Source organism: Terriglobus roseus (assembly GCF_900105625.1).
In the GTDB taxonomy this organism is placed as follows: domain Bacteria; phylum Acidobacteriota; class Terriglobia; order Terriglobales; family Acidobacteriaceae; genus Terriglobus; species Terriglobus roseus_B.
On record NZ_FNSD01000001.1, the window covers coordinates 1,265,875 to 1,323,545 of the forward strand.

General features: G+C 57.1%; 49 protein-coding genes (2 of these 49 only partly in view). 23 read left to right on the plus strand and 26 right to left on the minus strand.

Features of this window, described 5'->3' with window-relative positions:
- The 3 genes from BLW03_RS04975 to BLW03_RS04985 all read left to right on the plus strand — a co-directional run.
- Positions 1 to 1,606, plus strand: partial view of a TonB-dependent receptor gene (locus tag BLW03_RS04975; protein WP_170834972.1) — the 3' portion only. The gene continues 1,712 nt to the left of window position 1, outside the view; 1,606 of the gene's 3,318 nt are visible here — the last part of the coding sequence; its start codon lies beyond the left edge, outside the window; it ends in the stop codon at positions 1,604 to 1,606.
- 64 nt (positions 1,607 to 1,670) lie between these two features.
- On the plus strand, positions 1,671 to 3,167 hold the full coding sequence (locus BLW03_RS04980) for a sulfatase (protein WP_074655781.1): 1,497 nt from the start codon (positions 1,671 to 1,673) through the stop codon (positions 3,165 to 3,167).
- A gap of 100 nt (positions 3,168 to 3,267) precedes the next feature.
- The gene (locus tag BLW03_RS04985; protein ID WP_074652622.1) at positions 3,268 to 3,930 is read left to right on the plus strand and encodes a methionine ABC transporter ATP-binding protein; all 663 of its coding nucleotides are present in this window, start codon (positions 3,268 to 3,270) and stop codon (positions 3,928 to 3,930) included.
- Between the two features lie 177 nt (positions 3,931 to 4,107).
- Here BLW03_RS04985 and BLW03_RS04990 read toward each other — a convergent pair whose 3' ends face one another.
- Positions 4,108 to 4,527: a winged helix-turn-helix transcriptional regulator gene (locus tag BLW03_RS04990; RefSeq protein ID WP_074652623.1), complete on the minus strand. Its 420-nt coding sequence runs from the start codon at positions 4,525 to 4,527 to the stop codon at positions 4,108 to 4,110.
- Between the two features lie 181 nt (positions 4,528 to 4,708).
- Between BLW03_RS04990 and BLW03_RS04995 the strand changes: the two genes are divergently transcribed.
- From BLW03_RS04995 to BLW03_RS05015, 5 genes are all read left to right on the plus strand, one after another.
- On the plus strand, positions 4,709 to 5,833 hold the full coding sequence (locus BLW03_RS04995) for a catalase family protein (RefSeq protein ID WP_074652624.1): 1,125 nt from the start codon (positions 4,709 to 4,711) through the stop codon (positions 5,831 to 5,833).
- Positions 5,834 to 5,931: 98 nt separating this feature from the next.
- Positions 5,932 to 7,017 (plus strand): catalase family protein, encoded by a 1,086-nt coding sequence (locus BLW03_RS05000; RefSeq protein ID WP_074652625.1) that lies wholly within the window; start codon positions 5,932 to 5,934, stop codon positions 7,015 to 7,017.
- Between the two features lie 152 nt (positions 7,018 to 7,169).
- Entirely contained in the window at positions 7,170 to 8,276 is a 1,107-nt protein-coding gene (locus BLW03_RS05005; protein ID WP_083350697.1) for an NAD(P)-dependent alcohol dehydrogenase, read from the plus strand.
- Positions 8,277 to 8,346: 70 nt separating this feature from the next.
- On the plus strand, positions 8,347 to 9,342 hold the full coding sequence (locus BLW03_RS05010) for an SDR family oxidoreductase (RefSeq protein WP_074652627.1): 996 nt from the start codon (positions 8,347 to 8,349) through the stop codon (positions 9,340 to 9,342).
- A 113-nt stretch (positions 9,343 to 9,455) separates the two neighbouring features.
- Positions 9,456 to 9,674: a hypothetical protein gene (locus BLW03_RS05015; RefSeq protein WP_212733138.1), complete on the plus strand. Its 219-nt coding sequence runs from the start codon at positions 9,456 to 9,458 to the stop codon at positions 9,672 to 9,674.
- A 77-nt stretch (positions 9,675 to 9,751) separates the two neighbouring features.
- On the opposite strand, the gene BLW03_RS05020 is transcribed toward BLW03_RS05015, so the two are convergent.
- From BLW03_RS05020 to BLW03_RS05050, 7 genes are all read right to left on the minus strand, one after another.
- The gene (locus tag BLW03_RS05020) at positions 9,752 to 10,852 is read right to left on the minus strand and encodes an L-dopachrome tautomerase-related protein (RefSeq protein ID WP_212733139.1); all 1,101 of its coding nucleotides are present in this window, start codon (positions 10,850 to 10,852) and stop codon (positions 9,752 to 9,754) included.
- A gap of 439 nt (positions 10,853 to 11,291) precedes the next feature.
- On the minus strand, positions 11,292 to 12,095 hold the full coding sequence (locus BLW03_RS05025; protein ID WP_348270829.1) for an alpha/beta fold hydrolase: 804 nt from the start codon (positions 12,093 to 12,095) through the stop codon (positions 11,292 to 11,294).
- Positions 11,998 to 12,852 carry an alpha/beta fold hydrolase gene (locus BLW03_RS05030; RefSeq protein ID WP_074652629.1) on the minus strand — a complete coding sequence of 285 codons (855 nt, stop codon included), beginning with the start codon at positions 12,850 to 12,852 and terminating at the stop codon, positions 11,998 to 12,000. The genes BLW03_RS05025 and BLW03_RS05030 overlap by 98 nt, the downstream gene beginning before the upstream one ends.
- Before the next feature lie 69 nt (positions 12,853 to 12,921).
- Positions 12,922 to 14,079, minus strand: a complete 1,158-nt coding sequence (locus BLW03_RS05035) for a glutathione-independent formaldehyde dehydrogenase (RefSeq protein ID WP_074652630.1) — start codon at positions 14,077 to 14,079, stop codon at positions 12,922 to 12,924.
- A gap of 80 nt (positions 14,080 to 14,159) precedes the next feature.
- Positions 14,160 to 14,603, minus strand: a complete 444-nt coding sequence (locus tag BLW03_RS05040; RefSeq protein WP_074652631.1) for a PA2169 family four-helix-bundle protein — start codon at positions 14,601 to 14,603, stop codon at positions 14,160 to 14,162.
- Between the two features lie 140 nt (positions 14,604 to 14,743).
- The gene (locus tag BLW03_RS05045) at positions 14,744 to 15,661 is read right to left on the minus strand and encodes a hypothetical protein (RefSeq protein WP_139285102.1); all 918 of its coding nucleotides are present in this window, start codon (positions 15,659 to 15,661) and stop codon (positions 14,744 to 14,746) included.
- Between the two features lie 168 nt (positions 15,662 to 15,829).
- Positions 15,830 to 19,273, minus strand: coding sequence for a choice-of-anchor tandem repeat GloVer-containing protein (locus BLW03_RS05050; protein WP_139285103.1), 3,444 nt, complete (start codon positions 19,271 to 19,273; stop codon positions 15,830 to 15,832).
- Positions 19,274 to 19,973: 700 nt separating this feature from the next.
- Here BLW03_RS05050 and BLW03_RS20335 point away from each other — a divergent pair.
- A complete protein-coding gene (locus BLW03_RS20335; RefSeq protein WP_212733140.1) occupies positions 19,974 to 21,047 on the plus strand; it encodes a tetratricopeptide repeat protein in 1,074 nt (357 codons plus the stop codon).
- 955 nt (positions 21,048 to 22,002) lie between these two features.
- Here BLW03_RS20335 and BLW03_RS20810 read toward each other — a convergent pair.
- Both BLW03_RS20810 and BLW03_RS21310 read right to left on the minus strand, forming a co-directional pair.
- On the minus strand, positions 22,003 to 22,200 hold the full coding sequence (locus BLW03_RS20810) for a hypothetical protein (RefSeq protein ID WP_074652635.1): 198 nt from the start codon (positions 22,198 to 22,200) through the stop codon (positions 22,003 to 22,005).
- Between the two features lie 478 nt (positions 22,201 to 22,678).
- Positions 22,679 to 23,206, minus strand: coding sequence for a PAS domain-containing protein (locus BLW03_RS21310; protein ID WP_074652636.1), 528 nt, complete (start codon positions 23,204 to 23,206; stop codon positions 22,679 to 22,681).
- Positions 23,207 to 24,186: 980 nt separating this feature from the next.
- Between BLW03_RS21310 and ligD the strand changes: the two genes are divergently transcribed.
- From ligD to BLW03_RS05110, 6 genes are all read left to right on the plus strand, one after another.
- Complete coding sequence (ligD, locus tag BLW03_RS05075) at positions 24,187 to 25,149, plus strand: non-homologous end-joining DNA ligase (protein WP_139285105.1); 963 nt, start codon at positions 24,187 to 24,189, stop codon at positions 25,147 to 25,149.
- 74 nt (positions 25,150 to 25,223) lie between these two features.
- The gene (locus BLW03_RS05080) at positions 25,224 to 25,466 is read left to right on the plus strand and encodes a hypothetical protein (protein ID WP_074652639.1); all 243 of its coding nucleotides are present in this window, start codon (positions 25,224 to 25,226) and stop codon (positions 25,464 to 25,466) included.
- Between the two features lie 43 nt (positions 25,467 to 25,509).
- On the plus strand, positions 25,510 to 26,280 hold the full coding sequence (locus tag BLW03_RS05085; protein WP_074652640.1) for a hypothetical protein: 771 nt from the start codon (positions 25,510 to 25,512) through the stop codon (positions 26,278 to 26,280).
- A 2,000-nt stretch (positions 26,281 to 28,280) separates the two neighbouring features.
- Positions 28,281 to 28,547, plus strand: coding sequence for a hypothetical protein (locus tag BLW03_RS05100; RefSeq protein WP_083350342.1), 267 nt, complete (start codon positions 28,281 to 28,283; stop codon positions 28,545 to 28,547).
- 21 nt (positions 28,548 to 28,568) lie between these two features.
- Positions 28,569 to 28,769, plus strand: a complete 201-nt coding sequence (locus BLW03_RS05105; RefSeq protein ID WP_074652644.1) for a hypothetical protein — start codon at positions 28,569 to 28,571, stop codon at positions 28,767 to 28,769.
- A 658-nt stretch (positions 28,770 to 29,427) separates the two neighbouring features.
- Positions 29,428 to 29,871, plus strand: coding sequence for a single-stranded DNA-binding protein (locus BLW03_RS05110; RefSeq protein ID WP_244501967.1), 444 nt, complete (start codon positions 29,428 to 29,430; stop codon positions 29,869 to 29,871).
- A 63-nt stretch (positions 29,872 to 29,934) separates the two neighbouring features.
- Here the strand turns inward: BLW03_RS05110 and BLW03_RS05115 are convergent, their stop codons facing one another.
- The 4 genes from BLW03_RS05115 to BLW03_RS05130 all read right to left on the minus strand — a co-directional run bounded on the left by BLW03_RS05115 (position 29,935) and on the right by BLW03_RS05130 (position 32,469).
- Positions 29,935 to 30,243 carry a hypothetical protein gene (locus BLW03_RS05115; RefSeq protein ID WP_074652645.1) on the minus strand — a complete coding sequence of 103 codons (309 nt, stop codon included), beginning with the start codon at positions 30,241 to 30,243 and terminating at the stop codon, positions 29,935 to 29,937.
- A 41-nt stretch (positions 30,244 to 30,284) separates the two neighbouring features.
- Positions 30,285 to 30,833, minus strand: coding sequence for a DUF892 family protein (locus BLW03_RS05120; RefSeq protein ID WP_074652646.1), 549 nt, complete (start codon positions 30,831 to 30,833; stop codon positions 30,285 to 30,287).
- 147 nt (positions 30,834 to 30,980) lie between these two features.
- Complete coding sequence (locus BLW03_RS05125; protein WP_074652647.1) at positions 30,981 to 31,754, minus strand: zinc-binding metallopeptidase family protein; 774 nt, start codon at positions 31,752 to 31,754, stop codon at positions 30,981 to 30,983.
- A 169-nt stretch (positions 31,755 to 31,923) separates the two neighbouring features.
- Positions 31,924 to 32,469 (minus strand): hypothetical protein, encoded by a 546-nt coding sequence (locus BLW03_RS05130; RefSeq protein WP_244501968.1) that lies wholly within the window; start codon positions 32,467 to 32,469, stop codon positions 31,924 to 31,926.
- Between the two features lie 457 nt (positions 32,470 to 32,926).
- On the opposite strand from BLW03_RS05130, the gene BLW03_RS05135 reads away from it, so the two are divergent.
- Both BLW03_RS05135 and BLW03_RS05140 read left to right on the plus strand, forming a co-directional pair.
- Complete coding sequence (locus BLW03_RS05135) at positions 32,927 to 33,976, plus strand: catalase family peroxidase (RefSeq protein WP_074652649.1); 1,050 nt, start codon at positions 32,927 to 32,929, stop codon at positions 33,974 to 33,976.
- Positions 33,973 to 34,545 (plus strand): cytochrome b, encoded by a 573-nt coding sequence (locus BLW03_RS05140; protein WP_074652650.1) that lies wholly within the window; start codon positions 33,973 to 33,975, stop codon positions 34,543 to 34,545. The genes BLW03_RS05135 and BLW03_RS05140 overlap by 4 nt, the downstream gene beginning before the upstream one ends.
- A gap of 510 nt (positions 34,546 to 35,055) precedes the next feature.
- Here the strand turns inward: BLW03_RS05140 and BLW03_RS05145 are convergent.
- The gene (locus tag BLW03_RS05145; protein ID WP_074652651.1) at positions 35,056 to 35,712 is read right to left on the minus strand and encodes an ROK family protein; all 657 of its coding nucleotides are present in this window, start codon (positions 35,710 to 35,712) and stop codon (positions 35,056 to 35,058) included.
- Positions 35,713 to 36,266: 554 nt separating this feature from the next.
- Positions 36,267 to 36,614: a hypothetical protein gene (locus BLW03_RS05155; protein ID WP_074655784.1), complete on the minus strand. Its 348-nt coding sequence runs from the start codon at positions 36,612 to 36,614 to the stop codon at positions 36,267 to 36,269.
- Between the two features lie 242 nt (positions 36,615 to 36,856).
- Between BLW03_RS05155 and BLW03_RS05160 the strand changes: the two genes are divergently transcribed.
- The gene (locus BLW03_RS05160; protein WP_074652652.1) at positions 36,857 to 37,345 is read left to right on the plus strand and encodes an NUDIX hydrolase; all 489 of its coding nucleotides are present in this window, start codon (positions 36,857 to 36,859) and stop codon (positions 37,343 to 37,345) included.
- Between the two features lie 17 nt (positions 37,346 to 37,362).
- Here the strand turns inward: BLW03_RS05160 and BLW03_RS05165 are convergent, their stop codons facing one another.
- The gene (locus BLW03_RS05165; protein ID WP_074652653.1) at positions 37,363 to 38,538 is read right to left on the minus strand and encodes an FAD-dependent oxidoreductase; all 1,176 of its coding nucleotides are present in this window, start codon (positions 38,536 to 38,538) and stop codon (positions 37,363 to 37,365) included.
- A 1,025-nt stretch (positions 38,539 to 39,563) separates the two neighbouring features.
- Between BLW03_RS05165 and BLW03_RS05175 the strand changes: the two genes are divergently transcribed.
- Positions 39,564 to 40,238 (plus strand): SatD family protein, encoded by a 675-nt coding sequence (locus tag BLW03_RS05175; RefSeq protein WP_074652655.1) that lies wholly within the window; start codon positions 39,564 to 39,566, stop codon positions 40,236 to 40,238.
- The gene (locus BLW03_RS05180) at positions 40,235 to 41,107 is read left to right on the plus strand and encodes a hypothetical protein (RefSeq protein ID WP_074652656.1); all 873 of its coding nucleotides are present in this window, start codon (positions 40,235 to 40,237) and stop codon (positions 41,105 to 41,107) included. Before BLW03_RS05175 ends, BLW03_RS05180 begins: the two co-directional genes overlap by 4 nt.
- Positions 41,108 to 41,191: 84 nt before the next feature.
- On the opposite strand, the gene BLW03_RS05185 is transcribed toward BLW03_RS05180, so the two are convergent.
- Positions 41,192 to 41,776, minus strand: a complete 585-nt coding sequence (locus BLW03_RS05185) for a hypothetical protein (RefSeq protein ID WP_074652657.1) — start codon at positions 41,774 to 41,776, stop codon at positions 41,192 to 41,194.
- A 209-nt stretch (positions 41,777 to 41,985) separates the two neighbouring features.
- On the opposite strand from BLW03_RS05185, the gene BLW03_RS05190 reads away from it, so the two are divergent.
- The 3 genes from BLW03_RS05190 to BLW03_RS05200 all read left to right on the plus strand — a co-directional run bounded on the left by BLW03_RS05190 (position 41,986) and on the right by BLW03_RS05200 (position 48,384).
- Entirely contained in the window at positions 41,986 to 43,179 is a 1,194-nt protein-coding gene (locus tag BLW03_RS05190; protein WP_074652658.1) for a XylR family transcriptional regulator, read from the plus strand.
- 300 nt (positions 43,180 to 43,479) lie between these two features.
- Positions 43,480 to 46,938 (plus strand): outer membrane beta-barrel protein, encoded by a 3,459-nt coding sequence (locus tag BLW03_RS05195; protein ID WP_170834973.1) that lies wholly within the window; start codon positions 43,480 to 43,482, stop codon positions 46,936 to 46,938.
- Positions 46,939 to 47,031: 93 nt separating this feature from the next.
- Positions 47,032 to 48,384, plus strand: coding sequence for an alkaline phosphatase family protein (locus BLW03_RS05200; RefSeq protein ID WP_083350343.1), 1,353 nt, complete (start codon positions 47,032 to 47,034; stop codon positions 48,382 to 48,384).
- Positions 48,385 to 49,032: 648 nt separating this feature from the next.
- On the opposite strand, the gene BLW03_RS05205 is transcribed toward BLW03_RS05200, so the two are convergent.
- The 8 genes from BLW03_RS05205 to BLW03_RS05240 all read right to left on the minus strand — a co-directional run.
- A complete protein-coding gene (locus BLW03_RS05205) occupies positions 49,033 to 50,406 on the minus strand; it encodes a DUF418 domain-containing protein (RefSeq protein WP_139285107.1) in 1,374 nt (457 codons plus the stop codon).
- Positions 50,407 to 50,669: 263 nt separating this feature from the next.
- Complete coding sequence (locus BLW03_RS21315; protein WP_074652661.1) at positions 50,670 to 51,047, minus strand: winged helix-turn-helix transcriptional regulator; 378 nt, start codon at positions 51,045 to 51,047, stop codon at positions 50,670 to 50,672.
- Complete coding sequence (locus BLW03_RS05215; protein ID WP_170834974.1) at positions 51,034 to 51,945, minus strand: universal stress protein; 912 nt, start codon at positions 51,943 to 51,945, stop codon at positions 51,034 to 51,036. The genes BLW03_RS21315 and BLW03_RS05215 overlap by 14 nt, the downstream gene beginning before the upstream one ends.
- Positions 51,946 to 52,110: 165 nt before the next feature.
- Entirely contained in the window at positions 52,111 to 53,154 is a 1,044-nt protein-coding gene (locus BLW03_RS05220) for an NAD(P)-dependent alcohol dehydrogenase (RefSeq protein ID WP_074652663.1), read from the minus strand.
- 55 nt (positions 53,155 to 53,209) lie between these two features.
- On the minus strand, positions 53,210 to 54,184 hold the full coding sequence (locus BLW03_RS05225) for a quinone oxidoreductase family protein (protein ID WP_074652664.1): 975 nt from the start codon (positions 54,182 to 54,184) through the stop codon (positions 53,210 to 53,212).
- A gap of 57 nt (positions 54,185 to 54,241) precedes the next feature.
- Entirely contained in the window at positions 54,242 to 55,090 is an 849-nt protein-coding gene (locus tag BLW03_RS05230; RefSeq protein ID WP_074652665.1) for a pirin family protein, read from the minus strand.
- Positions 55,091 to 55,161: 71 nt separating this feature from the next.
- The gene (locus BLW03_RS05235; protein WP_244501969.1) at positions 55,162 to 56,799 is read right to left on the minus strand and encodes a GMC family oxidoreductase; all 1,638 of its coding nucleotides are present in this window, start codon (positions 56,797 to 56,799) and stop codon (positions 55,162 to 55,164) included.
- Positions 56,800 to 56,987: 188 nt separating this feature from the next.
- Positions 56,988 to 57,671: the 3' portion of an SDR family NAD(P)-dependent oxidoreductase gene (locus BLW03_RS05240; protein WP_212733141.1), read on the minus strand. 81 nt of this gene lie beyond the right edge of the window; the window shows 684 of its 765 coding nt (coding positions 82–765); its start codon lies off the right edge, out of view — the gene reads right to left on this strand; it ends in the stop codon at positions 56,988 to 56,990.

Consider the following 57,671-nt stretch of genomic DNA (forward strand, 5'->3'; position numbering starts at 1 on the left):
GTTCGCGACCCAGGCGACGGGGCTGCCCGGCAACAGTGCCACAGGAAACGGGCTTGCTTCATTTCTAACCGGGTTCCCGACTGCGTTCGGTGCGGCGTCGACTGAACCCGTGACGCGCGTGAGCTGGTACATCGCGGGATTTGTACAGGACGACTGGACTGTAACGCCTCGTTTGACGCTCAATCTTGGGGCTCGCTGGGAGACGGATACGCCGATCAAAGATGAAAACAATCGGATGAACAGCTTCGACGCAACGCAGATCAATCCTGTATCCGGCACGCCGGGCGTCATCAAGTTCCTTGGCTTGAATGGATATCGCACCACACCCTATGACGGTGACTACAACAACTTCGCTCCGCGCCTTGGATTCTCCTACCAGCCGTTTCGTGCAGGCGAGACCGTGGTTCGCGGTGGTGTGGGTGTCTTCTTCGCTCATCCCTTCGATTCTGGTCAGCCCAATGCTGCGGCGCTTGGCTACAGCCTCTCCGCTTCGCTTACGACACCGGACAACGGCATTACCGCGCCGTTCTATCTCCGGAATGGTGTGCCTGTCGTCTCAAATGCGAGTGCACCCCTGAACGACAGTTATGGAGCAGTGCCGGTTGGGAGTGCTGCTACGACCGCCGTCAGCTACTTTGATCCGAAGAAGCGAACGGGGTACACCACGCAGTTCAACCTGGATGTGGAGCAGCGTCTGCCTGCGCAGTTCGTTCTCGAAGTTTCAGGGCTTGGCAATGTTGCTCAGAAGCTTGCCGGCGCGACACAGCAGATCAATCAGATCAGTCCTTCCATCCTTGGAGCTGCGCATAGCTCACAGAGGGATCGACCGTTTCCCCAGTTCGGCAATGTGAGTGTCGTCGTGCCGACGAACAGCTCTTCGAACTATTTTGCCGGTATGGCTCGTCTGAGCCGTCGTTTCGGGAATGGGTTTAATTTCAACACAACCTACACCTTTGCAAAGTTCTTGAACAACGCCTTCGAGGGAGGATCTTCCTTCGGCTCAGACGGTGGCGCATATTCCGACTACTATAACCGCGCAGCTGACTATGGTCCTTCTTCGAACGACATCCGTCACCAGTTGATCTTGTCCGGCGTCTACGAGTTACCGTTTGGACCGCATCGCCGATTTGTCAATCAGGGTGCGGTAGCACACATCGTAGGTGGATGGACGATTGGGAATGTCACCCGCGCATACTCTGGCGCACCATTCACCGTGACCACCAACACGAACAATACCAACGCCTTTTCCAGCGGTTCGCAGCGTGCCAACATCATCGCGAACCCATACACGCCGTCCGGTCAACGGGGACCTGGGCAGCAGTGGTTGAATACAGCAGCTTTCGCGCAGCCAGCGAACTACAGCTTCGGGACGCAGCGTCGAAACAGCCTCCGCGGGCCGGGGTTCGCAACGCTCGACTTCTCCCTGATCCGGGCCGTGAGCTTTGGGGAAGGCCGCTATCTTCAACTGCGCGGGGAAGTCTTCAACGCGCTCAACCATACCAATCTGACCACGCCTTCGGCGGCCTTCGGTACTTCCACGTTCGGAACCATTACGTCTTCCTATGCGGCCCGACAACTGCAGATCGGCGCGCGCATCGTGTTCTAGGCAAGTCGGTATGCAGCTGGTGCCTCAATCGCGTGAACAAGAGAACCCGCATCAGGAGCTAACAATGTCACAGCACCATACGTCACGTCGTGATTTCATCCGTCAGGTTGCAGGTACGGCCATCGCTGCGGGAACGCTTGCGGAACAGCCGGCATTTGCGGCTGCGAGGTCTAGTGCCCGTCCGAATGTCCTCTTCATCATTTCGGACGATATGCGTGTGGAACTAGGCTGCTATGGCAGCCGCTTCCACGCGCGTACTCCAAACCTGGATGCACTTGCACGTGGCGGTGTTCGGTTCGACCGCAACTACTGCCAGTTCCCACTCTGCAATCCTTCGCGAGCATCGTTGCTCACAGGGCAGACCCCGTTGACCACAAAGGTGCTGGGGAATCGCACGGATTTCAGGCACACAAGGCCGGACGCCACGAGCCTTCCGCAGCTCTTCCAGGAGAACGGCTACGTTACTGCTCGAACGGGGAAGATCTTCCATGCGGGGTACGACGATCCAAAGGGTTGGACTGTCGGCTATGGCAACTCAGCAGTTAACTCACCTATTGAGCCGGCTGGTCGAAGGAAAGTTATCGAGCGTCCTCCTGTACCTCCGGCCCCACCCGACGTCTTGCCGGTCATGCAGTTGGACAACCAACAGGCGGCACACTCCGACCAGATCCTCGTGCTCGATGGCTACGGCGAAGGAAGTACCGAGAACCTAGTGGCGGAGACCGCGATCGAGTATCTCAGGAGGTATCGAAACCGGCCCTTTTTCATCGGTTGCGGCTTCTCGAAGCCCCATAGCCCGCCCACCGCTCCTCAACGATTCTTTGATCTCTATGACACGGCCAACATCGATCTGACGCCGGACTTTGCAGCATGGCCCACGGTGCCCCCGGGGTTTCCGAAGGCCGCAATCCGGATGCGCAATGCAGACCTCTTCATCGGACGTGGTGCGAGCCCCATGGAGGCGAAGGAAGTCATACGTGCCTATCTCGCATCCATCTCGTGGGTCGATTGGAATGTCGGGAGGGTCCTGGCCGAACTCGATGCGCTGGGACTTCGCGAGAACACCATCGTCGTTTTCGTCGCCGATCACGGTTATCAGTTGGGCGAGAAAGGGAAGTGGTCGAAGGCGGGCTCGTTGTTTGAGATGGGAACGCGTGTTCCGCTGATCATCCATGACCCTCGTGCGCGTGGCAACGGGCAAACGTCCGTCAGGATCGTGCAGTCCCTAGACATCTACCCCACGCTGGTGGAACTCTGCGGGCTGAAACCGCCAACTGGTGGGCTGCAAGGAGCCAGCTTAGCGCCGCTGCTCAAGAACCCGAAGGCGAAGTGGGACCGACCGGGCTTCAGCATTTGGAGTGAGGATGGTTCCACGGTGCATGGCACGGCAGTCCGTACGGAACAGTGGCGGTACGCCGAGTTCGGCACGGGAGGAGCCAATGGCGCGATGCTATTCGACGCTCACGGAGATCCTCTGGAGATGACAAATCTAGCGGATGATCCGAAGCATGCGAGCACCAGGAAGGCGCTCTCGAAACTCATCGCTGGGCAGCAGACGTGATCTGGTTCCGTAGTGAAGTGGTGATCCGGCAACCGGATCAGTCTTCGGTAAAGTGGAAGCTGGCCATGTGTGTGCTTCGCCTTGCTATACAGGATGGCAAATGGGAATCGCGGTCGCACTTAGAAACGTCTCGAAGGTCTACCAAAACGGCGATACCCGCTTCCAGGCGCTGTCGGATGTCAATCTCGCCGTGGAGCGCGGGATCATTCAAGGCGTCATCGGTTCCAGTGGAGCTGGTAAGAGTACGCTACTGCGTTGTGTCAGCCTTCTCGAGAATCCTGATGAAGGACAGGTCCTTGTAGACGGCATCGACCTAGCAACCCTTGAAGGGGAGACGCTTCGGACAGCGCGCCGGAAGATTGGGATCATCTTCCAGCAGTTTCACTTGTTACGCTCGCGCACCGTGTACGGAAACGTTGCGCTGCCTTTGGAGTTGGCCGGCAGAGACGCAACAGAGGTCGCGGCGCGTGTGCAGGATCTGCTGCGATGGTTCGGACTGGAAGAGAAGGCGGGTTCTTATCCGGCACAACTCTCGGGTGGGCAGCGGCAACGGGTTGCGGTAGCGCGCGCGTTGGCCACGAATCCTTCGGTGCTTCTAAGTGATGAACCCACGTCGGCGGGAGCCGCTGCAAATCCGAAAGGAGCCTCTTCCTGCACTCTTGGTAGAGCGGCTGGAGAAGGCGGGTGCGAGAGGTTCGTACCGGATCTGAAGTCGACAAGGTCGATGCGTAACGCTCCGCTTTCCAGTCGCCGCACGATGTGAGTAGAACGGCACTACGTCGAGAAGCTGAAAGCCGTGAGAGGAGGGCCCACTACCTTCATCCCGTGCCGTACGTAGGGTTGCGAATGGCATGCGACGGATATTGAATCGTGCTAGTTGTATTCCAGCAGGGCTTTGGGCAGACGCTACTCTAGGCAGAATGCTGATCCGCTTCGCTAGCTAGGAAAGCTCGGCAACCTTGGTCGTTTTAAAAGGCCAAGTTTTCCTGCGTAAATTCGCCCACTGCACCAATTCCCGCAACGCTGGACGCAGAGCTTTCCCCAGATCCGTCAAGCTGTACTCTACTCGCGGCGGAACCTCCTGGTAGATCATGCGCGTGACGATGCCTTTCGATTCGAGATCGCGTAATTGCTGGATCAACATCTTCTGCGAGACAAGTGGAATGGCGCGCTCCAACTCTGAAAAGCGCATACAAGTCTTATCGAACAGGTGAAAGACGATCATCATCTTCCATCGTCCCTCAAGGAGTTTAAAGGCCTCTTCCGCAGCATCCGCAGACCAATCATCTTTGGTATGGCCGGGACTCTCAGGAAGGTTACTTGTTGGTAGGTACCTTACTTTCTCGTGCGTTCTTGCCATAGTTGCAGTATATGCCTAGGCTTGAGGGCGTGCAGGTCGGCTCCACGCGACTAATCCGTGTCCCTGCATCAAACCAACCGGCTACGGCGTGAGCTATTGTGCCAGAACACCAGGCTCCAACCACTTTCGCCAAAGAAGTCAGACTCACTTCCCTGCCCTAATCGGCAGCTTAGGAGATTCGATGCAAACAGATGCCAACTATCTCATTTATGGCCCCGAGGTAGAGACCGTTGCTCCTGATGAGCATGTCACCTTCGACGAACTCTCACGCACGATGCAACACATCACGCGTCACATGGCTACGAGGTACAGGCACGCCTATCGCCCGGTCCATGCCAAGTCTCATGGTGTCCTCGTCGGGACGCTCGACGTTCTGCCGGACCTTCCGGAACAGCTGGCCCAAGGCCTCTTTGGACGGGTTGGCTCATACCCGGTGATTATGCGTTTCTCGACCAACCCGGGAGATTTGCTCGCCGATAACGTCTCTAGCCCCCGCGGCCTCGCCATCAAGATTCTTAACGTGGAGGGTCCCAAGGTTTCGAACCACAGCGAAGGGACGACGCAAGACTTTGTTTGCATCAATGCGAACGCATTCACTGCACCGGACCCCAAGGGTTTTCTTGAGCAAATCAAGACCTTCGATACGAACCTGGATACTCCCGAAGGTGTCAAGCATGCAGTTTCCGTCGCAGCTCGCGCTACGAATGCCGTGCTCAAGGCCGTGAACCTTCCGTCCGCCACCCTTGAGGGTATTGGTGCGTCTGCTACGCATATCCTAGGTGAAAGCTTTTCAACGGTTGCCCCCCTACGTTACGGAAATTACGTCGCGAAGGTCGGTTTCGCGCCAGGGTCCGAGAATCTGAAAGAGCTCACCGGTAAGTCTGTCGATCTCGGCGCGGACTATAACGCGCTTGAGGAGATCATTAAGCAGTTGTTCAGGCACGAAACCGCTGTGTGGGACGTCAAGGTACAGCTTGCGCTCGTCCCCGATGATCCAAGCGCAGAGGAGAAAGACAAGGACTTTCCAATCGAGGCTGCCGATAAGAAGTGGCCGGAGGACAAGAGTCCTTGGCAGACAGTTGCACGCATCACCGTAGCCCCCCAAAACACGTACTCTGACGCGCGTCAGCTCTTTGTCGACGAAAGGCTCTCCTTCAGTCCCTGGCATGCTCTCGAAGCGCATCGCCCTCTGGGCGGCATCATGCGGTCTCGACTTAAGGCTTACGAGGAAGCGATCAAGTACAGAGCTCAGCGGAACGACCGAGTGCGATCCGAACCTTCGGATATTTCTGAAGTGCCAGCCTAAACTGAAGCGCTTCATTAGCTGGCAAAATATCGCAAATTGCATCTCACTCTCGGACTTGGCCGAGAAAACCCTTGAAAACCCCAGGAGTGTACATAGCTATGCCGAATTACCTCTTGTACCGTGACGATGTCGAAACGATAGCTCCTGACGAAGCCGAAACGAAGCAAAAGATTGCGGATGTGATGACAGACGGTCTGAAGCTGGCGCGTGAAAAATACGGCCGTTCCGTACGCATCTCGCACGCGAAAGCGCATGGTCTCTTAAAAGGTAAACTGATCATCGAAGACGGTCTGCCTCAAGAATTGGCGCAGGGCCTGTTCGCGGAGCCTGGCCATTACGAAGTGCTGATCCGCATGGCACAGGCACCAGGTGAGCTTCTGGACGATTCCAAACTGTCGACCGATCGCGGTATGTCGGTTAAGGTTCTGGGCGTTAAGGGGGCTAAGCTCGACGGCCATGTGGGCGAGACCCAGGATTTTGTCTTCGATGTCGGCAAGCAGTTTCTGGCGGGCGGCATGAAGGAGTTTCTGCAGGCGTTCAAGCCGAATGCCGAGATCGCCCCAAAGCTTTCAGACAGCGTCAAGGGTGCAGTATCGACTGTCGCAAGGGCGACCAACGCGGCTCTAAACGCTGTCGGCGCGAATTCCGAGAAGCTGGCGTTCTATGGGCATCCCGTCGTTCATCCGGCAGCCGAAGAATACTTCTCGCAAACAGCGTTCCGCTATGGAGAGTACGTGGCAAAGCTGGGCTTTTTTCCAGCATCGCCTGCTCTGGAAGCGCTCAAGCAGCAACCGTTCGACCCCGAGACGCCTGATGCACTGCGCGACGCGATGAATGAGTTCTTCCGGACCAATCCGGCTGAGTTCGATCTTCGCGTACAGCTGAACACAGGTCTTGAAGATATGCCTATTGAGAACGCTCAAGCAGAGTGGTCCGAGACCGCCTCACAGTACCAGACAGTCGCTCACCTGGTGATACCACCGCAGACCGCCTGGGACCCGGCGAAAGACGGCTACTTCGAAGACCTGACGTTCTCCCCAGCGCACGCCCTTGCCGCGCATCGTCCCTTGGGCAGCATCAACCGGGCACGCCTGTTTGTCTATGGTCTGCTCGCCGCTCGCCGTTTGGCGGACAACGGAAGGACGGCCGAAGTGCCGACCAGCCTTGAGGAAGTACCCTCCTAGCAATCAAACGGATGTGCGCAACTCACTGCGCACATCCGTTTTACCTGCAAATCGCGTCCTAGCTGCTGGGCCGCTACGAACCGGGACTATCCGAGTTGTTGCTCTCCGTCTCCCATCCCCCGAACGAAACCTACATAACTGGAGCAATGTCTGTGATTCCGTCTATTGGCTATGCAACAAACCACTCTTTCCTAGGCCTCAAGCCCTACAAATTCGAACGTCCAGATGCGCGTCCAAACGAAGTCACCATCGAAGTGCTGTACTGCGGGGTCTGTCACTCGGACATTCACCAAGTCAAGAACGAGTGGGGGAATACCGTTTACCCCTGTGTGCCCGGCCATGAAGTCGTCGGTCGTGTGACCGCTGTCGGCGATTCTGTAACGACTCACCAGATCGGCGACTTGGTCGGAGTCGGCTGCATGATCGATAGTTGCCGCGAATGCGAGCCATGCCGATCCGGCGACGAGAATTACTGTGAGGGACCGAACAGTTGGCTTGCCACGTACAACGGTCCCATGGTGCCTGCAAAGAAGGCTGCCGACGAGCAGAACCACTATGGCCGCGAGAATACCTTTGGCGGCTACTCAAATGTGGTGGTCGTGCCCGAAGACTTCGTTTTGAAAATCCCGGCCTCGCTTGATCCGAAAGCAGCAGCACCTCTGCTTTGCGCGGGAGTCACGACCTACTCTCCAATGAAGCACTGGGGCGTCAAAGCCGGCAGTAAGGTAGGCATCGTCGGCTTCGGCGGGCTGGGCCACATCGCAGCCAAGATCGCCGTCGCTATGGGCGCCACTGTCGTCCTTTTCACGACCACCGAGGAGAAACAAGACGAAGCAATCCGGCTCGGCGCAACTGCGGTGATGGAGAAGGATTTGAAGGAGGAAGTCGATCCGACCAATCCCCTCACCCGGACCTTCGACTTCATCCTGAGCACGGTGCCCGAGAAACACAACCTGAACCCCTACCTGCCGCTGCTGAAGCGTGACGCCACGATGGCGATCTGCGGTGATCTCGGTCCGCTTGAGCCAATCAACAACATGCAAACTGCCTCCCATCGGAATAGCGTTGCAGGATCTCTCATCGGAAGCATCGCGGAGACCCAAGAGGTCCTCGACTTCTGTGCGGAACACAACGTTGCTCCCGACATCCAGATGATCGCCATTGCCGACATTAACGACGCCTACAAAGAAGTAGAAAAAGGCGATGTCCGCTTTCGCTACGTGATCGACATGTCGACGCTGAAGGACGAAGAGGCTTAGAGCAACGCCCGCCGCTTCGGCGGCGGACCTTAACAACGTTACCTCCTTACCCGAAACTCAAAGGATTCAGATGTCTTCCTCTCCAGATCATCTCTCGCGTCGTCAGCTCGTTGGCGCGCTCGGTGCAGGGCTTGCTGCCACTGCACTCCCGACCGTGGCACAGGCACAGGCAAGCTCTACGGCGCAGCCCGTTGCTGATCCGACGACGAAGTATCCAAAGCCGCCCTACACCAGTCCGTTCCAACCGTGGCCGGGACTAGCAAGCAAAATGACTCCGCCGCCCGATCATGGCGAGACCAGCTACAAAGGTTCAGGCCGCTTGCTGAATCGCAGAGCTCTTATCACCGGTGGTGACTCTGGCATGGGGCGGGCCGCCGCCATTGCTTACGCCCGCGAAGGCGCTGATGTTGCGATCAACTATCTGCCAGCCGAGGAACCAGATGCACAAGAGGTAGCCATGCTGATTCGCAAAGCTGGACGGAAGGCCGTGCTGATCCCAGGCGACCTCCGCGAAGAAACGTTCTGTAAAAAGCTCGTGTCACAGGCTGTTTCGGAGCTGGGCGGGCTGGACATCATTGTCTCGAATGCAGGCCGCCAGCATCAGGTGGAGTCGATTGCGGATATGACCACGGAACTCTTCGACTGGACGATGAAGACCAACCTTTATGCTCCGTTCTGGATCATTAAAGCTGCTCTTCCAAGCATGAAGCCGGGCTCCTGCATCATCGCGACAACCTCAGAACAGGCGTACGACCCCGCAGCAAATCTATACGATTACGCCCAAACCAAAGCAGCCACGATGAACTTCGTGAAATCCCTGGCAAAGCAACTCGGACCCAAGGGAGTCCGCGTGAACGGTGTAGCTCCAGGGCCCATCTATACGCCACTACAGATCTCGGGCGGCGCGACCGAAGAGCACTGGCGCGACTTCGGCGGCAAGTACCCCCTCGGCCGAGCCGGCCAGCCAGCCGAACTTGCCTCAATCTATGTCCAGCTGGCAGCGCAGGACGCCTCCTATACGACCGGGAACATCTATGGTGCCGGAGGCGGCATGGGGCAGCCATAACGCTCCTTGACGGCGACCACAGCCGAAGCATGTACCTGATCGGCTGTCACTGCACAATACAGTCCTGCTGAATGAAAACGGTGTGCCCGTTCCTTAATAGCAAAGGAGTCGACATGGAGCTCAAGAAGTTCAACGTAACCGTTATGCGCTTTAATCCTCTTGAGGGCGTTACAGGTGGAGAGACCTTCGTCCTGCCTGTCGACAGTCCAGACGAAGAACATGCGGTATCGGCAGCGATGTCGAATGCGATCGCGTTTTCTACAAAGGTGGAACGAAGCAATCCTCTTCCCGTTGCATTCACGTGTGCCGGTATCGAGATGCGCTCCGAATAATCACCCAATTTAATCGCATCCATGGAAAACGGCTGCCAGCAATGGCAGCCGTTCGTTCGTGCGTTTTCGATCTATGATCACTGCAACCGAACAGGCTTGGCATCGACCTTCACACGGAACAGTGTGTACGGTTTTTGTCGCAAGTCTTTGCCATTGTGCATCGATGGCTGGTTGAACAATTGATTGGCCGTCACGTAGAGGTAGCCGTCGTCCGAGAGGCTCATCGTGTCGGGCCAAAGCAGACGTGGGTCATGTACCAAGGTTGAGACTTCCACGCCGCCCGCAAAGTTTGAGTTAGGGCTAATCTTGAGGATGCTGCCAGAGGCCGGTGCGGTTGAGTACACGTTACCTCCTGCGTCGGACTCGAGTCCATCCGAGCTTTCCTTGCCTGTCACCAGCGCTACCTGTTTTGCAGTCGCCTCTGCCGTGAGGCTCTTATCGCGTAACGCTGCGGTGGGTACGCTGTAGAGCTTCGTCGACGAAACGGGACAAAAGAACAGCTTAGAACCATCTGCAGAGATCGCAAGTGAGTCGTTAGCGAAGATTCCAGGCTTCGCTGGTTTCCCCGGTTCTGTCTTGTACAGCGGTCGACCCTCGGCGAACATCAAAAAGCCCAGTTCCGGCTTCACTGCATCGATGTCGTCGAGTTTGCGCCAAGATTGACCGGTAGCCAGATCGACGACGACGAAGCCCGTAGGACCCTTCTCAGAGGAGTCGGTGATGTAGGCGATGCCATGAATGCCATCCGGCCCGGCAGGCGACCCGATTCTCAGATCGAAACGGACGTCATTCATATAGCTTGTGGGACCCGCGACTGAAGACGGTAGCAGGATGCGCTTGACGACCTTATTCGTTGCCAAGTCGATCGCGACGAGCTTGGGTCCTCCCGGCAGCGCGTTCTTGAGCATTGGAGAACCGGTATCCAAGACCCAAAGCCGGTTAGCTGGATCGACTACCACCGACTGGACAGACACGAAGTGTGATTCGTTTTGTCCCTGATCCTTATATTGGGTCGGGTCAGATGTGTTTCTTCCCGGCCAGTCGTTAATTTTCGGGTCGGGAAAAGGGACTGCTTTACCGTTGATCACCTCAGCCACTGTGAAGGGCACGTCATCACCCCAGCGGGGAAAGTTCACAAAGATGCGATTGGTGCGCGACACCGTTACACCGGTAGGCATAGGGCCGTTGAAGGTGGCTACTTGCTCTAAGTGGCCTACCGGTATGTCATGCGCGAGGACCTGCCCATAAGAGAGAAGCGGTGCTCCTGAAAAAAGTATGGGAAGGACTAAAACTGCATTCCGAAACGAAGTCTTCATGAGCGGTTGGATGCGGCTCTATCTGCGGGCGTAACCAGGCACATGCCTACCGTATATCTCAGCTCTAATTTTGTCGTATGTGTTCCAGGATGATCGCTGCGCTCAACTCAGGATTCTCTCTTTGAGGGAAGTGACCGGCGCCGTCGAGCAGAACGCGATGATAGCAGAGGTGAATAACGCTCGGATCCATCGGTCGTAGCTACGAGCTCACAATGATCCTCACGGCCATGTAACAGGAGCGTCGGAGTGGCGAGCGTTTTTGTGAAGTCAAGACGAGACTGCAGGTCGGCATACTGCGGATCTAGATCGGCGTGTCCCCAACGTGACCGATAACCGTGAAGAACAACATCTTTAAAATCTTTGCCTTGCCAACTTTTAGCGGATTCATCAAAGTCACTCTGCTTGTACCATCCAGCTGGACTCCAAACGTTCCACTGTGCCTGTCCAAACGCAACGGGGTCTTCGCGGAACTTCTTCTCGCCCGGCTTGGTGCAAAGAAGCCACTGGTACCAGAACGCTTGAGCCTGCGGGAACTCGGAGGAGACGCTTTGCCCGGTTCAAAGGGCACGGAGACTGCGGTCAAAGACTTGAGCCGCTTAGGAAACAGAGCCGCGAGTGCGTAGCCTGTCCTCGCTCCCCAATCATGTCCGATGAAGTGAAAGCGTTTGATATCGAGACGGTCTGCTAGATGAATCATGTCCTGAGCAAACGCGACGGGCTGGCCTGTTCTACGGGGCTTGCGACCGAGCAAGGGATCACGGAAGCTACTCGGCCCATAGCCACGAAGGTATGGAACGATCGTTTGATAGCCAGCTTGATGCAACGTTGGAAGAACCTTATCCCATGTACGCGGGGAGTCTGGCCAACCATGGACCAGAATGAGCGGCTCACCCTTCATAGGACCACTCTGTTCGTACGCTTGGCGGAGCACTTTCGTCTTGATCTTTGAAACAGACATTGTGGCCCTCTTGCGAGAGCCCTTGTTGCAGGGCTCTCGCAACACATCATTAACTGAGAACTGGCGTGCTGATCGGCTCTCGCGGACCGCCGACGAACTGTAGCAGCTCTTCATTGAGGCGATCAGCTGCCGTAAGGAAAAGCCCATGCGGTTCGCCGTCGTACTCGGTAAGTGTTGCATTCGGGAGGATCTTCACAGACCGCCGACCTGAAGCATCAATCGGCACGGTGTTATCGCTCGTCCCGTGAATGACGAGAACAGGAATCGTGATGCTCTTCATCTCCTCACGAAAATCGGTTGACGACCAGGACTTGGCTGTCTGCAGCGTGGAGCGAAGAGACCCCATCAGTGCCATGGATTGGGTCCACTCCAGGACCGGCTCCGACACGGTGTGGTGAACGACAGATCTTCCATAAAACTTGGGCCCAAACTCGTTGAGGAACGCTGGGCGATCCTTGCGTAGGTTTTCTTCAATCTCCTCGAAGACCTTCGGATCAACGCCGTCGGGATTGTCACTCGTCTTCAGCAGGTAGGGGGTAACCGCAGAGACCAGGACCGCTTTAGACACGCGCGAGGTTCCATAACGGCTTAGGTAGCGCACGACCTCTCCCCCACCCATCGAAAAGCCGACCAGCGTCGCGTCTCTGAGGTCGAGTTCTTCCATGAGCTTGTTCAGATCGGATGCAAGCGTGTCATAGTCGTACCCGGACCACGGCTGTCCCGAGCGGCCGAAGCCGCGCCGATCATAGTCAATGACCCGGAGGCCATGTTCAGCCAGAAAGTTCGCCTGCTTGTCCCAGGAATCGCCGCTGAGTGGCCATCCATGAATCAGTACGACTGGTTTTCCCGTTCCCAGATCTCGAAAAAAGATCTCTGTCCCGTCTTTTGTCACTACGTATGCCATTGATGACTCCCTTTGCGTTGTGCGGTCTCGTGAATGGCTGGTGACGACCTACTGTCACCAGCCAGAGTGCTAAGCGGCGTTTGGCTTAAGAATCACCTTTGTCCAACCGTGATCGCGGTTGTCAAAGTGCTTGTAGGCGTCCGGTGCCTCTGACAGCGGCAGGCTATGCGAGATAATGATCGACGGGTTAGCCTTGCCCTGATGAATGAGGTCACGGAGACGGCGGTTGTAGGCCTTTACGTTGCACTGGCCAGTTCCCATCTTCTGGCCCTTAAACCAGAACTTGCCCATGTCGAACGCGATCTGCCCCTTTTGGGCGAGCTTATCGTCGGATCCTGGGTCCTGCGGGACGAAGACGCCGACAACACCGATCTGTCCTGTCGCCTTCACCGCATCAACGAGCGAGTTCATGACGAGGTTGGGGACTTCTTTGCCCTTTGAGTTGTGGCATTGGTAGCCGATGCATTCAGCCCCGCAGTCGGCTCCCCAGCCGCCAGTGGCCTCGCGGATCTGATCGCCAATCTCGCCGTCCTTGGTGTTGATCGGAGTCGCACCGATTTCTTTCGCGAGCGCAAGACGATCTTCCTGGCCGTCAACGACGAAGATCTGGGCTGCGCCCTGGATGCGGGCCGACATCGCGGCCATGAGACCGACTGGGCCCGCGCCGTAGATTACGATGGACTGACCGGGTTCCAGGTTGGCGAGCCGCGTGGAATGCCACCCCGTCGGAAAGATGTCCGAGAGCATGACATAGTCGTTTTCTTTCTCGTCAACATCCGGTGGGAGCTGCAGACAGTTGAAGTCGGCGTACGGCACACGTAGATATTGAGCCTGCCCACCCTGGTAAGGTCCCATGCCGGCGAAGCCGTAGGCGGCTCCAGCCATGCCCGGCATCACTTTGGGGTCCGCACAGGTGAGGCAGTAGCCAGTGAGTCCACGCTCACAGTTGGCGCAGAAGCCGCAGCCAATGTTGAATGGGAGGACGACCTTATCGCCCATTTTGACGGTATCGACAGCTTTGCCGACCTCGACGACTTCGCCGAGATTTTCGTGACCGAGGATCTTGCCCTTCTCTACGTCGGTACGGCCTTCGTACATGTGCAAGTCAGAGCCGCAGATGTTCGTGGTCGTGAGCTTGATGATGACGTCGGTCAGCTTCTCGATCTTTGGATCGGGAACTGTGTCGACCGACACTTTCTTCGGGCCGTGATAGACAAGTGCTTTCATGCTTCTCTCCTGGTCTCAAGTTGTTTGCAACGTTCAAAGGGCCACGGCAAAACCGTGGCCCTTTGTATTGGACCCATTTCTTAGGACTTCGTGCTGTCGCGGAAGGCCTTCACCTGATCGTGGGAGGCTTGAATGTGGGGTTGCTGCTTCAGAAGGAGCGCCTGGATTGCAGCAGAGGGAAGCTCGCCTTCGAGTGCTTCCTTATACGCTTTCTTAGCCGCGTCTTCACCCTGCTCTGCCGTCTCAAGCAGCGTGTGATCGCCGCCGCCGAGGCTGGCCTTTATGTCGCCCCAAGTGCGGTGAAGGGTTCCAGAAGCCGTCCCGCCGATGCCCTTTGTGTCGCCGTCTACAAGCGCCAGCTCTGCCTCAAGTTCCTTCGCAAACTCCGCGCGAGTCGCCGATTCCTTTATGAAGAACGAACTGATGGAGGGGTCTTTTATCTTTTCTCCAAGATCAGCAAAACCCTTTTCGCCGTCATTCAGAACCTGAACTACTGTCTTGACTGTGCTGAAACCATCTGCCATGTTTGAACACCACAAGTCGTGAGAGGGTTCTTGGGCTGAGAAGGTGGCCTAGGAGGAAAACGCGCTTGGGAAAAACTACACAAATTGTTTGTTATCTATTACTTACGTCCGATAAGTCGCATTCTGTATAGTGCGATGAATCAGTCACACCGCCGAAAGCCTGCGGCGGGCGCTCTAGTCTCATCTACCGTGTAGGTTGTTGCGCCGCCCGTTCCGCACCACTTGAACGTGGTGCTCGTGCCAGAGAGGTATCCGCGGAACATGGCACCATGGTCTGAGATCTGCTGCTCGTGTTCCACGAAGGCACGGTCCCGGGCCGCGCCACGGGCCTGCATTTCCACGATGTTGGCGTGACCCATAGAGATGATGGCGGCATTGTCCCGCTCAAATTCCCTAGTGGAGCGGGCGGCCTTCTCCTGCAATGCCTGCCGCCATTCGCCAAGGTAGCGCTCGTTCGCCTGCTGCCATGCTCCGCTAGGCGGCATCGTCGATAGATTCTCCTGGGCTTGCAGTACGGACATCGCTTTGCCAATGGGTGCGGTACACACGAGGATGGTCGTGGATGTAACCTCGCGAGGGGTGCCCGCCCCGCCACCCATCGTTTGTGCATACACGGCTACCTCCTTGCCATTTGCTTGGAGCAGCGCGAAAGCCCTGTCGAAGATATTGCCAGGCGTTTGAGATTGCTCCCGCATGCGTCTTCTCGCCTCTTCCTCCATCGACTCGTAATGCGCTGTTCGCCCATCCAGCCCAAGAGCCGGGAGGATGTGTTGCTTAAGCAGATCGGCAGTAGATGTGAAGCGAAGCAAGGCCGCATTGCGCTGCCGGGCGGGATCACCAGGCATTGCGGATGCTAGTTGCGGGCTCACGTTGAGTGTATGAAACGGCACGGCCAACATCTGGATACTCGACGAACCATCGGGGCTACGGAGGTCTGCGGTCAGGGTGCCGATGGCATAGCTCAGGGGATCGCTGGTGCGGTCAATGTGGGCCTCGCCCCGCCAGCCGGGCAGGATGGGGAGCGTTCCCTGCGCGATCCCGAGCGCCGGGTCAGGCACGGGGAGGCTATTCCTGGACTGTGCACGGGCCGTTACACAGGACGGAACGGCAGAGAGGAGCGTGAAAGCCAGTGCACAGGTTTGAGCAAGCGGGTTTCGGATGGGCATGGAAGGTACCTTTCAGAACTGCGGTGAACTGTTTCGCCTGGGCGCTTGGGGGCGCGCCCTCTACTGCTGCATCACCACAACGCTGACAGTCACACTCTGCACAGTGGCACCGCCTACGACGACGTTCACAGGAACGGCGTACGTGCCGGGCGATGCATTGGGCGATGCGGTTCCACACCCGCTCAGGCCGAGCGCGGTCATGGTCGCAAATGCAATCAGCAGCAGAGCCATAGGACTGAGTTGAAGCAGCCTTAACCTCGTTCTCCGCGAAGTCCAAAGAAGAGTCAGACCCAACAACCCGGCTAGTTCCAAAGGAGCACGCCTGCTCGGCAGCCCTGTCCGCCTCATGAGAGCCGTCGCAGTTGGGCCGGTGCTCACCGTTAGGGTGCTGCTGCCGCTGGTTACGCTTGACGACAGCGTGAGGGAGGGTGGGGCAAAGCTGCAGCTCACGTGGGATGGCAACGTGCCGCAGGTGAAGGTGACGATACCGCTGTAACCACCCGTGCCCGACAGACTAAGCGTCAAGGTTCCAGACTTGCCCGAGGTCACGGTTAGCGTTGCCGGATTGGCAGTTGCCGTGACGGCCGGCGTAACAACAGTCTCAGTAAGAGCAGGAGACACGCTTCCAGCGAAGCCCGCGTCGCCACTGTACTGCGCCGTCAGGCTGTAGCTACCCGCCGCGCCGAACGAGGTGGTCAAAGAGGCGCTTCCCGTCGCATCCAGGGTGGACACACCCAGCACTGCCGTACCGTTGTAGAAGGTCACCTTTCCGGTAGGAACGCCGGCGCTCCGCGCGACACTCGCGGTAAGTGTCACGTTCATGCCGGTGCCCGCCGTCGTATTTGAACTGGACAGTGTCGTGGTGGTGGGAGTCAGCGCCGCCATCACGGTGAACGGCACCGAAAACTGCACAGTTGCCTGGTTCTTCTCCGAGTCCTTGAGGATGTATGTGATCGTGTATGTTCCAGCCGTCTTGGGCCCCGGCGAATAAAGTGAGCCATCCGCCTTAGCCCCATACTCGCCTTTCACAGACGGGTCGGAACCAATAACGAGCCAAGTGTACGGCGGCAGCCCGCCCGTGGCGACCGGTGCTGGGGCTGCATATGCCTGGCCTACCGTCGCCACAGGCAGGGTGTAGGGGTTCGCCTTCAGGCTGGATGTGATCGTGAGTGCGTCGATCCCGGTGGCTGTAAGTGCCGGTTTGGAGGAGTCAGTCACCTGCACTTCGATCTGGAAAGGCAGGTCGTAATACTGGATGGGCTTGAAGGAGAAGCTGCCGTCACTCGCCAGCGTCATACCGGCTGGCAGTGTCGCTCCCGGGGCAACGGTCCAGGTGTACGGGGGCGTACCACCGCTCGCTTCGAACTGGTTGTCGCACAGCACGCCCACGGTGCAATCCACAAAGTCGCCGCCAATCACCATAAGCGGTGGTGCGACCGTCGAAATTGAAGTCGCCAGCGTCACGGTGTCCACAGGATTTTCCCCGTCCGTGATGGTGATCGAGAACGTGGCCTTCTCCCCTTTCGTAGGCTTCCCGGAAATGACGCCAGTGGTCGCGTTCAGTGTTAGACCTTCCGGCAGAGCACCGGCGGAAATGGTCCATTTGTACGTGCCGAAGCCACCCGTCGCGGTGAGCCCGCCCGTGTACTGCGTGCCCACGGTGGCGTTCTTCAGCGAACCACTCAGCATCAGGCTCTTGTCGATTGTGAGAGGCAAGACCCTGCCCGCCGTAAGCGCTGGTGTGGATGAATCCTGCACTGCGATCGTTGTCTGGTACGTGCCGAACTGGGTCGGCTTACCTGCAAGCAGACCGCTCGTCGGATCGATGGTGATGCCCGGAGGTAAGCCGTCGGCCACGAACTTGTAGGGCGATTTGCCACCGTCAATCAGGATGGGATTGGTGTAGGCCTTGCTCACAGACCCGTTCGGCAGGGACGACGTCGTGATCTGTAGTTTGCTGCTCAGGTTCAGCGTCACGAAGCCGGACGTTGTGCCGCCGCAGGTCAGCGCGTAGGTATACGTGCCATCCGCAGTGGGCGTCACCTGTGCCGAGCCATAAAAGCCGGTTGCATCCGTGGTGCCGCTTTGCTTGCCAGTCCAGGTTCCTGCGGCAGCGGGCACGTCTCCCTGCGCATCCGGCTGGACAAAGGCATAGCACTGGCTGGCGGTGAGCGAGTACGCGCCAGGCACCTTGTACTTTAGCGTGAGCGGCACACCCGGCTGAATGGAGCCGGTGATCGGGTTGCCGTTCCCATCGGCAAACGACAGCTGCACCGGCGCGGGCAGGTTCAAGTCGAGCATAGACAAGACACCGGGAACGGTTGCGGTTGTGTTCGCATTCTTTTCATAGTGGCTTGCTGCCGCGACGATCTTTCCATCGCTGCCTTGAGTAGGTTGTTGCGGAAACTGCCCTTTATCGCCTTCTACAAATTGCTGTACCACTTTGAAGGTGCCTGATGGCGTGACCTGCAGGATCGCCCCGCAGCCGTTGTGGTTTGAACCAAAGTAGGCCGCGCACGCGGAAAGATCGCCGCCGAGGACTGCTGAGGCATACAGGTTTCCATCGCTGCCGAAGATGGGTGGGCTGTTCATCACGAACGTATTCGTCGCGCTTGAGGTGTAGAGCGTCTGGAAGCTGCCCGACGTGCTTACCTTGAAGGCGGTGGCCGGCGCGTACGGATAGTGATTTGGACTACCTAAGGTCCAGCCGTACAGGTATCCATCCGGTCCCTGCGCAAGTCCAGTCGGATCGATACCCGCCGAATTGTCGGCAGGCAAAGCGTAGACCGTGCTGGTCACCCCGCTTGGCGTCATCTGGAAGATGTATCCGCCCTCCACCGTGCCGGAGTACAACGATCCGTAGAAATTATGATCGGCTCCCTGCACAAGTCTGTTGGTTGGGTATCCGGCTGTAAGAAGCGTCAGAAGATGAAAATCGCCCGTTGGAGAAATGTTGTATATGGCGCTGCCGTTGGTTATCCCAAACGTAGGCTCGTAAAAATAGCCATCATCACCCAGGATCGGTTGCGCAAGGCTCTCCGCCCCGGTGTCTGCGTCGCTGAAGAAGTGGACAGTGGAGAACGTGCCGGATGACCCGTTGGCGACGATCTTGAAGAAGGTGCCGCAGCCGCGGGTCGAGCAGCCGGACGTGCCTCCGCCCTGCGTCATTCCGTAGATGTTGCCGTCAGGGCCAATTACTAGCGGATTGGGGTCGAAGCCCTCCGTTCCGTCCGAGGCGAACGTATGAACAAGGCTGACGACCCCGGTCGGGGTGATCTGATAGATAGCGCCGCAATTTCCGGTGGTGTGGAAGAACACGGAGCCGTTACAGGAACTCGTCGGAGATGTAGCCGTGTAGAAATTGCCGTCCGCCGCCTGCACCGGGGTGCTGAGGGCGACCGGGGTACTATAGGCCGTGGTCGTTTGCGCCGCTGCGGTGGGCAGCCCACAGAGGCTCAGCGTGTACAACAGGCCCTGTGCGCTGGCAAACAGCAGAGGCAGCAAAGAAGCCTTTGTCGGACCTGCAAGGCGTACGATCCAGAATCGGCGCAACAGAGTCCGCGCGGTGCGGCAGAGGAGAAGAAGGAGAAGGGTCACGGGAGTCCTTACCTGCTGTGTTCGAAGTCACAGCTAGTCTGCTGGGACGATCTTTTGGGCGAAGATGTGTCCGCCAGCTTCGGGAGCAAGCTTCACACTTCACGCCTCTTGATCTGAACTCCGGCTGTTGTTTTCGACAAGCGGAGAGGCCGGACAACAAGCGGCAAGGTATGACAAAATCGCTCAAGTCGCTGCTTCAGCCACTTCTTAAGGACGAGACCCCGGTCTATCGGTGGGGAACACACACCATTTGGGCATGTCTATGACTTCGACACCGCAATCGACCTTGCGCGGCTGGAAAGAGATCGCGGCCCATGTAGGACGAGACGTTCGAACGGTCCAGCGTTGGGAAGACCGCGGACTGCCCGTGCGGCGGCTTCCCGGTGCTGAACGCGGCAATGTATATGCCCTCGTCTCGGAGCTCGATGCATGGCTGCACCCTCCGCTAGAGCAGCAGCAGACGGTGCAAGGTTCCAGTGGCGAAACGTTGTCGATACTTTCCGTGTCGGAAGCTGCTCCTGACGTAGCTCCCGTTCCAACGTCCATCCTCGTCGCGTCCACCCCACCTTCCGCAGGAAGAAGCCGCTCGCTTTACTGGCTGTCGGCTGTGTCCCTCGCCGCTCTGCTTGCGATCATCGTCGCAGTAGTCGCTCTTCGGCTGAGGGAGAGGCGCTCTGCGCAATCGTACAGCGGCCATACGGCAGAGCCAGCTGCCCACGACCTGTACCTGCGAGGACTCTACTTCTGCAGTAAACGAAATCCCGAGGGCCTGAAGCTGGCATTGAAGGCCTTCCAGAAAGCCACGCAGATCGACCCCTCGTACGGCGATGCTTATACGGGCCTGGCTCAAACGTACGAATTGCTGCCCGAGTACACAGATACGAAGGTTGCCCAAGCCTTTCCGCAAGCGTTGACCGCTGCACGTCGTGCAGTACAGCTATCTCCAAACTCCGCCGACGCTCATCGAGTACTCGGGTTCGGATTGTTCTACTGGGAATGGAAGACCGATCTTGCCGAGAAGGAGTTCCGCCTGGCGGAATCACTCGACCCGAAAAACAGCGAGACCTTTCACTGGCATGCGGACGCGCTGCTGACACTCCGCAGGATGCCTGAAGCCGGCCAGCTGATCGCGCACGCCAGAGAACTCGATCCGAATTCGAGTTCCATTCTTGCCGATCAAGCCCTGATCGAATCCATCGGTAGCTCCGACATCACGCTTGTGGTACGACAACTGCAAGAACTGCAAGCCGCAGAACCTCAACTGTCGTCTCCCAGCAGGTATTTGTCCGATATCTTCTTCGACCATCGCCTCTACAGCTTGTATGTGCAGTCGCTCGAAACGACCGCCAGCCGGTTTCACGCCCCGATGGACACGACCTTATCTACGGTCGCCTCAAACGGCTGGTCGAATCATTCGGAAACGCAATTACTGAAGGCATTGCAGGCGTATCGTGAAGGCCAACCCGACGCGAGTGCGGGAACTGAAGTTCCGCTTGCCCTGATTTGCTTCCGACTTGGCGATACATCCGCAGGCGTCAAAGCACTCGAGAGAGCCTATGCCCTCAACGATTTCCGAGTCATAAGCGAACTGCTCGCTCCCGCTGTGCCGACTTTGACTTCGGTTCCCGCTTTTCAGCAGATGCGGAGCACCTTGTTGGAGCGTATGCGCGCGACTTCATAACGCTACGGCTGCGTTTACACATCTGAGGCCTTGCGCATTTCGAACAGAGCGCCGTCTTCGCATTGACCAGAAGCTCGGCCTTGACGACGCTACAGAAAACAAAATAGGTCGTTGACGTCCGGTAAGGTGGATTCTGTATGGTCGTTACAATCAGCTCATGAGCAGCCAGCCGGCCCTTCATAGTCTCGTTGCAAATGGACGTCTGACTCCAATGGATTATGACCGAGGCCCACAGCTCGAAGCAAACGATAGCAGATGTTATGAAGCCTCCGTTGCGAATGCTCGGAGCCCGTGCACAAGCGATCGAACGCTGAATCCTTAGCTCCAAAGCTTGGTATCGGTGTGGTGTATGCCGCGACCCTCCGCTCGTCTACGACGTCTTTCACCGACAAACTTACGTCGACGATCAGCGGTGAACAGAGACGAAGCGAGATCGTAGATGTCGTAAGCCATAACGGCTGCACCGCTCCTACTCCATTCCCTCATAGCGTCGCGCTCGTCAGTCAGTCAAACAAATCGATGCGCGCTTGCTCAAGCACTTCGTAGGGAATTTGCACTGCTTCCACAACCGAAATGAAGCGCTGCGCATGCTGCGGGTCTTTCATCACGGCCTCGGCGGCAGCGAGAACCTCCGGAGGCATCCTCAGGCTTCGCAATGTGTCCCGGACCGCGTCCGCGTTTAGCGGCTCTATAAGGTCTGCACCACCGGTGCCGGACGGGCGGAGCGACGTCCTTCCGGTGACGCGGAGACTATAGGGTTGATCGCCACGTTCCCTGCTCCGGCGTAGCGCTAGGCTGCAAAGCATATCCGTTCTCACTTCGGTTGGGTTTAACAAGCTCATTAAGCGCGTCTTAGCGGTGCAGGCTGTTTTCCGATTCGGAAGTGCTCTGGAGGTGCGATCGCAGCAAGCTGACAGGCGGCCTCAATGAATCAACTTTAGATTGTCCACCCTACCTAAGACGCATCCTCAACGCGATCGCGAAGGAAAGAGATTGTGCTGTTGTGCAACGTCACGTAGTCTCGATAACGCTGAATGTGCTCGTCGAGGGTGCCGGGAGTGATGCTCATTTGCCCAAGCAGCAGTCGAGCTAAGATTTTCTCGTTTATCGCCTTCTGCTTTTCGTGATGCGCGATGAGATGGTGCGTCGTCATGGGAGAAGTATGCCCGATATCGCTTGCCGAATGAAAGCAGAATGGTCAACAAGGGCAGCGGGTGGCGAGCTCATTTCCTTGGCTGAGTAAATGGATCGCCCTACCCGCTACCACGATTACCCATCCCAGCTAGGGATATGTTGTTGTAGCGAAGATTATTTTGGTAAGAATTGACGTTAGTCACCAAAAGAGCTCTGGCAACTCGCGGTCATTTTATTGTTTCTGGTATTTTGTTATCGACCTCTCGATGAGTGGATGGGTTTGACGGCAAATGAGCAGCAGTTCTGCATTTCTTTCGCATCTCTCCCCCTCTCTGCGCGACAGTCTGGAGTCCATTGCGCAGTTGGAAAGCACGTCGATAGACGATCTGCTGGTCATCGCTATACAGAAAAGGTCGCCCGTTTCGAACACGCCGCATGGTTATCCCACCAGACCTCCTGGATGGAAACTGCGTTGGCTGTCCGCAAGGCCAGAGAACTCACCCTGCGACGAGACGCCGAATCCTCGAATCCCCTCTCCGACAGTACGTCGCTGTCATCTCAGCAGAATGATGAAGAACTTGATCTTCGAATGCTGCCACTTCCGATGCGGTACCTTGTACCAGCTTGTGAACTAGGCTCGTATCCACGCCTAAGACGAGGATACCGGCGATGGTTCCATCGGCCGCGCGTCGTGCTCTGTACGCGTAATCGATGAACTTGTCTTCCAGTGACTCTCCCTGCGTCGGAACAAACGAAAAGCGAGTGCCCCGCTCCACCAGAGCCTCGCCGCTCGCGTAAACGCGATCAAGCCGGTCCATGCAAGCCGTCCCTACAAGTTCAGGTACACCGTCTGCGACGCGTTTGCCGACTAGCGCGCGATTACCAAGAAGGTCACGGTAAGCTTGATTGACCAACTCGAAGACGTGGTCCGGCCCACTTAAAAGCGCGAGGAAAACTGGGGCGCTCTCGAAGAGGTTTGCCAACTTTTGGCGCTTTTCGTTTCCTAAGGCCTTCGGCTCGTTCAACCCCTTGCCCTCAAGCTCAGGGAGGCCTACTGCCTAGAACGCCCGCCGCTGCTCCCCAAGCCAAGCCGAATGTTCGGATCGGGCAATCTTCTCTGCTATCGCCACCACCAGCAGAGCGTCTACCGCGATGCCCTCAGCCAATGAGAGGGATTCGAGACTTTCACACAAGGACGGTGTTAGTCCATGCAGCAGAGATTGGGCCTTATTCATGAAGGTTCCATTATTCGAGTCTGTAACAGTTTGATGGAATGTCCAAGTAATCGGGCGCCGCGGAGGGCCCAAGTTATGGACTCTAGCGCCAGGCTCCTAATTTTCCGCAGGCTACGAACTCACAGATGTCTATGCTCTGCCTGACCTGAGATGCGTGCTAGTTCTCGCCGGCTGAGAGTTCATTTTGCAGCTGAGCCAAGGCGGCATCGAGGAGTTCGTCCTGCAATTGCAGAACCGCGGCGTCCAGAAGTTCCGTCTCCAATCGGAGCTCCGCAGCGGATCGAAGGGGCTCTAGTTGATCTGTACTGAAGAGAGCCGCACTCGCGTCAGCGAATGTTACGAGTAGGCCAGTCGGAAGGACTTCCGCGGCCACAATCCTGCGGTTATGTAGATCCATTCGGAATTTTTATCCAAAAGGGACGGGAGCGATCTTCCGCCTACCCGACACTAGTCCAATCTTGCAGACGCCTCTGCAGCCAACGCTTGCTGAGGGGCTTCGCATCGTTCGCACCTTGCGATGTGCTCACGATAGGTCTTCCATTCGTTGGAGGCCACATGGAGTGATGGGGCATCCAGTCGGATCTTGCATCTTAAATAGGCCTCACGGAATGTATAGAGTCTCAACTCAACCGACTCAGCAACCTGCAGATGTGTTGTGCCATCCATCTATCCGGTGACGGCTGGCCCTCTTATCCAGGAACGCTGGGAGCGTGTGGGCAGCACATAACCTGCGACCAGCCGCCGCCTCCAACCTACTTTCCGTGATCTCTATGCCCGCACCAACATTCACCGCTCCCATGGAATGCCTTGCGGTGAAGAGATTGCCTGAGGGCCCGGCTTGGACCTACGAGATCAAGCTCGACGGTTACCGTGCTCAGGCTATCCGAGGCAGCAGTGGCGTGCAGCTCTTTTCTCGCAACGGCAAGCCTCTCACGGAACAGGCTCATGGCCCATGTTCTGCTCTGAAGCTACTGTTACCGACCGGTACTTCTGTCGACGGCGAATTGTGCGCGTTGGATACTGCCGGCCGTCCCAGTTTTCAGCTCATGCAGAACCGCAAGAGCCGATATTCGCGACTCGTCTTCTACGCGTTTGACCTGTTGCACCTGAGCGGCAAAAGCATGCTGGCTAAGCCACTCTACGAACGCCGGCAACTGCTAGCTAAGCTGTTCGAAGGTGCGTCCGGTGACGCGCAACTCGCCATCAGTGTCCAGGTGCCATTGCAGCAGATGCTCGACACGGTACGCGCTCACTCGCTTGAAGGCGTCATAGCGAAGAGGCTCAATGAACTTTACGAGCCTGGAAAAAGATCAGGCTTTTGGATGAAGCAACGCATGAACATGGCACAGGAGTTTGTCGTCGGCGGCTACACGCCCAGCGACAATGGTGTCGATGCCTTGCTGCTCGGCTTCTACCGCGACGACAAGCTGTTCTTCTGCTCAAGCGTGCGCAACGGCTTCGTGCCTGCCAGTCGTCGATCGATCTTCCAGCAGCTAAGGCCGTACCTTACAGAAGTCATGCCCTTTGCGAATCTGCCCGAGAAGAACCCCGGTCGATGGGGGCAAGGCCTGACCGCAGAGAAGATGCGCAACTGCGTATGGCTGCGACCAGAGATGGTCGCGCAGTGCGAGTTCCTTGAGTGGACGGACAACGACCACCTGCGCCACGCCAGCTTCAAAGGTCTACGCCCCGACAAAGACGCGAGGGCAATCACTAAGGAAGAAGCTCAGTAGCTGAAAGCCCTTTGGCCTGCTGACTCGTTTGCCGACGGTGCTAGATTGGAGTCTCGACGGCGAAGAGACTTCGGATGGTTCTGGATCGCCACAATGGCGTGCGCTGCAAACTCACCTTTTTCCCCGCAGAACGTCATGCTCTGAAGTTATACGATCCGCCGCGGAATATCAGCAGCGGCGAACTGGTGACAATTTTGAACCGAGTTGGCAGGATGGATCTGGCCGATAGATTCGTCACGGAACTCATCTCCGGAAAGAACGCCGAAGGCGAACTGACCGACGACGAAGCGACGCACCTCTTCGACACGCTCAGGTGAGACGCAGGGTTCCTATGCGGCGCTCCAGTGCTACGCTGGCGACATGCGCAAACTGATCACCTTGCTGTGCCTTGTGAACACAAGCGCATACTGCGGCATCATTCACAATGAAGCTAAGAGCACTGCGGTCGTTTACCGAGTACACGCAGGGCATGCAGCGATAGGCGCAGACAGCACTGTTTACGGATCTGGCGTTACTCGGGTAGGAATCTGTAAGTTGGCCATAGCCGAGGGATCTGAAGCTATCCTCGCGACCGGCAATATCGAGCTTTTCGATGGCGTATGGATGCGTGACGTCCTGCGAGAATCAGTCCTTGAAGCTCATCCTTTTGATCAGGTTTCTGCGAATGCCATCTTCCGGACGGTGGAGGGCAAGGTCACACAACGCCTGGGCGTACCCGGTGTGACAGCATGGCCTCAGACGGAGTGGACGAGTTTCCTTGTTATCTTCCGGGACAAGAAGAAAAACGGAGCTTTTGTCATTTTGAAGGGGAGAGGCTCGATGGTCGGATCCACATTCCGCTTCTTCGAGAAATCTATCGAGACCGTTGAGGAGTCTCAGGGTGCTTTGGAATGGGGCATCCCTCTCCTGAAAGCTGGCAATACTACGGAAACCGCGGCTCTTGCCGCTGAGCGCCTTAAGCTCCAATCTGTCCAAGACCCTTACAGCTTTGTCGAACAAGCCATTCAAGGGGCCATTAAATTTTTCCCCAGACAAGTTGGAGGAGAGGTCGAATCTGTCGGCATTTACGGCTTACACGCTTTCTGGCATGACCAGGGTGATTACTGTCCCGCCAGAGGTCTCGGGCGCTAATCCACAATCCCCAAAGTCTTCGGCTTTTACTTCGCTGCACACTTTACCTTCATAAGAGGCGAGCGTGCATCGACTAGGCGTCAGCGCGAGACAGGAAAGACCTGCTGCGGGCTCGGAACACCATCCCGCCGCAGCACCCATACCGGGAGCAGCTGTGCCGGAAGCGCGAGGCCGCGGTGACCTACAACGTCTACGCTCGCTTCTAGCGTGAGGGTCTGGTCTGGCGCGTCACACCCACTGACATGCGCGGCGAATCCCGCATGCAAACCCGACGTTCGCGAGCCGAGACCAGCTCGAGGCCTCGGCCGGAGCGTGGGGCGCCATGGTAGACCTCACAGCTAGGCAAGCTCTCGACAAGAATTCGCATTCGCGCCGTGGCTTCCAGATGGTGTTAGATAGTTCCAGTTTGACAGAGTGTCGATGGGTCCATAGCTGGTACGCTCGAGCATGGCAGCCACAACGTTCCTTCGCACTGAGGCCGGGTTTCGAGTGATATATGCGCATGGTGCGGCTAGAACGATCGCGAGGGACGGAATCGATGCGATCTTCAGTGATCTCCAAATCGTCGGCGAGAACCAAGCACAAATATTGCGACTAGCAAGTGGCCAGAGCATGACTGTCGTCGTCGACGATGACAACTGAGGTTGCGCCCCTACGGAAGGTTGATCCGTAAAAGCTGGAGGATGCCGAGGCCGACAATTGCAAGACAGGTTGACATGGCGTCGGGACCTACCGATCTGATGTCATAAGCTTCGGCCAGCGCGCGGGCTCTCCTTTTCTGAAATACTCTTCGGGGGGCGGGAATTGCACAGAGCGCATGTCCAGAGGTGCTCTTGATAGTCCGTCCACGCGGCGGACGCGCACGCTCCAGTCTTGGTTGGAAGCGGACTCTGTGCCCAGACCTGCCTCAGCGATGATGCGATTGCGCAGCGATGTTTCATGAATTAGCAATAGCCCATAACAAACACGCCTGACCGTCCGCTGGGGAACAAAATGCGATAGAGTTATCGCTTTTTCTCGAAGGCATTGACTTGGCTGTCGAAGGCTCACATTTGCGGACGCGTTGCAGCCGGAGTTCATTTAGCGCGCGAAGCGTTCGAAACGCGTGTGACGTGCGGGTGGGTGCGCGTGAGGAGTTCCGGACGGTTTCGCGCAGGCGAGCGCGTGCCGCCAACGGGGCACCTGCTCGTACGCTTAGGCCCGTCTTTGTGGAGCGTTGCCTCCCATCAATGCGGCATTGAGCTCATGCCGCAGGAATCGGTAGAGGGTGCAGCGGCCGCCACCTGGCAGCTACGAACTCCTACGACACGCCGCGGCGTGTCGCAAGTGGGGGGCTTGTGAAGTTGTTAAAACGCATTGGAAGGAATGAGCTCGCGGACGCGTTCCTTGCGCAGCCCATAGCGGGAAAGCGAGCTGATGCTGCGATCAGTGACCACGGAGCTGCACACCTCTTCGATTCGCTTTAGCGGGCTGCGAGGTTCCTCACGCTAGGCTCCGGTGCTACATGGCGAGATGGAATCCTGCTTTGTTCTGTCCATCGAATCCGACGGAGAACTGAGCTTGGTCACGTACTCCGTGGAAGGAGTACTCAGCGACGGCCAGCGAATGGTCTTGCGCCATCCGACTCCTACCGCGATCGGTCAAATCGTCAGAGCACTGAATGTGACGGAAGCACTCGAGCCAGCGATGATCGAGGCAATCAACCACCTCAAGGGCTCGTATCGACTGTACATCGATATAGAAGAAGGCTCTGCGATGAGGTTCGTCGACGCCCGTAAGGGCCCTTGGTCCACGCGTCCGAACCAATAAGCAGCTTCCACAGCCCCTACATCTTGTGGCTTCATCTTCGCCGATTTTTCGCCTAAGCTCTCGTCATGGGAGGCGAGCGTGCGTCTACGACCCGTCAGCGGGAGCGAGGGAAGATCTGTTGTAGGTGCCGGAGCAGCATTCCGCCGCCGTATCCGGGGCGGGAGCGCCGTTGCGCCAAGTGTGAGGCCGCGGTGACCCGCCACGTCTACGCGCGCTTCTGGCGTGAGGGCCTGGTCTGGCGAGTCGCCTTCAGCGACATGACCGGAGAGCACCGCATGCGTGATCTGACCTTCGCTAGTCCGGAGAAGATCGAAGCCCTGGCCCAGCGCGGCGGCGCGATGAAGGATCTGGCCGCCAAGCAGGGTATTGCAGTCGGCATCCGCAACGGCGCCGGCGGCTTCACGATGATTCTGGACAACAATCAGTTCGCTAAGGTGTCGCTGGGAGCGAAGTGGTAGGCTGGTGCCCACGGAGAACTCATGAAGCTGGTCGAAATTGGTTCTTACGCAATCAATCCTTTGTCTGTTGAATACGTCACGACCGTCATTGCCACAGAGCGCGTGCCAAATCAGAATAGTCAGCACGCGCTCATCGTATTTAACGGGGGCGATAAGCTCAATATTGAAGGCAAGAGCCAATACGAATGTGTCCAGCTCATTAACGCGGCATTGGGCAATTAACACGAGCGGACCTCCGAACGCTTCTCCTCACCCGATGGTTACTGCCTTTAGTACCGGTAAAGATACGCAGTCGAAAGATCTCGATTAGAAGCGGCGTCAGCAAGAAAAGTTCCCCTCTCACAACGATGGTTAACTGCCTTGTCTTTCCCTAAAGTGAAAATCTGAACTGCGGTTGTGTTTCGCGGACCAACAGGCGGTCTGCGACGGGTAGGCTTTAAGGATCTACCCCGCCCCCATAGACCTAGGTCGAACGTATAAAGCTCTTGCCTGAGCCGGAAACGCTCACGTCGCGGACAGCCCGCCCGAGTCGCCAGTTACGACTGGAGTAACCATGACGAAGGCGAGAGACTGGGCAGAGCGGTAGCCATCGACAATCCGCGCCCCTAATGTTCTTTCTTGCTGGATTTGCATTTGCCTGTTCTAGTTCTGAGCTGGCTTTCGCTACTCGCGCCATGATAGGAGAAGGTCGAACTGGATGGCTCCCTTCCGGTTTGCCTTGCTGTCTGCGTTCAGCGTGCCGCGCCAAGAGCATCCACGCCCTTCGGACGCACGCTCTCCCTCCTGGAACCCGCTACGCACCTCTGCGAGGTATGGACTCCTTGCCCCAGGCAAGCTGGGGTCCCTTTCCGTAGCTTCCATTCAGTCGCCGAGGGAGTGGATGGCGACGGCACACCCGTTGGGCAAGCATGTACCGCAGACAGCGGACAAACCAGAAGAAACGGAGCCAAACACCATGTTCAACAAAGTCATCCTCATCGGCCGCCTCGGACAAAACGCAGAAGCCAAGACCGCTCAGAACAAGAACGAGTACGTCATCCTCAACATCGCTACCCAGGAGAGCTGGAAGAACGACAAGGGAGATTACGAGAACCGTACCGAGTGGCACCGCGTCTTCGCCTGGAGCAATCTCTCGAAGTTCGCAAAGACTCTCCAGAAGGGGCAGCTCATCACTCTGGAAGGGACACTCCGGTATCGCGAGGTGACCGAAGACGTCGAGGGTGTCCCGTTTAAGCACCGCATCGCAGAGATCCATGCCATCAGCATGAAGCGGCTCTCGAAAGTCGAAGCCGCTGATGATCCTGCGGATGGCGTCAGCGAGTAACAAAGAGGTGGACGAGCTTGTCACTCATCCACCTCTTCGTACCTCTTGAATCTCGTCCGCCTGCTACTCGACGGATTTCTTTGCGGCCGCCCAACGTATTTTCTGGGCAGCTGCGATGCGAGCCTTGCCCTCCGCACTCATCGTGCGCTTCGCGCCGGCCTTCGCTGGGGCCACGACCTTTTTCGGGCGGCCTGGGCCACGCTTGGAAGCAGCGGGCTTCGCCACAGTCTTCAAAGGCGCTGCGACCTTCTTCGGGCGCCCAGGACCGCGCTTAATTGCGGCCGGCTCGGAGTAGCCACCGAGAAGAGCGCGGGCTTGCTGAAGCTTGGTAATTTCGGCATCGATAGCAGAGAGAATCTGATTGGTGTTCATTAGTTAGCTTAGATGCACAGTAAGCTTTGAGGCGGCCACGACTACTCGACCTTGTCTGCTTCAAGTTCTCCGATTACAGGCGCGAGGATTTCAGACCGAGTGTCAGCGAAGGCTTCTGCATTCACCTGCAAGGCAATTTGCCCTAAGCGCTTCGTCGTCACATCGTCGAATGCCGCTGCTTCTTTTAAGAAGTCGAGAATGCCATCTTCTCCCAACTGCGTGGCCAGCGCCAGCGTTGCTCTGTAAGCTCCGAGCCTATGAAACTCCAAGCGCTGCAAGTGGACCAACAGCGTTGCATCGAGGAGATTCCCTTTTTCAAGACGCTCCAGTGCATCATCGCATTCGGACAACATTGCCTTCACAGAGCGGCTCTCTGCTCCAGCTGCCCTTCGGTCGAGGAATATTAGCGCCGACTTGAGGTTTTTTGTGTGGCTCTTTGCCTGAGCGGCCTGCTGGTCGAGCATCAACACCAGTTCCTTCGTGGCGACCTTCTTCTTCAATAACGGAAACGTCTTCGAGATCAAGGACTCAGCTGCATACAGCGCTTCAACCTCATCAGCGAAGAGGCTTCTGAAGCCTGAGTTGGGCATGACTATCTCTTTCGTTCGTACGGTCCTGGCGCAGTTTGCCTTGGGTGAATTGGCATAATCGGGGTCTACTCCACTGCAATCCCCGAGCAGCAGAGAACCGCGGAGCAGATCAGCCGACAGGAGATGCGGGCTATACAAAGAGGCTGTTTAAGTCCGCGGTATGCGCTGCTCGCGAGCCCAGAGATCGAGCTCTTCGCCGACGACCAGGTGCATGGTGGACTCAGCCCATCGTCCAAAGGCTTCCGATGCCTGCAGGAGATGCAAATGCAAAGCTTCTTGACCGATTGAAGGTACCGGCCCTGGGAAGAACATTACCCCTGTCGGGACATGACTATCGTCCGTCTCTATAGTCTCTTCACGCAGCGGCAGAGATGCAGGCGCGCCGGTCATCTCACGTACGGCTTCATCGCAGAGCGCCATGAGGCGTCTATCCAATGTGTCCCGGCGGGTCTGCTGCGCATCCAGTGACGATGCCTGCTTTGCATCTGCTTCATCGGTGAAGTGCAGTTCCAGATACGCGGCTGCCTTTTCCCCAAGCACTGCGGAGGTAGAACGATCAGGATCAAGTCCCATCCCGCTTGGTGATGACCATGCGACCAGCTGAAGCGTGCAGGGAGGAAGCCCGTGATTCCGCTGCGCGACTGCTTTCAGGATCTCCAACCCGCTTACAAGGCCGACGTGATGCTGCAGAAGAGTGTCTGAACCTTGGTTGAGGAGGCTTCCAAGCACAACAGCCTGATCGCTCTTGCCGGGGACGGTGATCCAGGTGTTTCCTGTCTCATCGCAATGATGTTCAAACGTAAGTTGCTGCAGTTGATCTTGAAACCACGCGCTTGCTGAGCGGGCTGCAGATCCCCCGTCTCCATCAGTCCAGTCGCCGAGTTCTTTTAGGTGGGCCGCTACAGCTTTCGAGTTGATCATGTTCTTAGCTGACCCACTCGGGCTCGCTCTGTCAAGGCAGGTGCATTGAGCGCATACATCGCTTTTCGATGCGGGAACAATGCGCTATGCGTTGCGGCCAGGCTCACCATCGAAGTCTGACAACAACAGATGAAAGCTCACTGCTGCGAGCCGAGCCGCCCGGGGACGATCAATGACCAAACGTGGGGCTGATCTGCTCTATTCTCCAGATGGGGCCCCCAAGATAGAGCTGTCCTTCCTCGCGAATGAAGGCAGGCGGATCGCCAGCCATAATCCAGATGTGGAAGTCCTCAGGCTCCTTGCCAATGACCGGCGCGATTATGCCAGTGATACCGCCCAGCTCCACGTGAATTTTGAAATCCGTGGCTTTACGTTGCACTCCACCCGCGCTGAAGACCATAACCCCTATCGGCTTTATGGAAAGGTGAATCAATCGAGGCTTGTCGCCGGGTGCAACATACGAAACTTTCGTTTCGGCCGCAGAAGCAGAGATGTTCAGCAGAAGGTTTGGGGGCAGCCCATTGGCGACATCGAGTGGCAGATCCAAATGTTCCTCCTTGACCTTGCCATCTCCGTCCCGTGAGGTGATCGTTCCTGACAGCCCATCGATCAATACATCGATGGGCTTTGGAAATGACGGCCCCTTCTGGATGTGGTGGTCGCTGACCAGCCGGAACATTCCCCGTTGCGTGAAGATCGTGCGGTCGTCATCCACGGAGCCGTCCCGAAAACGAAAGATGAGCTGGGATGTCACCCTAGTGCCTCGCACGGTCTGTGTTACTTCCCCCGTTGCAATCTGTTTTCCCTCCAAGGTCTTCAACGCGAGGAAAGCGTGAGTGGAGCCTTGTGGATACCGCACTGGTACGGGTTCGGCGTGGGCGCGCATCCAGGTCCGCTGCAACTGTCGGCACCACGGTCATGATCAAGACCCGACCCGGTCTGCGCGCTGATCTCGTGACCTTAGGCAGGGGTGTGGTGCCGCCTATGTAAGCGGTTCTTCTCGGAACCTGCTGTTCGACGGGCGTCGTAGACCATGGTGCGCAGTGTTTCGCTTGTCACAACAAAGGTCGTAGTTTAATTACGATTAGTGTCGCATTTAGTGGCGGGCCGCTCTTGGCAACACGGGGAGAGGCAGACGACCGCTCAGGGATGCTATGTATGAAGGACGGTAAATGAGCCCGCAATCAAATCAACGCACTTTACTTGCAATTGGTCCGCTGTTCGCGATTGCGTCGGTCGTGGGACTCGCGGCAACGGCATTCGCGTACACAGCAGGGTGGCTTACGCCCCGCCGGCTTACACCAGATAAGTTGGTCGCCGCATTGGCACCTCCAAGCGGCCAGGCGCTCGGGCATCGTCGCAATCACATTAAGGGCATTTGTTTCACGGGCACCTTCACTGCAAATGGCGCGGGAGAGGCGCTATCAACAGCAGAAGTTTTTACCCCGGGTCAGTACCCCGTCGTAGGACGCTTTAATGTACCAGGCGGCGACCCGCACATGCCGGACGCTATGGCGCAGGCGCGAGGGTTCAGCATACGCATCACCACGCCACACGGTGGCGATTGGCGCAGCGCTATGCTGGACGCGCCGTTCTTTGCAGCGTCCTCGCCACAGGCGTTTTACCAATTCCTAAGCGCCGCAGGCAGCAAAGATCCCGGAACCATCAAGAGTTACCTGGCTGCGCATCCTGAGACGTCTTCTTTCATCGCCTGGGCAAAGACACATCCGCGCACGGAGAGCTGGACCGAAGACCGCTTCAACAGCCTGAACTCGTTCTTGTTTATCGACAACGCGGGGGTCAAGCACGCGGTACGTTGGTCGCTGATCCCTTCTGCCACGCCAGTACTGCTTTCACCGGACCAACTTGCAGCTCGCCCGCCCGATTTTTTGCAAATGGACATTGCTCAGCGTGTCGGCACTGCTCCGCGGCACTGGGAGATGGTGCTAACCGTCGCCAATCCCAACGACCCGACGGCGGATCCAACCAAGACTTGGCCCGCTGACCGACGGACCCTAGATGTGGGTACGCTAGCCGCGAATCACGTCGAAACGGAAAGCGACGGTCCCTGCCGCGACATCAACTTTGATCCAGCCGTCCTGCCTGCCGGCATCACCACATCGGACGACACCTTTCCAGCCGCGCGTTCCGCTGCATACCGTGTGTCCTATGACCATCGGATGGCTGAAGCCAAGAACTATCCTCGCGGAGGAGCGCAATGACAGCTATCAAGCGATTTACCGCTCCGCAACGGCTACTCCACTGGGGCATGGCGGTCTGCATAGTCGCCATGCTGTTCCTCGGCGTTGGCATGATCTCGACTGTCACGCCGAAGTGGCTGACGCTGGTGCAGATCCACAAAACGCTTGGGATCATAGTCTTGCTACTCGCTTTACTGCGCCTGCTGCTCCGCATCCGGTACACATCGCCGTCATTACCACGAGACATGCCGGTGCTGATGCGGTTTGCCGCAGACTCGTCGCAATACGTGTTCTACGCGCTCATGCTCAGTATGCCGTTGCTCGGCTGGGGGATGCTCTCTGCCGCGGCACATCCAGTGGTTTTATTTGGAAAGGTGCATCTGCCCGCGATTGTTCCGGTCAGCGCAGCGCTGTACCCGCTGCTGCAGCGTGCACACTCCGTCCTCGGCTACGCCTTCTTCGCTCTCATCCTTATGCATACTGCAGCACTGCTGTTCCACAAACTAGTGCGGAAAGATGGCGTCTTCGAAGCCATGGCACCCGTTGTCACGGTGAACCAGAAACGCGAACTGGATGCGAAACACGTCTGAGCAATCGTCGGGCTGCACTTGAATCCCGGAATTGCGGTACTTTCATTGTTTTTCCTAGACTTAACTGCCGGTTTACGGCACTGAAATCCCGGAGTATTGCACTAAGATCCCGGACGAAGATCGGGTGAAAGTTTTCCGGGATTTGAACGCAGACGTGGCCCAAGTGGGAGGCTGCAAAGGAAGCAGACTGGCAATCACCTAGACGACACGAATTGAATTTGGGGCTTTGCTAACGTGAGGGATTGGTTCCGACTAGGGTATGTTGTTTCGACATACCCCCTGATTGTACTTTGAGAAATTATCTGTCGTACGGGCCCTATCTCTCAATGTCGGGGGCAATCCTCAAAGCCACCTGAATTTGTGGTGACGGCACGTGGATTCGTTGGGGTACAACCAGGACGCTCCCACGCACCAGCCCAACAACAACTACCGGAACAAAACAGACGACAACGAGATAATCACGCTACAGGCCAGAGCCGAAATAGTTCGAAGCTACAGCGCTGGGGCACATCACGATGTCGCCCACAATGCAAAACCACCTTGAATCGCATTGCTATTCGCCCCGCAGGAAGTGCCGTTCGGTAGTTTCTTCATGAGTTTGGCATTGCCGCCCCCGAGCAGGACAGAATCACACACCGTAGCGGCACGTAAGAGCGCAACAATTTTCAGCACGGATCTGCGCCACGCCTTCTTGCCACGTCGCTCGAGCCCAGCTTGGCCGATGTACTGCTCATAGGTGCGGCCGTTTTTGTATGGAAGATGAGCCAGTTCGAGGGGGATGATAGTGCCGTCGAAAATGAGACAGGAGCCCAGACCGGTACCAATACCAAGGAAGAGCATCCGACCGCCCCGGTAGCCGCCCAGCGCCTGCATGGCAGCATCGTTGAGAAATCGGATTTGCTTGCCGGGGAAAGCTTCTGCGTACGAGAAGTCGACCCATCCGGCAGCGAGGTTGTGGGGTTCGGCCAGGGGACCGTTCTTCCCGACAGGCCCCGGATAGCCGAAGGAGATAGCGTCGTACTCCCAACTCGCGGTGACGGTGCGCACCTGATCGACCATATCTTGAGCGGTCATGTCGGGCCCGGAGACGATTTTGAGGGGGACAACATGGTCGCTTGAGGCCACCTTGACGTGAGTGCCACCTATATCAACAACTAGAATCTTCATCAAGAGTAGGATGCTCCCGAGTTACGCCTTTACGGGTGTCATTTATTTGCGACGGTGGCGTTTCCGAGATGAGCGTCGCCTCTTGCGATGACGCCCGCGCTCAGAACATCGGCCTAGACTGCATATCTTTCTTCCGAAAATCAAGGATCCGCTGCTCGTGTCGATCCGGGTGCTGCTCTCTCCATAGCTTCAGCAACAGAGGCGGCATGGCGGAAAGGACTACCGTCGTGCGGTGCACCTTCGCATGACAACCCGGGCAAAGCGAGATCATCGGGTGCAGTACGGACCTTCCGGGTACGCGGTGATGCACGATGATGGAACGTTTGATACGCCGCGGAGCGTCGCACACACGGCAACGGTACTGATCACGTTCCAGCACCGCTTCACGCAGGCCGCCGAAGCACTCGTCATCCTGCCGGCGCAGTGTGTAGCAGGTGGCGCACTCCCGAGCGCGAGGATCTCGTCCCGTCCGCAGCGGCGGTGCAGCGCTCCTTGTGTAGATATCTTCACGCCAGCCCCTCCTCACATCTAACGAAGCGTAATGAGAGATGCTTCTACCGAAGCACTTCGGCTCGCACTAGGTCCTCAATGCCGAGAGCGATATCAGCTTCGATCCACCCACGCTTCCACTCCTCGGTCCGGAAGGTGTCGAAGGATATGCCTTCCCTGCGGGCCTGGCTTCCTGTTCCGAAGAACGGCAAGGAATCCTGCTGGATGGTGGTCCTTGCCCACGGCTTCTTGATCTCACAATCGGCATCCGTCCATCCACCTTGCCAGCTTCGAGTCGCCGTGAGGCTATAGGGCTGGTTCTCGTGGCGCGCAGCATATCCAGCTTCATACTCTTCTGGCTGCTGTGCGATCTGCCCGGCGGGCTCTTGCGCCATGTGCTCGGGATTCCCCATAACCACCTCCCTGTCTGGGCTCATTGTTCAGCCCAAAGATTCAGCTAGTCCATTCTAATTCGCCGTCTCTTCGCCTACCTGCAAACTTGTGACTTGATTCGACATTTGCATTGCCGATTCAGAAGGGAACGGCTTTCTTGGCAGTGGGAGGGTCATAGGCAGGCACACGCGTGGCCAGGAACACGCCGGGCTAGCCCGCGAGCCACACTCCGCAGCCATCAGCAGAGGGCATCAAAGCAGCCATGTCGACAACCACAAGCGCCGGTTTATTGATGTTCCGCCGTAGCGAGAGAGGACTCGAAGTCTTTCTGGTCCATCCGGGAGGTCCTTACTGGCAGCACAAGAACTTGGGCGTCTGGACGGTGCCGAGAGGACAGGTCGAGGACGGAGAAGATCTGCTGACCGCTGCGCAGCGCGAGTTCCAGGAAGAGACCGGGTTTATGGCTGCACCGCCGTCGCTCGGTTTACGGTCAGTACGGCAGAAGAGCGGCAAGACGACACATGTCTGGGCATTCGAAGGAGACTGCGATCCTGCTGGCCTGGTGAGCAACACCTGCAGCATCGTCTGGCCGCCTCGCTCCGGGCAGGAGATCAGCATTCCGGAAATCGATCGCGGCGGTTGGTTCACCTTGGACGAGGCGCGTCCGCTTATCCGCGAAGAGCAGCGCGTGCTTCTTCAGCGACTCGGCGACGTCCTCGCCGCACCCGAGTCAAGCATCAATGCTCCCTGAGTACAACGTATTCTGAGTCACGCTTCCGACAGAGGTGGCACCGACTCCGTGCCGCCGAAGCTGCGAAACAAGGACACGACTCGATCGCATGCATCAGGCGCATAGAACATCTCGGTATTCACCATCGTGTCAGCCGTCATCTCCCTCATGCGCGCAAACATCTCCGCCTCATACGCTGCGATCGCAGCGGCGGGAGTGTCGTCGGTAAGCAGCAGCTTCGACAGCACCAGGGCGTCCAGCATCGCCATGTTGACGCCTTCGCCTGCGTAGGGTGGCATGACGTGTGCTGCATCCCCGATGAGAGTGACGTTGGGCTTCGGTTCCCAGTGCTGCTCTTTCGGACAGACCAGGAGCGGCCGCCAGACCGTCGACACCGCTTCCCGGAAAAGCGGTTCCCAGATCTCGCTCCATCCATCGAAGTTGGCGCGGAACCACGCAACACGCTGTTCCGGCCCGACAGCTTCTTCTAAGCTCCGCCGCACCGCTGTGTCATGAGTCTTCAACCCCGCATACAGCAGCACACTTCCATCCGGCTTCGTCCCCATGCCAATGGTTCTCTCGTTCCCCAAAGCGATCAAAGCCGATCCTCCAAGGAGTTCCCACAGCTTCGGTATGGTCTGCTGCGCCGCCGGAACCAGTCCTTCTACGAGCGACACGCCAACGTACTCCGGCCGAATGGGCGTGACCAGCTCACGCAGGCGGGAGTTCGCGCCGTCACTACCGATCGCGATGTCGGCAACCGCGGTCTGCCCACTCCCGAAACGGAGCCCCACCAGCTCTCCGTCCAGCTCCGCAGACTCCAGCTTGCAGTCCCATTGCACCGTGCCAGGCCGGAGCGAATCCAGCAGAAGATCTCGCAGCGGGCCGCGTTCGATCTCGGGTCGTTGTCCTGCGCCGGACTTCTGGCGGGGATGGTCGTGGAGAACAGTTCCCTTCTCGTTGGTAAGGCGCAGGCGATCAAGGTCCGGGCGGTGGTTGGCCCAGAATGCATCCATCAAGCCGGCAGCCTCCAACGCCGCCAGACCAGAGTCTTCGTGGAGGTCCAACGCGCTGCCCTGCACTCGCGCGCTCCGGCTCTGGTCTCGTTCGTATACCGTAACGCTCGCTCCGCCTTGCTGGAGCAGCCGAGCTAGCGTAAGGCCGCCTGGCCCTCCGCCCACAATGGCGATCTTCTTCCCGCTGATGGCACCCATAGACCTTTAGCCTAATCGCCACACGGCTGGAGAGCTTGCCGCGCCCAACGCCGCCGCCGAGCCGGCCTGCGGCGACGAACAACCCGACACCGAAAAAGTAAAGGCGCTCGCGCTCGAAGTGGGGCCGGAGGTCTCGAAGGAAGATCAGCTTCTTTGTGACTCCGAGATCAATCAGAATCACGCAGAGATCAGCACTCAACAGCTCGAAATTGACAAGCAGCTGCTGACTTTGTGTTCCGGTCTGATTGTGTTGAGTCTTACGTTTGCAAAAGACGTGGCTCCCAAGCATCCCGAACAAGTTTCTCTGCTGATTGCCGGATTATCCATTGTTGCAGCCTGTATCTGCTGTGTGCTTTTCTCCTTCCGTTGGAGCATCGCTGGGCTGGAGAAGGCTCAATCATATTGGCGCGCCAGACGTGAGGATACCTATGGCACGCACTCGTTTCCCACTAAGCACAATGTAACGATTAGGTTCGTCAACGTAATGTCCTGTTGGCTTTTCGGGGTAGGATTTGCCTGCATCACTCTGTTTGTGACTTTGAACATAACCAAGGAGATAGACATGGGAGTGAGGCCTCAAGACTTCGTCAATAAAGTTCCGGTTGACAGTGCACCTGACAGAGGCGATACGGCGGGACTTCCGATCAAGACTCCGATAACGCAACCGAGCAGACCGGCTAAACCCTAGACGTACAAGTGCCGTCCGGCGTCACCGAGGGGGGCCAGCTCTAACACATACTCCTGGTTGCGCTCGGAGCATCGGGACCATCCGACGAGCCGCCTCAACGCGACCGCTTAGAAGATCCGTCAGCCGATGTGGCCCGCCGGTTCGGGAAGTCCCTGTGTTGATCGCAGGTGGGTACCACTCCGTTTTCCCGTTTGCGTTCCAAGAACCGTTGACGACTTTATGAGTGGTCGTGTCGGAACTTATCCTTGATTCAACAGATATCAAGCTTATTGCCTTGCCTTATAGATAAACAAGCTTTTAAGGTTGATGCTAGCCTTATCACTCGTTAGCATGGGGTATGGCAAAGTCAGCATCAAAAATTCCCTCGGATCGCTTTATTGCGCTCATCGGCGACATGGTCAAGTCTCGCGATTACAAAGGGACAACGCGTTTGCACATACAGGAAGCCTTCAATCGCTTCATTGCGCGTTTAAATCGGACATACCGGCCGTCCATCCGGGCGTTGTTTACGGTGACTTTAGGAGATGAGTTCCAAGGCCTGGTCCAAGATCCGGAGATCATTCCTGACCTCCTATGGGAGGTCCAACGCGAGCCTTCCCTTCCTCCTTTCCGATTAGGCCTTGGGTACGGCCGCATTGATACAAAGATTCCTGCACGTGCCATCAATCTGGACGGACCGGCGTTTCACAACGCGCGCGCGGCAATCCAACAAGCCAAAATCGACGGTATTACGGGGGCCGTGTTTCAAGGATTCGGAAAGCCTTGCGACGTTATCGCGAACGGAATCGCGCGCATGCTCGAACTTCAGATGGATCGCCGTAGCGAGAAACAGTTGGAGATCATGGACCATCTACGTCATTCTGGAAGCCAACGAGAGGTCGCTGCCGCGATGCAGGTAAGTCCCCAAGCCATAAGCGAGCACAAGAAGGCCGCAGGATGGGAGGCCTTCCGAGCGGGGGAGGCGGCCTTGCGGGAAGCCCTTCTTCTTGGAAGCAGAGAGTTCACAACATGAGCTTCACGTCTTTTGTACACGCACACCTTCAGGCTGTTGTCCTCCTCGCATACGCCGCTCTGGCTTGGGTGGGCGTCGGCTATCTCTGGTTCCCGGATCTGTCAGATACGAAGCAAGAGCCTTCGCGGCTTTTGTCTCATTGGCTTCTGTGGCTCAGTGTTCGCAGCATTCTTGCCGGCGTCCTGATATCCCTCGCGTCGCGCCAAAGCGTTTGGATTGCCGCTTACACAACACTCATGAGCGTTCTATTCTCCTTCGTCAGACGCTGGCTATTGCCACGGCAATATGCCGAAAGCGAGGCGACAGGCATTCTGATTTACTTTGGCGGCTTTGTCTGGTTAGCAAGAGCGACCTCAACCCACCCACGGTTTTGGGGTGTATTCGGCTTCGATCCGGGCCATGTGGCGGCTGTGCTTCTGATCATTTCTATTGTGATTTATGTCGAGGTGGGAGGCACAAACATCGTGCGCGGTCTCCTTGAAAAAGGGCGAGTCCTTCCAGAGTTTGCGCCGGCAGCAAAGGCCAATCCCCCGGTTACTTCGGAAATGCTGACGAGCGAGCGCCCTTCCGAAATGGGCGATCAACTTTCGGCAATAAAGGATGCCGAGGAGAGACAGGACCTTGACCGCGAGGAATACAATCACGGCCGATTGATCGGCAATGCAGAACGATTGCTTCTCCTTGCACTCGTAGCGATCCAGGCCTACCAGGCCTTAGCGTTCTTGATGACGGCCAAGGGTCTCTTCCGGGCGAAAGAGCTTGAAAATAGGAAGTTTTCCGAGTATTTCCTGGTCGGCACACTTGTCAGCAGTGGGGTTGCCGTGGCTGCTGGCCTCTTCATCCAAATGATTCTTAAACTCTGCTGGTGACTACGCTCTGCCTCAGAACCCGCTGCCGTATGACGTGGTTAAACTTGCAAGCGCCTGACTGACTTGAACAGCAAGTCAGCAACCCTAGAAAGCTCTAAGTGCGATGCGGTTCACGTTAGCTTGGGCCAGATCCTTCGCAACGCGATGGAGCTGCGCTTGGGTTTGGCGACGTTGCGCCTGCCAGACAGACACCGTTTGCCGCAAGGCTTGAGGTCCAGAGCGAAGAGTGTTCTGCAGCGTTTGACGCTTCTGCAAGAACTCCCGATCGAGCGCATAGATATCTCTGGGATCGACCGGTAAGCTCGGATCGAAGCGGAAGCCAGCTTCCTTGCTTCGACGCCAGGCAACTAGTGTGTTGACCTTTACCTTCCCGAACCCTTTGATCCCCGAGATGAGGCCCGCGTCGATATCCCACGCATCTTCGATGTTGAAGCCTCGCAAATCCGCCTTATACTTTGGACCGATCCCCGGGATGACTTCGTCCTCGATGCGGAACCGTTCCAAATAGTGCTGCCGCTGCTTCTGCTCCCTAGCCGCCTGCAGCGCTGCAAGGCGCTTGGCCTTTTCCGGTTCAAGTCCTTGATAGTCGGCTTTGGCACGTTCCAGCTTCTTGCGTTCGCTCGCGAACTCCGGAGGGATTATTGCGGATTTGTCCAGAGCTGACTCCACAGCCCGATAGTTCTCCTCCGCGTCCTTCTGTGCTTGATAGAAGGATGCGACTGGTCCCGCTCCTTTCCGCCAAAGAAGTCGGCCTACGAAGAGCGACACCGCGATGACAGAGATCGCGGCAAGAGGAATGAGGGTGGTGAACTACCAGAACCGGCACCTTGGACTTGTGGCCCTAGAATGAGACAAGGCGAGGGCATCAGAAGGGTTCGATGGGCAGGTCAAGCAATCCACCGCGAGTGGCACTCGTCGTTGAGACGTCGACGCAATTTGGACGGACGCTTCTCTCCGGCATTGCTCAGTACGTTCGCGAGTGCGGACCGTGGACGGTGATGTTCACCGAGCGAGCCGTGAACGACCGGTCTCCTTCGTGGCTGCGGGAATGGGATGGGGATGGCATCATCACGCGTGTCGCGTCGCCGGACATTCGCGAGATCGTTGCCAGCAAACGCATCCCGACGATTGATCTGAATGAACAGACTGCGGACATGGGCATTCCACAGATCGCCAACGATCATGGGTCTGTTGGCAAGCTGGCGGCGGATCACCTGCTGGAGCGCCGCTTCATCCACTTCGCGTTCGTAGGCCATGCCGGTCATCCGTGGTCGGACGAGAGAGCGACTGCCTTTGCTGCGACTGTGGAGGCGAAGGGTTTCTCGTGCGCGGTCTATGGACACCGCGAGCTGGGCATGGCGGCGCTGCGTGAAGGTGCGTGGAACACCGAGCTGGACCAACTGACGGAGTGGATTAAGGGGCTGCCCAAACCCGTTGGCATAATGGCGAGCACAGATTTTCGTGGTTTGCAGGTGCTTACCGCCTGCCGGATGGCCGGGCTGGCTGTGCCGATTGAAGCTGCGGTGATTGGTGTGGGGGCAGATGACATCGCATGTGCGCTCTCGGATCCGCCACTCTCGAGTGTGGAGCTGGGCGCGTGGCAGATGGGCTACGAAGCGGCGAGGCTGCTGGACAGCATGATCAGCGGCGAACGTGTGCCCCAGAACTATGTGCGACGGATGCCGCCTGCGGGCGTAGTGGTGCGGCGATCGACGGATGGCGTTGCCATCTACGATCCCTCGGTCGCCAAGGCTGCCCGGTACATTCGGCAACATGCGTTGAACGGCATTCGCGTGCCCGACGTGCTGAGCCATGTCGGCGTATCGAGGACGACGCTTCAGGATCGATTCAATCGCGAACTGGGCGAGTCGATCCATGACCTGATCGCGAAGGCTAAGCTGGACCGTGTACGGGAGTTGCTGGTGGAGACAAACCTGTCGATCGCGGAGATAGCGGTGCGTTGCGGCTTTCGGCACGTTGAGTACATGACCGAGATGATGCGGCAGCGCACGGGGCAGACGCCGGGCAGTTACCGGGCGCAGCATTCCGTTCTTACTACACGACGGCACTAGGCCGGGCGATTCCGTTGAAAACCTTAATTGGTTTAGATCAATAGCCGGAAGCGACGCGCAGCGGGACCGCCCCGTGACGGACGATGGTGGATATCGCTGGATTTGCAGCGTCAATTCATCATTACGAAATGATCTTTTCGCTACTCTTCCCTCGCTGAACATTTCAACGAAAACCTTAGCGTCCAGCAATTCGACATGGCGCTGCTCGACATTCCGAGTCTTTTGCGGATGGACGACTCAGCCGACACGGATGCTGTCCGCAGGATTTCTCTCGGGGCATTGATGCATAAGAAATTTGGCTTGCTTTCTCTTTCAGTCCAGGCAGTTCTTCTGGCTTCCCTGGCTTCGGCGCAGGTACAGGGCGGCATCATCACCGGCACGGCAAGGGATGCGCAGGGTGCTGCGATTGCGTCTGCCACTGTTGGCATCCGGAACACCGCAACGGGTGAGACCACGGAGCTGATCACGAACCGCGGTGGCAGCTTCTCGAGCGCCACGCTGCTGCCCGGCAGCTATACGGTCACCATTACCGCGCCGGGCTTCCGCACGGTGACGCAGGACAACCTGGTGCTGCAGGTAGGTGGTAAGAGCGCGGTGAACCTGACGCTGCCTGTGGGCTCTGCGGCGGATGCCGTGGAGGTTTCTGCGGCTGCGCCTGCCATGGAGACGACGACGGGCACGCAGGGAACGGTAGTCGAGGCGCGCGCGATTCAGGAGTTGCCGCTGAACGGTCGCAACGCTCTTGCTCTGACGCTTGAGACGCCAGGTGTCCGTTCGAATTCCTCCAGCAATCCGCAGGGGTTTGCGGATCGCGGCACGTCGCTCGCAGCCATCGTCATTAATAACGGTCCGACGGCGATGAACGCAAACCTGCTGGACGGCGCAAACAACCTGAACAACTTCTCCGGTGAAATTGCGATCAACCCGCAGGTCGACGCCGTGCAGGAGTTTCGCGTGCAGACCGGCTATATGTCATCGGAGTTCGGTCTTACGGCCGGCGGTGTCATCACGCTTGCTTCGAAGTCCGGCAGCAATGCATTCCACGGTGACGCATACGAGTTCTTCCGTAACGACTACCTTGATGCGCGTTCGTACTTCCTCGATCCCACCACGAAGAAGCCACCACTTCGCTACAACCAGTTTGGCGGCGCCGTGGGTGGTCCCGTGCTGAAGAACAAGCTGTTCTTCTTCGCCAACTATGAACAGTTCAAGTACGTAACGAGTGCCGTCTACATTGCATCAGTTCCCACGCTGAAGCAGCGGACCGGAGACTTCAGCGACTTGCAGACCTGCAGTACTATCTCGGGTCGAGCGGTGGCTACCCCTGTGCTGATCTACGACCCGAGGACGACTGTCGCCTCCGGCAGCAGCTTTCGGCGTACGCAGTTTGCCGGGAACAAGATCACTCGCGCGCTGGATCCCGTTGCGGTTGCGATCCAGAATGCAATCTATCCTGAACCGAACCGCGTTTCGACCGATGCGTGCCAGCAGATTTCCAATACGAATAACTTCCAGAGCGTGAAGCAGAATGTGCGTTCGATGACACAGGCGCTGGGTCGGTTTGACTATCGCATCTCGGATCGGCAGAGCCTGTTCGGACGCTATGGCTATTACGTGAACAATACGGATAACGGCAGCACCAACGGCTCTTACCTGCCGTCACCGATCATCGCGAAGCGCAACGATGCCTTTGGCAGTCAGAGCTTTGTGGTTCAGCACACCTACACGATCTCGCCTTCGACGATCAATGAAGCGCGCATCGCGCTGACCCGTACGACCTTCCCGTTCGTAGTCGCGAACTACAACCAGGACTGGCCCGCGAAGCTTGGCTTTCCGTCGAATGTGCCGAACTTCGTCTTTCCCACGATCACCGGCACCGGCCTGCCCGCGGTGAACGGACAGGTGGGACAGCGGAATACATCAAATCCTCAGATTGGCGATACGGTTACGATGACGCACGGGCGGCACAACATCCGGTTCGGCGCAACGGCGCAGCATAGCCAGTCGAATAACTCGCAGATGACCACGCCCTCGGGCAACTTCAGCTTTTCGAGTGCCCTAACGAACCAGCCGAACGCCACCGCCGGCAGCGGATCAGCCTACGCCAGCTTCCTGCTGGGTGCCGTGCAGAGCTCAACTATCGTCGTTTATCGTGAACCGGGATATTGGAATTTCCTGGCTTCGGGTTTTGTGCAGGACGACATCAAGTTGACGTCTCGCTTCACGCTGAACGCGGGTCTGCGGTATGACTTCCAGCAGACGCCTCGCGAGCACCACGACGGCCTAAGCAACTTCGATCCGAATGGCATCAGCCCCAGCGTCGGCAAGCCCGGTACGACTGCCTATGCGACGGTGGGTGGTTTTGGCCGGACGTTCACCGGCGACGACTACAAGAACTTTGGCCCGCGTCTTGGTTTTGCATGGGATCTGCTGGGCGACGGTAAGACGTCTTTTCGCGGTGGCTTCGGCATTTACTACGTCAGCCTGAACAACCAGTTGTTCAACCAACCGACCTCTGGCTTCTCGTCCACGACGACGTCGTATACCTCGACGAATCCAGGAATTGTGCAGGCGTCTCAACTGTCCGCTGGCATTCCATCGACACCGCTGCAGCCGCTTGGCGCAGCGGGTGGTCCAGACTTCTTGCTGGGCCAGTCCATCTCGTACGTGCAGCCCAAGGCAAGTACACCGACCTCGCAGCAGTGGAACCTCAACATCCAGCATGAATTTCGCGGCGGCTTTGTCGCCGAGATTGGGTATCTGGGCAATCACGGTGTCCACATGATCAGTGGCAACTACAACATGAACGTGGTGCCGACCTCTGCCCTGGCGTTGGGCGATTCGTTGAAGCAAACCGTTGCGAATCCGTACGCGGGCAAGGTTCCCGGAACGCTTGGTGCAGCCACCATCACGCGCCGCCAAAGTCTGCTGCCCTTCCCGTACTACAACGCCATTACGGTCACCAGTCCGCGCGATGGCAACTATCACGGTGACTCCATGATTGCCGCAGTGCAGCGCCACGGCACGCGGGGTTTGACGCTGTTGGCCAGTTACACTTTCAGCAAACTCCTGAACAATGGCATTCAGAATCCCCTGGATGGCTACATCGGTGTTGGCGGTGCGGGCGGTACGGTTACTCCGCAGGACTCCAACAACCGCGCGGCAGAGTACAGCCTGGATCCTACGGACATCAAGCATCGCGTCGTGGCGAGCGCACTCTACGAACTGCCCTTCGGCCGCGGCCGCAGTTTCCTGAATAGTGGCAATGGCTTCGTCGACCGCATCGTCAGCGGCTGGCAGGTCAACACCGTTGTCACAGCACAGAGCGGACTGCCGCTAAGCATCTCCGGCGCAAATAATAATCTGGCAACGCGGCCGAGTTTCGCTCCCGGCAAATCGGCGAAAGACGTCAACAAGTCGAGTCGGAGCATCAACTCATGGTTCGATACGTCTGTCTTTGTGAATCCGGATAACTGGACCTTCGGCAATGTGCCCCGCGTGCTACCGAATGCGCGCGGGCCGAAGTACGTCAACATGGATGCGTCCCTCTTCAAGACAACGCGGATCAGCGAGAAACTTCGCCTGCAGCTGCGCCTGGAGAGCTTCAACACCTTGAACCATCCAAACTTCCTGGCGCCCAACTCAACATTTGTTCCTGCTGCGGGCAACAACGGGACGAACACCAGTTCGTCCTTCGGCCAGATCACCTCGGACATGCAGCCACGCAACGTACAGCTGGCCGCGAAGTTCCTCTTCTAAGCGGGCGGCAGGCTCGCACGACTCTAGCCCGGGTAACTCCCCGGGCGGGCCCTTTTCCGATCCACCCGCGAGGAATACCTGGAGGCTTACCTGATGATCTCGTACAAGAACCTGCTTGCTGCCGCGTTGCTGCTACCGCTCACCCTGCATGCCGCGCCCAGGCGTCATGTGCTCGTGATGTCGATCGACGGCATGGGTGCGCAGTATCTAACGCAGGCCGACAAGTACGGATTGAAGATTCCGACGCTGCGTCAGTTCAAGCGCGAGGGAGTGTATGCGGATGGTGTGATTGGCGTGCTGCCCACGATGACCTATCCCAGCCACACGACCATGATGACGGGCGTTACACCCGCTGAACACGGCGTGTATGCCAATCAGAAGTTCGATCCGCTGGGAACATTACACGGCGAAGCTATTACCGAGGCCGACACCATCAAGGTGAAGACGTTGTGGCAGGCCGCGCATGATGCCGGTTACACGACCGCGAGCGTTGGCTTTCCTGTGACGACAGACGCTACCGGCATCGATTGGCTGATGCCCGCAAATGGCATCTTTGAGGGTCGCAGTGAGGACGGTGCCGCAGCTGCAAAGGCCGATCCGAATCGCCACTATGATCATCCCGCGGGACTGCGTGAGACGCTCGCGCCGGATGTCGCGGAGATGCACGCTAGTGACCTTGAGCAGACTCGTGTCGCATGGACCATTGCCATTCTGCGGCACTACAAGCCGAACCTGATGACCACGCATCTGGGCGATCTGGATCATGCGGAACACACAACCGGCCCATTCAGCCAGGAGAGCCTGGCGGCGCTGGAATATCTTGATGGTCGCATCGCCCTGCTGATCGCGGAGGAGAAGAAGATCGATCCCGATGCGGTCATCGTCATCGTCTCCGACCATGGTTTTGAGCCGGTCGAAAAGACCTTTAACCCGGGCGTGCTGCTCACCGAGGCTGGTCTGCTGCAACCTGCTGCTGCAGGCGCACCGGGAGACTGGAAGGCTTCCTTCTGGAATACCGGCGGCACGGCAGCCATCGTGCTGAAGGACCCGACCGATAAGGCGGTCCTGACGACCGTTGATGCGCTGTTGCAGAAGGCCGCTGCGAATCCTGAGTACGGTATCGCGAGCGTTCTCAGGAAGGCCGACATCGAGAAGACGGGTGGCTTCCCTACCGCTTCGTTCGTGATTGAGATGAAGCTGAGCTTCAAGATCGGCAACGGCCGCAAAGGTGCCGTTGTTACCGACACCCCACACACCGGAACGCATGGCTACCTGCCCCAGCGCCCCGAACTTTACGCTTCGTTCCTGATGATGGGACCGGGCGTCGTCAAAGGTAAGGACGTCGGCTTGATCGACATGCGGCAGGTTGCGACGACGCTTGCGGATCTGCTGGGAGTGAAACTCTCAAGCGGTGCAAAGGCGAAGGCAGTCGCGTACGCAAAGTAAAGTGTGCGGAGTCGTGGGTGCCCTTGCCCAACCCTCGCGCAAGAAGACACACCGGCAGCATGCCTCCTACATCAAGATCATGCTCCCGAACTTTGGAGCCCAAAGAGGCGATGAGATAGCGCGAGATCAACTACCTACCTGACCAGCGGGTCTAACCTTGAACGAGCCGCACTGAACAGGGCGGACTGGCCTACGATCTGGTCCCACCGTTTGAAGTCAAACCCACGGACGGCTCCGGCTCCGTTTCGATAAAGGCGATTCTGTAAGCGTGCTTGATGGGCAGCAGAAATCCGCTCACGCTAAGCCCGGGTGGCATCGGGGTGCGCGAGCGTGAGGCGGTCTGTCATACCTACTTCACGGCCGCAAGGCGGTTTGTCGTCTCGGCCGGGCACTCGCTCTCTGAGCCCCTCGCCTATTTCGCAGTTTAACCGCCTGAGGCGTCGATGGCTGGGATCCGCCAAGGCATTCTCGATTGGCGAGAACAGGCCAATGCGCTCATTGAGCCTCTGAGCCAATCAGCATCACCATAAGTTTTGACAAACGCCCCGTCATTATCTGGCCGATTCATCAGGCAGCATTTCACAAGGGACACCTTATCGAAGATGTCTTTCTCGTGAAGAGTCACCGCTCCGAGCACTACTTTCCATCTCAAGGAAGCCCCATCTTTCGGTCGTTCTTTTCCATACGGATAGGTAACCATTCCCAATAAGTGAGGGATCGCCACAGCCATTCGAACGGGCCAAGTTGATATGCCCGCAACCATAAAGAACTCAGGACGATGTTCAAGGCCCACACAACGAGCATCACGCCATGATGCTCGAGATACGTAAGCTTTCCGAACAATGCGAAAGGACTCCACAAGAAGAGCCACTGACAGATCATGCTTGTCAGGAGGTAGTTCGATAAGGCAGTCTGGCCGACGTCGGCCAGGACTGCTTTGACTGCGGTTGCCCGATCTGACTGAATGAAGAGCATCAGGAGGGAAAGCATCGCGATTCCAGACACGAGCCTCAAAGGCTCGTATTGGACATAGAGACACTTGTAGACAACAATGAAGTTAAAGCTGCTTCTGTAAACCTTCCACAAGGTCAAACCATAAACCGGTGCCGAGAGCAGTAGCCCGGACGCTGCGGTCGCCCAGTACCACGATCGAGGCAATTTTCCTGTCAGGAACCCCGCCTTGTAGAGCCCCATACCCAAAAGCATGGCGCCTGTCGCCTCCATAACGATGAACACTCTCGAGACCGACAACTCTGTAATGAGAGCATGCGCTTGTCCTTCAACCGTCTTACGGTAAGGCTGTCGCCCCGACGGGCCGCCGTCATAGCTTGGAGGGACAACGGCGTGGGTCACTTCGAGCTCGCGCCACTGAAGCTCTATCTTTTCTTGAGCTCCCGTAGGACGCACCCCGGAAGCGCGCAGAGCTGCTACCCGCCCTGCTTCGTCATGGAGGTCGACTTCGCCGGCGAATCCAAGGAAGTATGGCAGCAACGGAGAAGAGGCGCAGGTGAGCAGTACCCCAGCAAGCAAAAGGTTACGAGCTTTGAGCTTTCGGCAGGGGTAGAGAAAGAGCAATCCGGACAGGCCGTAGGTGAGAAGGATATCACCTGCCCAGAGAAATACCCCGTGAAGAATACCTAGTAGGCAGAGCCATAGGTTGCGGCGAAAGAATGTTTCGGCCAGTCGATCTGCATATCCCTTCTGCTCGGCTCTCTCGCACATTAAGAAAAAACCGACGCCAAAAAGGATCGAAAAGAGAAGCCTATCCTTGCCTTCAGTCGTGATCCATTTGAAGAAAAGCAGAGCAAGGTCAAGGGCGAGATGACCATTCACGAATGTTGTGTCCGGCAGCCCCTGTGGCACCTCATACATCGTCTCTGGTCCAGAGAAAATGTCAATGTTCGAAAACAATATCCACAATAGAGCGATGCCTCGCAGGATATCGATCGAGGTAATCCGCTCCCGGCGCGGCGTGGGTCGTGCGAATTTCACAGACAATTGAGGTCTAGCTTCGTACGTCAAGAACAGGTCTCTTTCACAGTTCTAGGCAATAACACGTGCCTGTCTCAGAGCAAGAAACTGAAGCAAGCAGCGGTTTATTGCCTACAGATGAGAGCGAGCGTATGCCGCGATCACTCGTCGGCGTACACCTCGCTAGTTGTCGAAGTGAAGCCGTATCCTGTCTTGCGCGAGATCCGACGCTATTCACTGTTACTATCCGACGCCTAAGGCCGTGTGTTCAGGGGTGGGCGTCGCGATTCCTCGCGATCTGCGTCACACGGCCATTAGGGGACATTGTTCGGGCGATTATTAGAACTAGCATTCTCACTTCTTTCATTTCGAACGCTTCTCGTGAGATCGGACCAATGGGCTAGCTGTCCTAGCAAAGCTTGCGTTGACTCTTCTAGGACGCCAACAATTCTGTACTCGACGTGGCGGATCGACCCTCCAACGTCAGTGCGAATCACGATGCCCGCGGTTTCCAAGCTGTGTAAGGTGTCGATCAGCATTTTCTTCGTGGCTTCGGGGATGAGGCGCTGCAGTTCGCTCACGCGCACCGGACCATTCTTCATGGACACCAGGATCCGCAGCTTCCATTTCCCACACAAGAGGGACACAGCGCTATGTGTTTTTTCGTTGTACCCTTCGTCAGCGCGTGACACTGGTCCCTGCTCCTGTGGAAGTTGCTGCTTCGGAAATCTGAAAGAGGCTTGTCAATGCGTCGACTGGGACCGTCAAGATTGGAGATGCAGCATTCTCGAGCAGACGATAGGCAAAGCTCGTGTGCACATGCCGCCGTAAGAAAGAAGCGGGCTGAACTCCGAGCACAATGAGATTCGAGGACTCCCGTGTGGCTGCCATCAGGTCGCGCTCCGAGACGATCCTGGAGATCTCAGCATCCACGTCAAACCATGCCGATGGAAGCGCCGGATTGGAAGCCCTGAGTTGGCGACAAAACTCTGCCGCGGCATCGGCGATCTGCGCTTCGCTGTTTCTAGCGGCCTCTGGAACGATCTGATATAGGTCGGCCTGCACGCCGAACGCTCTGGCAAGCTCGAATGCGTACGTTGCAGCAGGGATCGAGGCGGCACTAAAGTCTGAGACGTAGATGACCCGGCCAAATCGGAGCCTTCGCTCAGAGGCTTCGAGAACTTTCCGGCCCACCGCTAAAACGAGGTGCCTAGAATTAAACATCAACGCTTCCGTCTTGGAGCCCAGCAGAAAGTGCGCAACTCCTTTCCGCATTCCTTCGGTACCGATAACCAGCATGTCAATCGATCGCTCGTCTAGGAACTTGATGATTGCGGAGGTGACGGAGGTCTCGGCGACAACAACGTCCGCTGCGATACCTGGATAGCCCGTATCCGCGTTGAAAATTTCCAGCGACCGTTGAGCGATCTTGCGCTCTCGACTCGGTATATGATCGAGCGCCTCAACAGCTTGACCGTGAGGTCCGAATTCAAACACGTGTAATGTGCCGAGATCACTGCCAAAGCGGTCAGCGATTCCCCGGGCGAACTTCAGTGCCAGCTTTGAATTCTGGCAGAGGTCTGTCGCCAAGAGAATTCGGGCGAATCTCTCATGCAGCCATCGCTCTCCATCCCTTGATATAGCGCCACACGTTTCGATACAGACTGGCATATTCATCACATCTCTTCTTCTGATAGTGGGAAAAGGCGCCGACCCGCGGGAACAGGTCGGCTGTAGCCGAGTGGACAAGCGTATTTAGAGCGACTTCAAGTCCAGAACAAAGCGGTACTTGACGTCACCCTTGACGACGCGATTCCAGGCGTCTTCGAGCTTGTCGAAGGTCGTCATTTCGATGTCCGAGACGATGTTGTGCTTGGAGCAAAACTCCAGCATCTCCTGCGTCTCTTTGATCCCGCCCGACGCCGAACCGGTCACGCGTTTCCGCCCCATCGCCAATGCGAATGCGGGGGCCCGCAGCGGCTCGGACGGAATTCCTACCGTGCAGTACACGGCATCTCGTTTCAAAAGAGACAAGTAAGGGACGATATCGTGAGGAGCAGAAACACAGTCCAAGATGAAGTCGAACGACTTGGCATGAGCGGCCTGCCAACCCTCCCCTTTGGTCAGAATCACCTCGTCAGCGCCGAGGCGCTTCGCGTCGTCCACCTTGCCATTCGAAGTGGTGAACTGAATAGTCTGCGCACCCAAAGCATGGGAGAACTTCAAGGCCATGTGCCCTAGTCCGCCGAGACCGACAATGCCGACCTTACTGCCTGGTCCGACTTTCCAATGCTTGAGTGGTGAATAGGTCGTGATGCCGGCACAGAGTAAGGGTGCGGTCGCCGCCAAGTCCAGGTTTGCGGGAACATGGAGTGTGAAGGCTTCATCCACAACGATGTTGTTGGAGTAGCCACCGAACGTAATCTTGCCGTTTTGATCCTTAGCGTTGTAGGTCGGGAGTACGAGATCGCGATCGCAGTAGACCTCTTCGCCATCTTTACAGGATTGGCATTCCCGGCAGGAGTCGACGAATGTTCCGACCGCTGCCTTGTCACCCACCTTGAATTTCGTAACAGATGAGCCAATTGCGCTGACGGTCCCAACGATCTCGTGCCCCGGAACCATCGGATAGATCGCGTTACCCCAATCATTGCGGGCTTGATGAATGTCCGTATGGCAGACGCCACAAAACTCGATGTCGATGAGAACGTCTGAAGAGCCAAGCTTGCGGCGTTCGAAGTCGAAGGGCGCTGCTGCGGTGGTTGAAGAGTGAACGGCATATCCGTGCGTTGGTGTCATTGTGAATCTCCATAGGTTGTGTTGAGGATTGAAGGCTTGCGCTCTTGACGAGCGGTTAGGTTTGCTGTCCTTGAGGGATGAGCGCCAATTTTCCGTCGCTGAACCGGCCTTCCAGAAGCCGATGAGCTTCAGGCGCATCCTCGAGGGTGAATGTTTGAACACGGCTTGGACGGAGCCAGCCATCTTCGATACCGCGCAGGACCTCGGACGCTCTACGGCGCATTTCCGAGGGATTGCTGATGTAGGCAAAGACTGATCCAGCGGCGACACGCGCCGCTTTATGGATCAGTGCCTCCATCTCTACTGGGCCAGGCGCGCCAGAGGCGAACCCGTAGGACACTGCCGTCCCGCGAGGAGCGAGCGAAGCAACCGATTCACTGAAGGTCTTCGCGCCAACCGCATCAAATACCAAGTCCGCACCGTGACCTTCGGTGGCATCCAGAACCTTCTCTCGAAATGATTCCCGAGAGTAATTGATGAGGGTATCGGCACCTAGCTTGCGCGCAATCTCCAACTTCTTGTCGGTGGATGCTGTCGCGATAACGCGTGCGCCGAGATGCTTCGCCCACTGCACCAGTACCTGTCCTACTCCTCCTGCGGCAGAATGAACCAGGACCACATCGGACGGCGCGATCGTCCTGTACTCGCGAATCAAATACTGCGCAGTCACACCTTGGAATAGCAGTCCTGCGCTGATAGCGAAGTCTTGAGGTATCGGTATCAGCTGATCAAAAGGGACCAACACCACGTCCGCATACGAGCCGAAATTGTTGATCCACGCAACTCTCGCACCGGGACGGGGCGCCGCGTCACCAGCCCCTGCTTCAATCACCGTGCCGACGCCTTCGAATCCTGGGGTAAAGGGACGCGGCGCGCTGATTACACCCTGTCTCTGGTAAACGTCTAAGAAATTGATGCCAGCTACTTCTACACGTACGAGCGCTTGACCAGCAGAAATCTGTGGCGTCGCCACTTCCGTGACTTCAAGTACAGATGGTGCACCAACATTTAAAACAATAATTTTGCGCATGTTGACTCCTTGTAGGGCAATTTCGTTGCCGATCGCGTCAGACTATGTGGATTGAATTCACAACCCGAATTGCTCCCCCTGAGATCGATAGTCTCGAAATCCAACGAGGAGTTCTTCTTCGGTACTCATGACGAAAGGGCCACGAGCAGCAACGGGTTCACGAAGAGGTTTTCCCGCAAAAAGAAGGGCCCTCAATCCGTGATCGTCTGCGCTTAGGAATGCGGCGCTCACGTTCTCGCTTTGTGTGAACCAAGCGATCTGGCCCGCCCTGACATTTACAGTGGGGGAACACACTCTGGCGTTACCCTCAAGAAGCACGACGAACGCGTTGAATCCCGGCGGTATCTCATGCTGGATCTCCGCGTCAGGGCCAAGCCGCAGCTCGACCATCATGACGGGGGTGTGATTGGTCGTTGGGGCTTCCGTTGTACCGGACCTTCCGGAAAAGACGCGTGCTTCGACTCCAGGTTCTTTTCGAACGGGCATAGCTACGGCGTGGAGCGTCTGCAAATGAGCGGAGACTTGTTTCTCTTCGCTCCGCAAATTGATCCAAAGTTGCAACGCATGAACTGTTTGACCATCTACTGGCTGTTCATTGTGGATCACACCCTTACCTGCGGTCATCCACATCGCGTCTCCCGCAGCGATGGTTCCCATGTGACCGTGGTTGTCATAGTGCTCTATGCGACCCTCGAGTACATATGTAACTGTCTCCATCCCCCGGTGCGGATGCGGATCAAACACTCCTTTGGGAAACCAGTCTTCCATTAGCAAGAGAAAGGGGTCCGTCTCAACCCAATTACCTGGAGAGATGAGGGGACGAACGCGATGCTTATCGTTCATTCCCCCCTGCACTGAAGGACTGTCTATACGAACTACGCGTCGTGATTCGAGAATGACATTCATGTTGTTTCCTTCCTTTCTTCAGCACATGCGTTGAGTGATTCAGTCGTGGGGGGAGTTGCAAACGAAGAGGTTCAGGTGCAAGCGTGGTCGTGCTTGATTAGTTCGCCTGCACGTTCTCCAATAACGACGCATGGCGCCATGGTGTTCCCCGTCGTCACGCGCGGCATAATGGAAGCGTCCGCAATGCGGAGATTCTGGATGCCATAGACTCTCAGGCGGCTGTCGACAACCGACATGGAGTCGTGGCCCATCTTGGCCGTCGACGTCTGGTGCCAGTACGTCAGGGTGGAGTTCCTCACAAACTGGTCCATCTCTTGTCTGGTGAGTTTTCCGGGGGCAACTTCGCGTTTAGAAAACGCTCGAAGAGAAGGCGAGTTGCCGATCTCCTGACAGATCTCCACGCTCCGCATGAGTGCCTGAAGATCGTCGGGATGCTCCAACGTGTTTGGTTGGATTTGCAATGGGTCCAATGGACCCGGTCCGGTCAACCTGATGTACCCTCTGCTCTTGGGTCGAACGAGCCCGGCATATAAAGACCAACCGCGTTGTGGCAGTGAGTACCGGTTGGCTATTTCTGGGCTCCCAAATGGAAATTCCAGTTGACATGGTTGTAGATCGGGAGTCGGGACAGATGGGTCGCTCTTGCAGAAGAATGTTGCTTCGCAGCCGTTATTCCGGACAACAACATCTCGCTCTGACTCCCAGATGCAACTTGCCGCTCCAACGTGATCCTGGAAGTTCTGCCCAACGCCTGGAAGGTGTTGAATGACCGGGATTCCGTGGCGCTGGAGTTCCGTCTCATCTCCAATACCGGACTGCATCAAGATTTTGGGTGTATGGAACGCACCCATTGACAAGACGACTTCGCGCTCCGCTCCAATCCGTAACGCCTTGCCTTCGAGGACGACTTCAATGCCGCTCGCTCGCTTTCCTTGAAACAACACTTTGGTGACTAGCGCATTTGGAACGACGGTCAGATTTGGGCGATCCATAAAAGGAAGAACGTATGTGCGAAAGACGGAAAGACGCTTCCCGTCCCGAAGTCTCGTGTCGACGATGGAGGCACCACCGTCACCTTCCATCATGATTCCGTTGGGACTATCGAATGTTGGGATGCCAACGCTCTTTGCTCCATCGACCATCGCCACGGCCATCGGATGTGGATTCGGTGCAGGCTGTACAAATACGAGTCCGCCGGTTCCACGGTGACTAGGATCGGGCGTGCCGTGCCAATCTTCGATGCGCTTGTACTGGCAAAGTACGGAGTCGTAGTTCCAAGCTGCATCCCCGGACGCTTCGGCGAAGTAATCCCAGTCACTCTTGTGACCGCGAGACCAAATCATTACATTGATGCTCGATCCACCGCCCAGTACTTTGCCGGTAGAAAGCACGAGCGACCGATCGTTCAGCTGCGGAATAGGTTGTGTTTTGAAAGCCCAATCTCGGTCAGACCCAAGGTTCGAGGTCCACTGGTTGGCTTCTTCAACTGCAGGCAGGTCGTCAATTCCGCCGGCCTCCAACAGTAGGACACTTGCCCCGTCAATTTCAGCGAGTCGACGAGCCACGACCGACCCGGATGATCCGGATCCACAAACAATAAAGTCGTAGTGGGCTCGCAAGTTCGACCTCAAACTGGCTTGATTGCCTTCTACCCGACTCATGAGCGATTCGGATTCAGACGTTTGCGGCTGATCGGTTTTGTTGTTCAAAGTCGTTCTCCTGTCATGGCAGCGAGGTCGCTGCGTGAGGCATACGTCCTGCTTTGCCACCAAAGCGAGCGCAAAAGAAAGACGATGATCCGCGAACCCACTGCTGCAGCAGGTGTGGCAAAGCTTTCTAATGAGGTAAAGGACACAGTGAGATGACGTTTCATCACCTCACTTAAAAACAGCTCTTTCTACGGAACGCTCCACCCACCGTCGATGATGAGTTCTGTGCCGGTCAGGTAGCTTGCCTCGTCAGAGCAGAGGTAGAGAGATCCATATGCAACTTCTATCGACTCGCCAGGTCGACCCATCGGGATTTGCGTTCGCATCTCGTTGAGTTTTTCGTCGGTCACAACTCCGGTTGCGAAGTCGGTATTGATGGATCCCGGATGGACCGAGTTCACACGAACTCCGCGCTTCGCGTATTCCATCGCGACGGACTTCGTCAGAAGACGCACCCCGCCCTTCGATGCTTGGTATGCCGTCGATCCCGGCACACCGATGTTGCCGAATAGCGAACAGACATTCACGATCGCGGCGCCCTTATTCTTCAGCAGTTCGGGCATCGCCGCAAGCATTCCCAACCACTGCCCATCGAGATTCGTGTGCAAGATCTTGGACCACAGATCGGGTGGCGTGCACTCTAGGCCTTTGTCGCTGTAAATAGCCGCATTATTCACGAGACTCGTGAGCTTGCCGTAGTGTGAGACCGCCGTTTTGACGGCGGATTCCCACTGTTCGCTCCTAGTCACATCGAGATCAACGTAGATAGCCCTTCCGCCCTGAACCTCGATATCCTTGGCTAAAGGTGCACCGAGATCGCGCCTAACATCGGCGAGAACTACGTCCGCTCCCTCAGCAGCGAAAAGTCTGGC

Bases quoted from the DNA above. Each gene is read 5' to 3' on its own strand.
- BLW03_RS04980 (WP_074655781.1), top strand. From the start codon at position 1,671: ATGTCACAGCACCATACGTCACGTCGTGATTTCATCCGTCAGGTTGCA.
- BLW03_RS04985 (WP_074652622.1), top strand. From the start codon at position 3,268: ATGGGAATCGCGGTCGCACTTAGAAACGTCTCGAAGGTCTACCAAAAC.
- BLW03_RS04990 (WP_074652623.1), bottom strand. From the start codon at position 4,527: ATGGCAAGAACGCACGAGAAAGTAAGGTACCTACCAACAAGTAACCTT.
- BLW03_RS04995 (WP_074652624.1), top strand. From the start codon at position 4,709: ATGCAAACAGATGCCAACTATCTCATTTATGGCCCCGAGGTAGAGACC.
- BLW03_RS05000 (WP_074652625.1), top strand. From the start codon at position 5,932: ATGCCGAATTACCTCTTGTACCGTGACGATGTCGAAACGATAGCTCCT.
- BLW03_RS05010 (WP_074652627.1), top strand. From the start codon at position 8,347: ATGTCTTCCTCTCCAGATCATCTCTCGCGTCGTCAGCTCGTTGGCGCG.
- BLW03_RS05015 (WP_212733138.1), top strand. From the start codon at position 9,456: ATGGAGCTCAAGAAGTTCAACGTAACCGTTATGCGCTTTAATCCTCTT.
- BLW03_RS05020 (WP_212733139.1), bottom strand. From the start codon at position 10,852: ATGCCTACCGGTGTAACGGTGTCGCGCACCAATCGCATCTTTGTGAAC.
- BLW03_RS05025 (WP_348270829.1), bottom strand. From the start codon at position 12,095: ATGGGCTTTTCCTTACGGCAGCTGATCGCCTCAATGAAGAGCTGCTAC.
- BLW03_RS05030 (WP_074652629.1), bottom strand. From the start codon at position 12,852: ATGGCATACGTAGTGACAAAAGACGGGACAGAGATCTTTTTTCGAGAT.
- BLW03_RS05035 (WP_074652630.1), bottom strand. From the start codon at position 14,079: ATGAAAGCACTTGTCTATCACGGCCCGAAGAAAGTGTCGGTCGACACA.
- BLW03_RS05040 (WP_074652631.1), bottom strand. From the start codon at position 14,603: ATGGCAGATGGTTTCAGCACAGTCAAGACAGTAGTTCAGGTTCTGAAT.
- BLW03_RS20810 (WP_074652635.1), bottom strand. From the start codon at position 22,200: ATGACGACGCACCATCTCATCGCGCATCACGAAAAGCAGAAGGCGATA.
- ligD (WP_139285105.1), top strand. From the start codon at position 24,187: ATGCCCGCACCAACATTCACCGCTCCCATGGAATGCCTTGCGGTGAAG.
- BLW03_RS05080 (WP_074652639.1), top strand. From the start codon at position 25,224: ATGGTTCTGGATCGCCACAATGGCGTGCGCTGCAAACTCACCTTTTTC.
- BLW03_RS05085 (WP_074652640.1), top strand. From the start codon at position 25,510: ATGCGCAAACTGATCACCTTGCTGTGCCTTGTGAACACAAGCGCATAC.
- BLW03_RS05105 (WP_074652644.1), top strand. From the start codon at position 28,569: ATGAAGCTGGTCGAAATTGGTTCTTACGCAATCAATCCTTTGTCTGTT.
- BLW03_RS05110 (WP_244501967.1), top strand. From the start codon at position 29,428: ATGGCGACGGCACACCCGTTGGGCAAGCATGTACCGCAGACAGCGGAC.
- BLW03_RS05115 (WP_074652645.1), bottom strand. From the start codon at position 30,243: ATGAACACCAATCAGATTCTCTCTGCTATCGATGCCGAAATTACCAAG.
- BLW03_RS05120 (WP_074652646.1), bottom strand. From the start codon at position 30,833: ATGCCCAACTCAGGCTTCAGAAGCCTCTTCGCTGATGAGGTTGAAGCG.
- BLW03_RS05125 (WP_074652647.1), bottom strand. From the start codon at position 31,754: ATGATCAACTCGAAAGCTGTAGCGGCCCACCTAAAAGAACTCGGCGAC.
- BLW03_RS05135 (WP_074652649.1), top strand. From the start codon at position 32,927: ATGAGCCCGCAATCAAATCAACGCACTTTACTTGCAATTGGTCCGCTG.
- BLW03_RS05140 (WP_074652650.1), top strand. From the start codon at position 33,973: ATGACAGCTATCAAGCGATTTACCGCTCCGCAACGGCTACTCCACTGG.
- BLW03_RS05145 (WP_074652651.1), bottom strand. From the start codon at position 35,712: ATGAAGATTCTAGTTGTTGATATAGGTGGCACTCACGTCAAGGTGGCC.
- BLW03_RS05155 (WP_074655784.1), bottom strand. From the start codon at position 36,614: ATGGGGAATCCCGAGCACATGGCGCAAGAGCCCGCCGGGCAGATCGCA.
- BLW03_RS05160 (WP_074652652.1), top strand. From the start codon at position 36,857: ATGTCGACAACCACAAGCGCCGGTTTATTGATGTTCCGCCGTAGCGAG.
- BLW03_RS05165 (WP_074652653.1), bottom strand. From the start codon at position 38,538: ATGGGTGCCATCAGCGGGAAGAAGATCGCCATTGTGGGCGGAGGGCCA.
- BLW03_RS05175 (WP_074652655.1), top strand. From the start codon at position 39,564: ATGGCAAAGTCAGCATCAAAAATTCCCTCGGATCGCTTTATTGCGCTC.
- BLW03_RS05180 (WP_074652656.1), top strand. From the start codon at position 40,235: ATGAGCTTCACGTCTTTTGTACACGCACACCTTCAGGCTGTTGTCCTC.
- BLW03_RS05190 (WP_074652658.1), top strand. From the start codon at position 41,986: ATGGGCAGGTCAAGCAATCCACCGCGAGTGGCACTCGTCGTTGAGACG.
- BLW03_RS05200 (WP_083350343.1), top strand. From the start codon at position 47,032: ATGATCTCGTACAAGAACCTGCTTGCTGCCGCGTTGCTGCTACCGCTC.
- BLW03_RS05220 (WP_074652663.1), bottom strand. From the start codon at position 53,154: ATGACACCAACGCACGGATATGCCGTTCACTCTTCAACCACCGCAGCA.
- BLW03_RS05225 (WP_074652664.1), bottom strand. From the start codon at position 54,184: ATGCGCAAAATTATTGTTTTAAATGTTGGTGCACCATCTGTACTTGAA.
- BLW03_RS05230 (WP_074652665.1), bottom strand. From the start codon at position 55,090: ATGAATGTCATTCTCGAATCACGACGCGTAGTTCGTATAGACAGTCCT.